Genomic DNA, 57,671 nt, shown 5'->3' with positions numbered 1-57,671 from the left:
AATAAAATCCAACTATGATAGTATTTGCTGCTCAGTGTCATACGAGACCCTAACCTTTAAAATTGCAAGGAGACCTTGATATGTGTCGTAAATTCTTTCCAGCAATAGTGATTATTATTGCTGTTCTGATGGCTATTGCTGCAAGTCTTGCGAAACCGGAATCGGTTGATACCATAGTCATGGTTTCGCGTTTCTTTGATATTATGCTGCCAATTTTAGCCGTGGGTGCATTGATCAAATATTTGTGCTGCCCGCGTTCACATAAAGCCTGCCATTGTGGCTGTGATCATTGTAAAATGTGTAATGGTAAAAAATAAATCTAAGATAAATGGTCTATTTTTTGCCACTTCCTATCGATAAGATGTGGAATTCTAATAATTTACTCGTCATCGCAAGTGCTTAGCGCGCGGCCATCCAGAGAAGGTTATAAACTGGATGGTCACACGCATTTTATTTGCTCGCCATGACGGTTTTTTTTATCTTGGTATGAACGCTCTGCAGAATGATATTACCTACATGCACTTAGCTTTAAAAGCGGCGGAGTTGGCAGAAATGTCTAACGAAGTTCCCATCGGTGCGGTCTTAGTGCTAAACAAAGAAATCATCGCTACTGCTTATAATCAAACTCGCACGCAATGTGATCCTACCGCGCATGCTGAAATTTTGTTGCTGCGACAAGCGGCCAAACGGCTAAAAAATCATCGTTTATTAGAGTCGACATTGTATGTTACTTTAGAACCTTGTTTAATGTGCGTCGGCGCGATGATCCAAGCCCGAATTAAACGGGTGGTGTTTGGTGCGTATGATTCGCGTTTTGGCGTGATAATGTCACAACGGCAGCTTTTCAAAGGTCTTAATCATAGCTTTGATTTTACCGATGGAGTGTTAGCAGAAACTTGTTCAGAAAAATTACAGAAATTTTTTAAACAAAAACGTCAAATCCTGCGCACGATGCTATGAAAGGATGTCTTCAATAAAGTTAATTGCGTAATTTCAACTCAGTGTTTGACGTATTTCTTTATAGTCTACATCCTATATAGTTTATGCTAAGATAGCCGTAGCTACTGATTAAAGTAGGAGGGATGGCTGAGCGGTTGAAAGCAACGGTCTTGAAAACCGTCAAGGGGGCAACTCCTTCCAGGGTTCGAATCCCTGTCCCTCCGCCAAAAAAATGAAATTGACAAGAGGAGTTGGCGTTCCATGATTAACGTCGTTATCGTTGACGATCATGCCTTAGTACGTTTAGGCATGAAGCGCTTGTTAGAGGATGTTCGTGATATTAATGTTATCGGTGAAGCCGAAAGTGGCGAAGCTGCCATTAATTTAGTAAAGGAAACCAAACCCGATGTGGTGTTGATGGATCTAAAAATGCCTGGAATAGGTGGTTTAGATGCAACACGCCGTTTGATACGTGTCAATCCTAAACTTAAAATTATCGTTGTGACGGTATTTAGTGAAGGTCCTTTTCCAGATCGATTGGTTCGTGCTGGAGCGGCAGGATATATTACTAAAAATACCAATGCTGAAGAATTAATCACCGCGATTCGTAAAGTGGTTGCGGGTCAAATCTATATTACTTTAGAGATCGCGCAAAAAATGGCCTTACGTCAGGTTTCTGACGCTTCCAAATCGCCGTTTGCGCAACTTTCTGAACGTGAATTACAAGTGATGTATATGGTCACGCATGGGACTAAAGTGAATGGTATTGCCAAAAAACTTTGTTTAAGTCCTAAAACCGTGAACACCTATCGCTATCGTCTCTATGAAAAATTAGGTGTGCATAACGATGTTGAGTTAACCCATCTCGCGCTGCGTTACGGTTTATTGGAAGAAGAAGAAGGTTATACCGATAAATCCCAGGAAAATCCGGAGGAATAAGTTTTTTCCTCCGGATTATTTTTCTAGTTTTTATTTGTGAAGTAGGGGAGTCTTTTCTGAAGTTGTAGCGGCTGGATTTTCTTCATTCTTAGGAATTGTTCCGAAAAAACTTTGCTGACTGCTCGCTAAAATGTTATTAGGAAGTGGAAAAACAGCTGTAGTTGTAGGGCTAGTCACACACACGGTATTATTTAAAGAGCTTTGTACTGCTGCTGGCGCCGGAACTTTTGGAAAAAATTCATCGGCTGGTCTACTTTCAATACCTAATGCCTCTGCCTTAGCTAAATCCGGTTGATATTGACTCACCAGGAGTATATTTTCTGGTTTTGTTTCTTTAAGAAATCTATCCACAAGGTCACTGATTAAACCAGGCGTACCTTCTTTAAATTCTTTAAACAGATAAGAGGGGCAAAGATAAAAATTCTTGGCAATTGCTAAAGGTTTAGCTTCTGTTTCTTCAGGTAGCTGCCAATCATTAGGACAATTATCTTGGAATAATTGGATGATTTTTTTGATATTCAACGGATTCGTATTGGATATAAAATAAATAGGCTTGTTTTTATCTAGCACGCTTTTCAACCTTGCAGTTGATTCAATATCCCAGGCTATCAATGAATTCCAAGCGGCTTCTAGAAGTTTTTCAGGGTTTTTATCGGCTGGAATAAAATAAAAAATTTCTTTTAACTTGCTGATAAAGGTATCGGTATCTACTTTTCCCAGTTTGTAATCATTAATTGATCGATTCAAACTTAGGTATTTTAAGCTGACCCACATCTTGCTATACCATTTCCCTAGCCAACTCTGTGCATACGTATAATGCAAATCAGCAAATTGATTGAGAACCTCGGAAATGGGTTTTAGTTTATGAATAGCAGATAAATTAACAATATAAGTTTGATAATCTTGAAACATGGAGTTAGTTATCGGTAGCATAGTTGTTCCCTGGTTTTTTGTATTAAAAAAGTTAAGCTCATAAAAAAAGCTTAGTGTGCGGTTGGACTTGATAGGTGGGTGCTGCGCCCAGCCGACCCAGCTGCTTGTAATGCCGACATATTATCATCCGCAGACAGGTTTGTTGGCATAGAATGTACTTCGACGAGTTTAAGCGCTTGCATGGTTGTAACAGCAGTATCTACAGGAAACGCTAATAGGTCCGTATAAAATTTTTCTTTGGAAATAGTTTCTAGTGCTAATTTTTTAGTTATCGTATTATTTTTTTCGTAGGGGTTCACTAATAAAATATCATCTTTTTTAGTCTTGCTAATGTCATTTAAATAGACTTTTAGATGCGCGAGTAAGCCAGGAGTAGGTTTAGTGGTAAATAACTTAGTCAATAAACCGCGCGGTTGCTCGAGCAAGGTTTTATAAGCATAGGATAAACAAAAATACACCGTACCGCATTGTGATGCTGAACCAGGACAATTTAATCCCGAACTCGAGGACTGACTAATCGCTAGCGGTAAGGCTAATGCGGGACCGGATAGCTTATCTGAAAATGATAATGTGCTGATAGCATTCAATGCAAACAGATCTAAGATTTTTTCGGCATGTAGTTCATTCGTATTGCCAATAAAATAAATCGATGTTCCTTGTTGTGTTAAATTAAGTAAGGCCTCAAATACACTCGTTAATTTTTTATCAAAATTAAGTAGCGCGTTCCAGGCGACTTTAGCCTCAGCTGCTTTTTCGCTAGGTAATTTTAAAAATCTCAATAATTCCAAAATGAATTCCTGCTTGGTTTTTTTTCCTAGATTAAAATCAGCTACGAGTTTAGAGCTCAGAATCTTCTCCGTTATTTTTTTACTAAATTCCTCATGCTCTTTTATTTCCTCGTCGCAACTAAACATTTCATCAAAAAATTTTCCGGATAAATTGGCGAATTTTTCTCCGGCTATTCCTTTATTAAAGACAATAAATGCAGATAAAGGCACGATTAAAATATTTTTTTGCTCCAGAAAGTTTGGCATAAAAATCCTTTTTTATTAAATTTCAATTTTTATCTTACTTTTTTTCTAACGCAGTGACAAGCACTAATAATTCTACTTAAATATAAATTATTTTTAAAAAAGTTCGACGGAAAAATAGCTTATTCATTAGAATAATAAATAAGTTTATTTAATGAGTAAATCTAGTTTTAGATGATACGGAACTGGCAGTTTCATTAGCAGAATTTGGTTCTAGCTGATTATAAAAATTAGTTTCAGACATAAATATCATGTTGGAATTTTTTACTATAATTTTTTCTTTTTTGTCATCATTAACAAATAATATATTTTTACTCTGTAAAGAATATATGACTTTAGAAATCAAACTTGATCTGGGTGTTTTAAATAAGCTGGAAATAGAATGGCTAGATGATGGCTGTATTGATTCTCCATAAGTATATGATAAACACAAATAAATATTTCTAGCAATTTTAATAGATTGATTTTTGGCAGTATCTTTAGGGAATTTCCAGTTAATGGGAGATGCCTGTTTAAATAGAGCTAAGATTTTTTCGGCATATAGTGGATCACTATCACCTACCAGATAAATCCTTTGATCGTGATTAGCTTGATCAATTAAGTAATTTAATTTATTTGCTGCGTTCTCTGACAATTCAATTGCTGAATTCCAGGCATGTTTTAAGCTATCTTTATCTATTTGAGTTTGCTTATCATCAGAAGATAACGTTAAAGCGTTAAATAATTGATCGAAAAACTGTTCAGTATTTATTGCACCCCGATTATATTGCATCCTATAAGGAGAAGATAATTGTTTTTCTATTAACTGAGCGTAAGCTGCCTTTTCTTCTTGCACGCCCGCCGCGCGCACCTCTTCCAGTGTATTCTCTACTGGGTTAAAGAGTAACCGCGCAGTAAGATAATAATGCATAAAGTAACGTGCGATAAAATAGGCATCATGGGAGGGGATGGTTTCAATTTTACGTAAAGACATCATTGTTTCTTTAAATATATGTTCATTAAATTTAATTAATGTCGATAAAGGAACGATGATGTTTTTTGAATGAGGCATAAAAATTCCTTATAAAAGCTTTGATTTTTATTGAATATTTTTCTGTTTTCTAAATGAGTATTTATTTGATAAATCCGATTTAAAGGAAGAAACGTTTCTTCCTTTAATTGGTTGGCTAAAAATATTATCTTGAAAAACTTAATTTTTTTTCGGCAGTATGTTCTGTTATATCCGTGTTAGAAGGAGAATTGTTTGGTACGCATAGTTTGCTTGCAGATGGAAAACATTCATTTATGAAATCAATTTTTGTTTCAGTAAGATTGACAGTTGGTTTTATCTGGTCATAAAAATGATCGGTGCTTGTAGTAGTCATTCCCAATTTTTTGGCTATGCAAGTTTCTTTTTTATTGTCACTGACAAATAATATATCCTTATCTGAATCTAAAGAATTTATTACTTCAGTAATTAGACTTGTCTTTGATGATTTAAATAAGCTAGAAAAAAAACTTGAAGCTTGCGGTTCAATCATTGCTCCGTAAATATATGAGGGACACAAATAAATATTTTTGGCAATTTCAATAGGTTGATTGGGAGTAATTGCTTCAGGTAAATTTTCCGAGTAATAATTAGGACATATTTCACTGAACAAGCTTAAAATTTTTTCAGCATGTAAAGGATCAATATCGCTTATCAGATAAATTTTTTGGTCATTATTGGCGCAAACAATTAAATCATTTAATTTTTCTGTGGCGTTTCCAGCTAATTCAATACCTGATTTCCAGGAAGATCCTAATTTACTTTCAATTGTACCATCAGGCTTTCCATCACCTTTTGCCATAGCCAGTGATTTTCTAAGGTTATCGATAAACTGATCGGTATTAATTATGCCTAGTTGGTAATTAATTACATTGGGAAAGGAAAGCGTGGGAATTTTAAGCAAATATTTTTTATTTTTTTGCTCGCTTAGTCTATTTTCTGCTTCATCTCCTTTATTAAACATACGAGATAAAATCACCCTAGTAACATCGAGGGCAGAATTAGAAAAAACATTAATCAGAGGTTTAAATTCCGTTTTCATAATATCCTCATTAAATATCATTAATGAGGATAAAGAGATGATAATATGTTTTGTATTAAGCATAAAAATTTCCTTATAATATTTTGATTTTTTTTAGAAAGTAAACAACTTTCACTGACACCTTACTTTATCTAGTAAATGATAACAACAAGCGTTTACCCTTTTTTTTCTGATCAGGTAATAAAAATATTACCTGGTTGTTGATCATTAAAAACTTGTCATTGCGAGTAGAGGAAAAATTAATCGTCATTGCGAGCGCGTAGCGCGCGGCAATCTAAAAATAAATTCAAATTGTAGAAGGCCACGCTCATTCCATTCGTTCGTCATGACGATCTTAGTTTAGGCAAAAAATAGGAATGCGCATTAAACAGACAGATATTCGTCTCAAAATTTGACGTTGCGAAGTGTGTACTCGGTTAAAAATTAAGCATTTAGCATAAGTTTAGCCGATAGACTATGCTTCTTTTGCTTAGTATTAAAATGGGGCGATTCTAAACCGGGTGAGTAATATTTCTGATCGATACTCAGTTTAGAGCGCATGGTATAGCGAAGGAGGTTACTTCAGATGTCTTTATTAAAACCAGTCACATTATTCTTATTAGCGTTTTTTGCAGTGAGTCCGGTTTGGGCACAAGACAGCGATTGTTGTGCAGAGTTACGCCACGAAGTGCAAATGATTAAAGATCAGCTTAAGAGCCAACAAAACCAACAAGTTAATGCTTCTAAGGAACTGAATCAACAGCAGGTTACCACCAAAACCGGTTTTAAAGGCGTAGGCGTTTTAGTCGACGCTTTGGCTACGCAGTTCCCTAATTTACCTGCTTTGAAAACGGTTAAACAAATCTTTGATAACTTAAATAAATAAAATTTACCTCGTTGCATATCAAGATGCGATATAGCATCTTGATATGTTTCCATCTCGCGATGCAGATTTTCAAGAGATGAGAAGTCAGCGCATGGCGAGCGAATGTCTAGATTGCCGCGCACCTACGGTGCTCGCAATGACGAATAAGCACTGCGTGCTCGCAATGACGATGGTTACACTTTTTTGCATTGCGCAGCTTGAAGTTCGCGAGGTATATTCATTAGTATGATGGTTTATTGGGTATTCTGTAGGTGATTCTGTGAAGCTTGGTGCGGATGCGACGAATCTAAAACAGCAACTGGCTTTTATCAGTCAAAGTGCGGGTGTTTATTTATTTTTGAACGCCGAGCAGCAAGTATTGTATGTGGGCAAAGCGCGGCATTTAAAAAAACGTGTCAGTAGCTATTTCCGTGGTCAGCAAAGTAGTCGCGTGGCGTTGCTGATGCGACAGGTGACGGCCATTGAAACCACCGCCACAGAAACCGAAAATCAAGCTTTATTGTTAGAGAGTAATCTCATTAAACAATTGAAGCCGCGTTACAATATTTTGTTACGCGATGATAAAAGCTACCCGTATATTATTCTTAGCAAACACCAAAGTTATCCGCGTTTAGCGTTTTATCGCGGTGCACGCACAAAGGATTATCGCTATTTTGGACCGTTCCCAAGTATCCTGGCCGTCAGAGAAACTATCAATTTATTGCAGAAATTATTTAGAATTCGTTCTTGTAAAGATAGTTTTTTTCGCAATCGCACCAGGCCGTGCTTGCAATACCAAATCAAACGCTGTACCGCTCCTTGTGTCGGACTTATTACACCAGAAAATTATCAGCGGGATGTGACAAATACGGTGTTATTTTTACAAGGCAAAAATCAAACTGTTATCGATGATATCGCTGAACAAATGGAAAGGGCAGCGCAGGGATTAGATTATGAGACCGCCGCGCGTTTGCGCGATCAGATTGCCGCGCTGCGTGAGATTCAACAGCAACAAGTGATTACTACCGGCCAGGGTAATCTGGATATTATTGGCTTAGCACAACAAACGTCGCATTATGTTTTATATGTGTTGAATGTGCGCCATGGTCGATTATTAGGTGGTAAAGCCTACTTCCCTGATGTACCTGCAAAACATAAAACCGCGGAAGTATTATCGGCTTTTATCGAGCAATTTTATTTGCAAACTGAAATTTCGCATACCATTCCTGAGGAGATTGTTATTTCGTTAAAGCTACCTGAACAAGAATGGTTAAGGGCCACTTTAGTTGAGCGTTCAGGACATAAAGTTAAATTATTAAATAAACCCAGTGGTGAAAAAAAGCACTGGTTAAGCTTGGCACATGAAAATGCACGACAGGCTTTAGTAGCGCATCTTTCCGATAAATTGGCCTTTTATAAGCAACTCGAATGTTTGCAAACGGCATTGCGCTTGGATAATATGCCACAGCGCATAGAATGTTTTGATATCAGTCATACGCAAGGCGAAGCGACCGTTGCCTCGTGTGTGGTATTTGATGAGCAAGGTCCACGAAAAATGGACTATCGACGCTTTAATATTGAGGATGTTACTCCTGGCGATGACTATGCAGCAATGCGTCAAGCGTTGTTGCGCCGTTATAAGCATTTGAAAAATGAAGAAGAAAATTTACCGGATGTGTTGCTTATCGATGGTGGCAAAGGTCAACTCAAGCAAGCTGAACAAGTCCTAGAGGAGCTACAGATTAATGGTATCCTTCTCATCGGCGTAGCGAAAGGTCCGGGTCGAAAATCGGGTCTGGAAAGTTTATATTTTTCCAATCGTGCGCAGCCTATTAGCTTGCCTGCGGATTCCTTGGCATTACGAGCGATTTTAAGCATACGCGATGAAGCCCATCGTTTTGCTATTACTGGGCACCGAGGTCGACGCGCAAAAAAACGACGTACTTCAGCGCTGGAAGATATTCCTGGTATCGGTGCGAAACGGCGACGTGAATTATTACGTCAGTTTGGCGGCTTACAAGCATTACAAAACGCCAGTGCGGCTGACCTAGCCAAAGTTCCTGGTATTAGTCAACGTTTGGCCGAACAAATTTATTTAGCTTTAAAAGGCTAAACTAACCAGTTACACTAAGGTATCCATAAGAGATCGCTCGCTACTGGTATACACCCCATGGGTATCCCCAATATATTGACCTTTCTGCGCATCATTTTAATTCCCGTTTTTATTTTATTATTTTATTTACCTTTTCGTGGTAGTCACATATTAGCCGCGATCATTTTTATTTTTGCGGCGATGACAGATTGGTTAGATGGTTATTTAGCGCGAAGTTTGGGACAAGTTTCTAAATTAGGCACATTCCTTGATCCCGTTGCCGATAAATTAATTGTGGTAACGGCTTTAATATTATTGGTGGGTGATCAAGCGTTACCTTATTTAGCTGTCCCTGCTATCGTTATTATTTGTCGAGAAATTATGGTATCGGCATTGCGTGAATGGATGGCAGAGATTGGTAAACGCAAACGTATGGTAGTGAGCATGTTAGGCAAAATAAAAACCGCGATACAAATGTTAGCGATTATTTTATTATTACTTTATAAGCCAGGTGCTTGGATAGGATTTGCTTTGTCAGGTTATGTATTACTTTATCTTGCAGTAATCTTGACGTTGTGGAGTATGTGTTTATATTTAAAAGCAGCTTGGCATGATTTATCTTCTTGACAGCATTTTTCATGCAGTTACAATATCACCCGTTTTGCGGGAATAGCTCAGTTGGTAGAGCGCAACCTTGCCAAGGTTGAGGTCGCGAGTTCGAGCCTCGTTTCCCGCTCCAAGATTTTTTTATTAATTGGAAATTAACGATCAATTAGTAGAGGCTGAAGTATTTTTGCTGAGTTCGAGGCGGATGATGGTTGAGGAACGGAATGTACTGCGAGGTACATGAGTACCGGAAACCAGCATCCAACGAAGAAGTCGGTAAAAAGACGAAGCGCGAGATGTACAAATTGGCTGGGTGGCAGAGTGGTCATGCAGCGGCCTGCAAAGCCGCGTACGTCGGTTCAATTCCGGCCCTAGCCTCCAAAAAAATATGCTCATAGGCACGGAGTTTTTGGCAGGGCGGCGCAAAAATGAGCAACCGGAGTGTATTAAAGGATACATTAGGATTGCGAGTTGAGCGGCAACACAGCCAGCGACTTGAGTGTGCTATGAGTAAGAAGAATTATATGCCCGGGTGGCGAAATTGGTAGACGCAAGGGACTTAAAATCCCTCGGTGGTAACACTGTGCCGGTTCAAGTCCGGCCCCGGGCACCAAATTAAATTAATTTTACAAACTGAATTCAATATTTATTTGCACTATTAAAGAACGCCAATGACATTTCTAGTCACTGAAAAGTGTATTCGTTGTAAATATACCGATTGTGTAGAAGTATGCCCAGTTGATTGTTTTTACGAAGGGCCGAATATGTTGGTTATTCATCCTGACGAATGCATTGATTGTGGCCTGTGTGAACCAGAATGTCCGGTGAATGCCATTTATGTTGAAGATGATCTGCCGGAAAAATATAAAGAATTCTTAGCCTTGAATAAAGAGCTTGCACAAAAATGGCCGAATATCACGCACCGCAAAGATCCACCCGCCGACGCCGACGAATGGAAAGATAAGGAAGATAAATTAAAGTATCTCGAAAAATAATATATACGCTTCGCATTTGTCGCAATCCTTATTATTCTTGATTAAATACCTAACTTAAAATATAAATTTTTTATGGATAAAAATAATAGTAATGAATCCTGTCGCTCAAATGCTAATTTACAGCCCGCTCACAACAATCTATTGGAATTAGTTCAGAAAAATAAAACCATTCCCGCTTTTTTAAGTAGTTTGAGGCCTAATGAACCCAGACTGAAATGCTTAAAAAAAGCGATTCGTAAAGGAAATTTTCGAGCGAAGATCTGGAATCATCCGCATTGTAATTTATATCTGATTTATCTCGTCAACGAAAAAAAGATCCCTTTTTGGCAGGGGATTACCGCTTATGTGTATTTGATTGCGAAAATGCAATATAGCAAAACCCATGCTTTGCGCGCGGAAGATCAGGATGTCAAATTCGATTATCTGGTTAGCATTGTTCCTTTAGTCAAGGCTGGAGCCATAACCCTGTTGGGTTATCAATATTTATTAGGTGTGACGCATGCTTTAGAAAAATTACAGGTTGAGGTGAATTTTGACGAATTAGCCAAGTATGTATTAGCGTTGCCACGCATCGAGCAGTGCTTAATCAAAACGGAATATAGCCATCACCTGACGCTGCGCGAGCGTAAGCAGGATTCTAATCGTTTAGTTTGGGTGCTGATCAACAATTTGCCGTTGATACAAAAAATAAGTGCTGGCAACTTTGAAGACCCGACCACACAGTATTTAATACCTTCCTCATCGATGATCAATTATTTTTTGCGCATGATGAATAAACAACCGTTGCAGATGCGTCCGGTTTTAGGCAATCCGGGCTTAGCTACTTTATATGACTGGCATGCGCAAGATTTTCACCCCAGTTCATTATACGCGCCGCAAGTCCTATCCAATCCTAAAAACGCCGATGGTTACCGCTGTGGTCCGTTTGCCATGTGGTTACATGATATCGGACATAGTTTTTGGGGAAGTATGTTGTCAAAAGCACAGCGTGAATATATTTTTACCACGTATATTCCGGCATTGCGTTCTTTAAAGCTTATAGCCGAAAAGTTTTATGATAGCTGGAGTATAGAAGTGCTCAAAGAAGCGGAAATAAAAGCCTATGATTTTGATTTGACCGCTATTATGGATTATGCCGATGTAGAGACTCGTTTTGCTACCTATCTTGCCCATACGCTGGGTAAAAATCCGATTTATCCAAGTTGTGTCTATACGGGGGTTTATGAATTTGATGCGATAGGTCGAGCAGAAGGTGATGCGTTTTATTTTTTATTGCATTACGGGTTGTATATGTCTCAAACGCCAGATGCTTATAAAGAGGTTTATAAAACCTTAATAAGCTTTATTACTATTGGCCCAACTTATAGAGACCAACGTATGGTTATCGCACTGCAAACATTAGCCAAAAATGCGGCGACCGATCCTGATGCTTTATTTGCTGATGAACCATTTTTATGTAAGGTAGATAGATTGGACTGGCAAATGTTGTTAAATTCTAGCCGAACTAGCGAAGAACTTTGGCAAGAAATGACCAGCAATGTGGATCGGGCAGAAGAACTGTTGGAGATGATCGAGCAAGGATTGAATTTTTTTCATCCTTACTTACCGATGACGGCTATGAAAAGATTGGCACTGTTGGAGAGCTTAGAAAATCAGCTGTCTATATGCGCAAAAATTAGCAAAAATCCATTTAACAGTGCTAATATCCGGACCAAGTTTCAACCACAGCTTTTTAGTGTCCAAGAAAACGATTCAGATGTGCCTGGAACAGAATCTCATCCGTATAAATATAACTAAAGAATGAAATCCATCACTTTGCTAGCCATTGATACCTGTACCGAAGCCTGTTCGGCGGCTTTGTTGCATAAGCAACACATTCAGGAGCGTTATCAATGTGCGCCGCGCGCGCATACACAACTGATATTACCCATGATGCAGTCCTTGTTGGATGAAGCAGGGCTCAAGCTACGCGATTTAGATGCATTAGCTTTTACGCGCGGGCCGGGGAGTTTTACCGGAATACGCATTGCCGCAAGTATTATTCAAGCTAGTGCTTTTGCTGCTGATTTGCCGGTGGTGTTGGTGTCCAGTTTACAGTGCTTAGCGCAAGGTGCTTATCGGGAGTTGCAAGCACAACAGGTATTTACGGCTATTGATGCGCGTTTGCAGGAAGTCTTTTTTGCCACCTATCGACTACAAGCGGGGAGCGCTATCCTGCAAGCCTGTGGCACGGAACAGTTATGCTTACCACAACAGTGTGAAGCGAGCGGTTTAACTGATTTTGTCGGCGTGGGCAGTGGTTGGGATCAGTATCATGCCCTATTCGCCGATCAATTTAAGAATCAGTTGCAGCGATGGTTGCCACAACGTTATCCTAGGGCCTATGACGCCGCGGTGATTGCCGCGGAAGCTTATCAACGCGGTGAAATTGTCACTGCTGGCGAAGCTTTGCCGACTTATTTGAGAGAAACAGTCGCTTTACGACGAGGTTGCGATGGATAAATATTTACTCAGTATTCTAGTTTGCCCATTGTGCAAAGCCAGTTTGGTGTATGAAAAATCGGCTCAAGAGCTGATTTGTCGTTTTGATCGTTTGGCTTATCCTATTCGAGATGAGATTCCGATTATGTTAGAGTCCCAAGCGCGCAGGATATCTTTAGAAGAATATGATCGCTTGAGTTAGTGTGTCGTCATTATTGGTTACTCACGCTGTTATGCACGACTAAAGTTTGAGTTATTCTTTGCAGGAAAATAAGAATGAAAAAAGCGCTGCATCAAGTGCATGATAAATTTTTTAAGAGTTCACTGAAAGAAAAAAAGATTGCCATTGATTTTTTAAAAGCTTATTTATCCCCAAAAGTCTATGAAAAAATTGATATAAATTCCTTACAACTCACTGAAAAAAGCTTTGTTATTCCTGAATTGAAGGAAATCCATAGCGATATTATTTATAAATGCTTAATAGATGAAAAAGCAGCCTATCTATTTTTCCTGATTGAACATGAATCGACGGCTAAAGACCCGCTGATGGCTTTTCGTTTTCTCCAGTATATGGTGTCTCTCAGTTCTAATCATTTGCGACAAGGACATAAGAAATTACCCATTATTTTACCCTTATGTCTTTACCACGGTGAGGAAACACCTTATCCGCATTCTAATGAGTTATATGGCTGTTTCGATGATCCTGAATTAGCCAGGGAATTGGCCTTTAAGCCTTTTAAGTTGATCGATCTGACGATATTGTCGGACGAAGAAATTTCTCAGCATGGTTTGGCTGCTTTATTGGAAATGCTCTTCAAGCATCACCGATCTAAGCAATTTTTATCGATTATGCGAAAATTAATTCAATCAAATTTGCTGCAGAATGTTATTAAACAGTTGGATATAGCCTATTTGACGGATATGCTAAACTACATCCTGAATGCCAGTCAGGATGAGACCGAGCCGCATGCGGTTGAAGATTTGATATACGAGTTAATACAGGTTTTTCCACAGGAAAGAGAGGTGATTATGACATTTGCACAGCAACTAAAACAAGAAGGTCGGCAAGAAGGTTTACAGGAGAAAGAGATAATGATTGCTAAGAAGATGCTGGATAAGGGCTTAGATATCGCCTTTATTAAGGAACTCATCGATATATCTGAGCAGGAATGGGCAGATTTAGAAAATGCATAGGTGAAGATTAAATACATTAATAGCAGATGAAGGTTAACGCAGCATGACAGATGATTTGCAACAGATTATTCAGCGAGCGGCGCAGTCGATTGCCGAAACCAAGCGTTCATTTGATTTAGAACAATTACGTAGCGCGCTATTAGGTAAAAAAAGCGCATTAAATGACTATCTAAAAAAATTAGCTCAAGCGCCCGCTACAGAAAAACCAAAATTAGGACAAGCGGTTAATCACGCAAAGCAGCAAATTGAAGCCTTGCTGAAGGCGCAAGGCGAATTATTAATCAATCAGGAAATCAATGCGCAATTGGCCCATGAAAAAGTAGATATCACCTTGGCCGGTCGCGGTCAGACTAATGGTAGTTTGCATCCGGTAACGCGTACACGGCAGCGTATTGAGCGTTTTTTTACGGCTGCGGGTTTTACTGTGGAGCAAGGTCCTGAAATCGAGGATGAATATTATAATTTTGAGGCATTGAATATTCCCAGCAATCATCCAGCACGTGCTTTACATGACACTTTTTATTTTGCCAATGGCTTACTCTTGCGTACGCATACATCACCGGCGCAAATACGCGCCATGCAAAACGCTAAGCCACCCATAAAGATGATTGCACCGGGTCGTGTGTATCGTTGCGATTCTGACGTCACACATACACCGATGTTTCATCAAGTTGAAGGGTTGTTAATCGATGAATCGGCTAATTTTTCTGAGCTCAAAGGTTTATTAACGCAATTTTTGCAGCATTTTTTCGAAAAAAATGATCTAGCGATTCGTTTTCGTGCGGCTTATTTTCCGTTTACTGAGCCTTCGGCTGAAGTCGATATTCAATGTGTAATGTGCAAGGGCGCAGGCTGTCGCGTTTGCAGTCAAACCGGATGGTTAGAAATATTGGGTTGTGGCATGGTGCATCCGAATGTATTAGAAAAAGTGGGTTTAGCACCGGATAAATATCAAGGCTATGCGTTTGGGATGGGTATCGATCGATTAGCTTTATTACGTTATCGAATTCCCGATCTGCGTTTGATGTTTGAAAATGATTGTCGTTTTTTAGAGCAATTTTAATATGAAATTGAGTGAACAATGGTTACGTACGTGGGTTAATCCCAACTTAAATGTTAAACAGTTAGCTGAGCAACTGACTTTGGCAGGCTTAGAAGTAGCTGGAGTACATCCCGTTGCGGGATCGTTTGATAAAGTCGTCGTTGGCGAAGTGTTAAGTGCAGCACCACATCCTGATGCATCACGTTTACAGGTGTGTGCAGTGAATGTTGGCGCTGAGCAAAGCTTAACGATCGTATGTGGTGCGAAAAATTGTCGAGCTGGCTTAAAAGTGGCCGTTGCACAAGTCGGCGCGCATTTACCGCAGGATATATTGATTAAAGAAGCCAAGCTACGCGGTGTTGTTTCACAAGGTATGTTATGTTCCAGCAGTGAGTTAGGTTTTGCTGAAGCTACACAAGATAGCGGGATCTTGGAATTACCTTTAGATGCCCCGATCGGTAAAGACATACGTGAGTATTTACAATTAGATGATCATTGTCTGGATATACATCTGACACCGAATCGTGGTGATTGTTTGAGCGTCCAAGGTTTAGCACGGGATATTGCCGCAATAACGCAACAGACTATGATGCACCCATCGATGGTGAGTCAGCCTGCCGTTATACAAGACCAAATTAAAATTAACGTCGAGTCCGCCGAAGATTGTCCGCATTATGCCGGACGAATTATACGTAATATTAATACGCAAGCCAAAACACCGTTATGGATGCAAGAGCGTTTACGTCGTAGTGGTGTGCGCAGTATTCATCCAGTGGTGGATGTGACGAATTATGTGATGTTAGAAGTAGGCCAACCTTTGCATGCCTTTGATCTTAAACAGTTAACAGATGAAGTGAACGTACGTCTTGCGCATCCTGAAGAGTCAGTTACTTTATTAGATGGTAAAAACATTGTTTTAGACGGAAACACTTTGGTGATTGCCGATAAAAACCAAGTGCAAGCGATTGCGGGCGTGATGGGAGCGGCACATTCAGCGGTTAGTGACGAAACCCAAGACGTATTTTTGGAAAGTGCTTATTTTAGTCCAGCGCGTCTCGCTGGACGTGCTCGCCAATATGGATTAAGTAGCGATTCGGCCTATCGCTTTGAACGTGGTGTGGATCCAGCAATTACTGTCTCGGCTTTGGAGCGGGCAACACAATTATTGTTTGAGATAGTGGGTGGTCAAGTGGGGCCGATAACGCACGTGCAAGCAGCGACCAAACCCTTAGCCAGCATAAAATTTCGTCCGGCGCATTTAAAAAAATTTTTAGGTTTTTCTTTAGATGAAGAAAAAATAGCGACTATTTTTGCGAGCTTAGGCATACATGTGCAGCATAAAGCTACAGAAGAGTGGCAGGTAACACCACCGACTTGGCGTTTTGATCTCTCATTAGCAGTGGATCTTATCGAAGAGTTAGCGCGGATACAGGGTTATCAACATATTCCAGTGAAACTGCCGAATACTCCCTTAACGTTTTTACCACAACCAGAAACACAATTGTCGTTAACACGACTGCAAGACTTACTCATAGCCCGAGGTTATCGCGAAACCATCAATTATAGTTTTACCGCACCTAAGCTACAGCAAAGCATCGTTCCTCATTTAGAAGCATTAAGCTTGTTAAATCCCATATCCAGCGAACTTTCGGTAATGCGAACCAGTTTGTGGCCGGGATTACTAAATAGTCTGCGTTATAACCAACAACGACAGCAGTTGAGTTGTCGTTTATTTGAAAGCGGTGTGTGTTTTCATAATCATAGTGGAAAACTTGAACAACAAGAATATTTGGCTGCGGTCGCCAGCGGAGAGTGTTTACCTGAGCAATGGGGTGTTGCTAGCACACCCTTAGATTTTTTTAGCATGAAATCTGATTTGGAAGCGTTACTAAGTTTAACGGCTAAAAACGATATTCAGTTTGTGCCAGGAACCCATCCTGCTTTACACCCCGGTCAGTCAAGTGACTTGCAACAGGCGGGCAAAATCATTGGTTATTTTGGCGCTTTACATCCTAAAATCATTACCGAGTTAGATTTAATTGGCCCCATTTATTGTTTTGAACTAAAAACTTCTGCGATTAGCCAAAGACATTTGCCGCAATTTAAAGCTTATTCCAAATTTCCCATGGTACGACGGGATATTTCTTTTTGGGTAGATGATAAATATCCTGCATCAACTATTTTACAGGCAGTGAAGCATGAAAGCGGTGAATGTTTACATCAATCCTTTTTATTTGATGTGTATTTTGCCGAGCAAGAACCACAAAAACGCAGTTTAGCTTTAGCCTTATGCTGGCAGCATCCGACACGTACGTTGGTTGATGTCGAAGTGGATGAGTTAATGCAAAAAGTAACCGCGCATCTTAAACAGAGTTTTGCTATTCAAATACGGGAATAGAGTATTATGAGTCCAGTGTTAACCAAAGCTGATTTGATTAACAGCTTAAGACAACAAGATCCCAGTCTCAGCCGGCCTTTAGCCACACAACTGGCAGATGCTTTTTTCGCAGAGATTGTATTAGCTTTGGAAAGAGGGGAGCCAGTAAAGATTTCTGGTTTAGGAAGTTTTCGACGGCGTAGAAAAAAGGAACGACCGGGTCGAAATCCAAAAACCGGCGTAACCACGATCGTGACGTCGCGGAATGTCGTATTGTTTCAAGCCAGTCAAAAATTAAAATTGCAATTAAAGCACCAAAAAAGTTAATTTTTAACTACTCTCGTCATTGCGAGCGCATAGCGCGCGGCAATCCAAGAAATCTAAACGGTGGAAGTCATGCTCACTTCGTGAGTCTCGCCATGACGGTGATTTTTTATACTCGGTGTTGGTCGGGGCGACTGGATTTGAACCAGCGACCACCTACACCCCATGCAGGTGCGCTACCAGGCTGCGCTACGCCCCGAAGAGCGCACATTGTAATGTCCTGATAATAAACACGCAACTACCAATTCATCCTGTAATTGAATTGTTAGACCGAGCGAGTGGCTGGATTGCCGCGCACCTGCGGTGCTCGCAATGACGAGCAATATTTTACCGGTGCTCGGTAAGCGGACGATCTATATTCTAACTCGAAATCTATATTATATGCGATCGCAATGACGAGTAAATCAAATCTTACCTGTTTTATTACCTAGGGTTGGCTGTCTATCTTTGTTTGCTTAGTGTAGGATATATTTACCTAAAATCAGGAGATAGGATATGGCAATTTATGAAAATATCTTAGTAGCAATAGATTTGCACCCTACCTGTGACGAAATTATCTTGAAGCGTGCTCACGCTTTAGTCAAAGACGGGCAGGGTAAATTATCGGTCATTCATGCCGTGGAACATATTAATGCTTACGGTGTTGCACAAGCGTATCCTGCTGTCATCGATTTAGAAGGCGAGATGCTGGCCGAAGCGCAAAAACAATTAGCCGATTTGTCGAAAAAATTTGATATCCCAGCCAAACATCAATTTGTTGAAGTCGGATCGCCTAAGGTGGTGATACTCGATAAAATGAAGCAATTAAAAACGGATCTCATTATCATTGGTAGTCATGGTCGACATGGCATCGGTGTATTGTTTGGTTCCACTGCCAGCGCTGTGATCCATCATCTATCTTGTGATGCCTTGGTAGTGAAAATTCCTGAGCTGAAAAACTAATAAATTAATTCCGGACTTAAATTTCGAGCATGAGAGTTTTGCGTATCAGCGCCAGAAAAGCTTTTGTGCTTATCTTGGATTTAAGGATTAAAGCTTAGCTTGTTTTGTTTTGAGTCTTCCGAAATAGTACAGTTGGATAGTTGATAAAAAAGAAAGGATCGGAGGCTTTTTTGTTTCAGTTCTTCATCGGCTAATTTTTTCACCTGTTGTAAATATTCTTCCGGTACTTTACCCAACAAATGCGCAACGTGTTGTTTATTAGGAGAAAATCTTGCATTTTTTATCGCCTCAACAATACATCCGATGTAAACTTTACTGGTTACTATTTCTTCGATTGAATATTTTTTTTGCAGCAAATCAAACAAAAAATCAAATGTGCTGACATTAAACTCATATAAGCAAAATTCTTGAGGATTATGCAATGGGAAAACTTCAGTAAACTCTTGTTTTGTCGTAAGATATTGTGTGAGTTTAGTTAATACTTTTGTATTTCCAGCAAAACAATTTTGTAGCATAGCATTACGCGTAAAATCTTTTAAAATATTACGTATGGATTTGAGATTTTTTTCAGCAGGAAGTTGTTTTAAAACTAATTTAACAGTATCTAAATTACCACTGCTACACGCTTCAACTAATGGGTAATGATCGCTGGTTATTGCAAATAAATTAGGTGCTTTAGTAGAATTTTTAGCTAAGGCTATGACCCAATAAATGCTATCTATATGACCACTTTTACAAGCATGACGAATAAGATCTAAATAATTTTCGGGATTTTGCTCTAAATACTGTGACAAAGCTTTTTTATCTTCAGCAGAGCTTATTAAGCATTGTTGAATAACATTAATTTCTCCTCTATTTATTGCATTAGCTACACCACTATATAATAGAGAAACCTGATCGTCGGCGAGCGGGAAATTAGCTTTAGCTAATTTCCATAACGGAATTAAATTTTTAATATCTCCGGCGTAAATTGTATTGAATAAAACCGCTTTAATATGCCGCGAATTCGTTATGTCTCTTTCTTCTATGCTAAATTCTGGTTTGTTTTTCAGTAGTAACCAATGTTTTGTGATCATGCGCTCAAGCTCTGTATGTGTGTGTGCTCGTGCTAGCCAATAGGCGTGAAGATAAGCTTGGTATTCTTCCCAGAATGCTTCTTTGAGCGGCTTATTGTTATATTCGGGAACATTGGTATGTTTGGCAATTGATTGCTGCTGGGCTTTAATTTCTTTTAACACTTCATCTGCTTTTTCTGCTTGGTTATGGGCACATAAAAAACTGTAAGTATTAGGATAGAGCGATAAAAGTTTTTTAGCCTGATTTTTTATAGGATCGCCAAGCTTAGGAGGTATGTTGTTAAATGAAAGAATGTTATCTGATATTTTAATTAAGTCCGCTATTTTTGTAGGTAAGTTATCATATTTACTTACTAATTCTAATAAATAATAAGGTGATTGTTGGAGTAACGTTTCAAGTAAGCGCAAGTCAGGCATAAAATTTCCTTTTTTTATATTTAATTTAACATACATTTATAAAGAATAAAAATTTCTTATTTTTTAAAAATAATTAGCATCAATCAATAGTCAATTCTGGCTGTTAATTCTTTAAGATACAGATTAAACTATTTATTTTGCATAATCGCGCTTTTTTGGGTTTTCTGAATTTTCTTGATCCGCATTTAGGGTTTGAGGATGCGCAAATAAAGTTAATCCAGCCAGACTAGATATAGACTTGGGTATGTTAAGGTTACCCGTTTCTTTATTGTTTGAGCTCGTGCTTCCCGATGCTTCTCCAAAAGAATTATCAGCAAAGAAAGCAGTTTGCAATCGCGATCGATACTCGCAAGGTTCCGCTTGCGATTCAACGGTTTCTGTTTGTGTTGTGTGTTGTGGGTCCTCATTGCGCATTTTCGCAAGCAATTGCTTAGCTATTTTAGGTATTTGCATATCTTGAAATGCGTATTCTTCTATACAATAATTTAGCTGTTCGGAATTAGCAGTTTTTAACCCATCAAACTGTTTTTTGTTACGCATAGCATTTAAAAAAGGCTCAATGTCTTCAATATTGTAGTAGGGTAGTTCCGCTAAGTTTGATAACGCAACGGTGTGAGTTTTAACCATCTCACTGGCAATAAATGCTGCTAATCGAGGATAAGCAGTTACCGCTCTCGAATAAGCAACAAGATTAGGTGTGTTAACCAATTCATTTTCTGTTTTTGCTTCAATCGTAAAGTGGGTTATTTTTTCTTCTCGTGAGCTTAGCGCATTTTTACGTATAACGAGTTTATCAATATGTTGTTCAAACGTTTCATCGTTCAGCGTCTTGATGTCCGCATAAAGTTGGTAGATGCGTTTGCTAATGCTTTTCATTAAGCTGGGATCGATTTCGATTCTATCTTCGCCTAGACCAAAATATTTATCTTTGGTCCCACGGGCTTCGAGCGACCATCCAGCTTTATTGTTACGTGTTTCTCCGGATATTCCGAAATAACAAGTCATTTTTTCGCGTTGGTGTGAATCTATATCCTGTGAAATTGATTTACTCGCAATAAAATGGCCGATATCTTCGTCTTGGTTAGCAATGCCCACCAGACGATAACTTAAATGGCCGGGCTTAGGTTCGCCGGTTTTTCGACTCACGCGCATAAATTCTTTTTGCTCTTCAGCTAGAAAGTATTTGGTATTGGGATCGGATGGGTACTGGTTTATGGACTGTATGTTTTTGATGCCTATTTTTAGCGCTTCTTTATCCTGGATATCATTAATAAAAATATTCCCTTTCCCTTCATGGCCAACCGCTGATTTTAAAACTATTTTATTTATCCCTTTAGCACTAAAATAATTAAAAATATCTTCTGCTAATGCTTCAGTCGCCGTTTTTGACGGCAGAATTCGATATTCGGGTGAGACTTCATCAGGTAAATACAGTCGTTGATAAACTTTATTATTTAAGTTATCAATCTCGATTTCAAAAGAACCTGTATGGATATGCTTATAATGTTTACCTTGACTAATTTTAACAAATTCAGCGGTTGAAATTCGCTCAGAATTTTTTATTAATATGCGGTGCAGTGGTTGATCGGCAATTACGTTAGTTTTATTTCCCTGTATGTCGATAGCAATATTCGCATCAGGAAACGCCTTTTTGAAGGCGTTTTTATAACTCCATTCCGAGCTTCCGCCGAGATTGGAGCTTAGAAGAGGCTGACACTCAAACACAAGTAGTTCACTGTAATTTCCATCTTTTCCTTTATCAATACTTGCATCGATTACATAGGCATAACAGTTATCTTGCATAACTTACTCCTTAATCGCGGTTAGAAAAATACTACTATGTTAAATAATTATTCTTAACAAACTATTAAGAAAGCGAAGAATTGAACTATATTTAGAGAAAGCTTTTATAGACTATATTCAGCAAATCACGATAATGAATTAATTTTTTTACCAAGCTAGAGTCGAGTTAAAAAAAGACATGTCGGTTGGAAATTTGTTTATCTTAAATTTTTGAGCTACAGTAAGGGGGTATTACTGTCAAATGAGCCAAAAATAAGACGTTTAGTGTGTTACGTGAGTTTCACTTGCTTAAATAAAGGAGTATTTATGTTCAAAAGTCCGAGCGTTTTAGATTGGATTGCACTCGTCATCTTATTTATCGGTGGTTTGAACTGGGGTTTAGTCGGTTTATTCCATTTTGATTTAGTTACTGGAATCTTTGGAGATTACAGTCCAATTGCTAGAATTATTTATATTATCATTGGTTTATGTGCTATTTATGTACTGGTACGTGCAATAAGTTGTTGCAAAAAGAATATTTCAGTACCTTAAATTCTGCTCAGCTTATCAAAATACCTCCCGTCTCGTACGGGGGGATACTATTTTTTTAATAAAAATCCTCTAAAATTTAACCGAAAATGCCAGGAATTGTATGAACACGTGCTTATGTCGTGGTTTTTTGGGGTTTCATAAAGTTTATCCCATAACCAATAAATATATTATTCGCCGATACTAAAATGTAAATCGTCATTGCGAACACCGTAGGTGCGTGGCAATCTAAACATGTGTTCGGTATGGCCGGTTAAAGTTTGTCTGCTCAAAGTCCTATTCCACCAGAGTAGCACTTAATTCGACCTTTTCTATTTTTTCAAAGCGTGAGGTGATTTTATCCGCCGACGTTTTAGCGTCTTGAATATCGGTATAGGCTTGCTGAATATGGCGGAATAACTGATCCATGCGTACTTTGAACCGTGAAAAATCCTTGGCTAAGACACTTAAATGTTCCTGTATCAAATGAATCTGTTCGCGCGTCGCGGCATCCTTTAAAATAGCGTTAGTAGTTGTGAGCACGGCCATCATCGTCGTCGGCGAGACCAACCACACACGCTGGCGCTGCGCTTCTTCAACGAGGTCATAATAATGGGCATGAATTTCGGCAAAAATGGCTTCAGCGGGAATAAATAATAAAGCACCTTCAGACGTTTCACCGGGAATAATATATTTGCTGGCCACCGCTTGAATATGATGGCGGATATCTTGGCGAAATTGTGCCGCGGCTGCGCGTTGTTCACTTTTTGGCAAATCGATTTCGGTTAATTTTCGAAAGCCTTCTAAGGGAAATTTAGCATCGATGGCGATGCTGCCAGTGGGTGCGGGGAGCAATAACAGACAATCCACACGTTTGCCGTTACTCAAGGTGTGTTGCAAACTGTAATTTTTGGCGGGCAAGACATTTTCGATCAAGGCATTGAGTTGTACTTCACCAAAAACACCGCGCGAGCGTTTGTCAGCAAGAATATGTTGTAGATTGACTACATTTGTGGAAAGTTCGGTGATGCGTTTTTGTGCTTCATCTATCAATGCGAGTCGTTTTACTACATCAGTAAACGTGGCGGTAGTTTGTGCAAAGCCGTCAAATAAACGTTTTTCGACTTGACCGCTAATGGCAAGTAATTTTTCTTGTGTATTTTCGGTTAATTTATCCATACGTGAACTGATATGTTGCAAACCCTGCTGCAAACTATCTTGTAACAGTTTTAAACTATTAAGTTGATGTTGATCAAATTGTTGTCGATAGGTATTGAGTTCGAGTAATAGTTGTTCTTTATTCGCGGCAGTATGTCGTTGATCGAGAACGCGTGCATCATGCAGTTGATTCAATAAACGATTGATATCTGTCCAACGGCTTTCCATTTGGATCAATTTGTCATGTTGACGTTCTAATTTATAAAAATGCAACAGCGTAAAAGCGATTAAGCTGGTAAGCAGTGCTAAAGTGATATATATAAAATAGAGGGGCATAAAATTTTTCCTACTCTTAGAATACTATGGGGACTATAAAAACTACCGTATTGATCATAAGTTTACTATTAACCTGGCCATGTTTAGTCCACGCTGAGGATAGAAATCAACAACGCAAACTATTTTGGCAGGCCAGACAACTGATAATGAATAAACATTATCCACAGTTTTCTGCTTTAAAAGTTAAACTAAAAGATTATCCTCTATATCCTTATTTAATTTTTATCAAATTGAAACAACAATGGGCTTATGCCAATAGTGCTGAAATTGATGAGTTTTTACAAACCTATAATGATACACCGTTAGCCGTTAAGTTACGCGCTGATTGGTTAGCTTATTTGGCTAAAAAACAAGATTGGCAACACTTCGCCCATTATTATCAACCTATTTATGGTACACCATTACAGTGTAGTTACCTGCAATCTTTATTAGCGACGCAACAAAAATCCTTAGCGTATAAAAAAATCGCTGCACTTTGGTTAGAAGTTAATTCGCCACCGAGTGTATGTCGTAAGGTGTTTGCCCGTTGGGAGCAATCCGGAGGATTAAGTACCGATTTAATTTGGAAGAAATTAGATCAGGCGATGCGTAAAAATAACACGCATGTGATCCAACATGTCGCCCAATTCTTACCGCCCGTACAACGTCAACAGGTTAAACGTTGGTATCAAGTACAACGTCATCCATTATTAATCGAGCATAGTCATCAGTTTGATCCCGATAATACTATTGATCGAAAAATTTTATTGTTCGGTATGAAACGTTTGGCGAATAAAGATCCAATAGCATTAGTAGAAGATTGGCCGCAATTAAGTAGCGCATATGGCTTAAATGAAGCAGAAAGACAACCGATATTGGCGGATTTAGCCGTCAGTTTAGCTAGGCGTGGGCATAGTGCGGCGGGAGATTGGTTAAAAAAAATTAAACCGGCTTATGCCGATGCAATCTTACGCGAATGGCGTGTACGTAATAGTTTACTTAATGGACAATGGGATAAGGTGCTTTTTTGGTTAGATCATTTATCGCGCAAAGAACAGCAATCCGCTTGTTGGCGCTATTGGCGGGCGCGGGCACTCGCTGAGACTAAGCAAACCGCGGCGGCGAAGAGTATTTACGCAAGCCTAGCGAAAGAAGTTGATTATTATGGTGTGCTAGCTAGCCAACGTTTAAAGTTAAATTATCATCCCACTACGCATAAGGTTTTGGGTGATCGGCAAGCGCTGGGAAATAATCTTGCAATACAACGTGCTAAAGAATTGCTGGCGTTAGGTTTTGTCGGTGAAGCGCGCCAGGAATGGTTGTGGGCCTTAGATAGTTTGAGTCTGCCAGAACGCCAAGCGGCTGCGCAATTAGCTAAGCAATGGGGTTGGTACGATTTAGCGATTGTCGGCGCCAGCAAAGCAAATATTCACAATGACATTCAATTACGCTTCCCCTTCGCTTACCGACGCTCAGTGTTGGCGGCAGCGCGTAAAACCCATTTAAACTCGGCGTGGGTTTGGGCAATAATGCGCCAAGAAAGTGCTTTTATGTGGAATGCTAAATCGAGTGCCGGGGCCTTGGGATTAATGCAAATTATGCCGAGTACTGGTAGACAGCTCGCGCGTGGCCTGGCTTTGCGTCGCCTCGATCTGCTTGATCCCGAACAGAATATTCGTTTAGGGAGTACTTACTTAAGACAGTTACTAAAATTATTTGATGGTAACGCAACCTTAGCCACGGCTTCTTATAATGTCGGTCCTAATCGGATTAAACATTTTCAAGGATTGTATCAACGTCTACCGAAAGATGTTTGGGTAGAAATTTTACCTTGGAAGGAAACGCGCGATTATGTCAAAAGTGTGGGTCTGGCGCGCAGCATTTACAGTCAAATATAGTTACTCTTCGCACTTGAATTTTTGACGGTGTTGGCGCTCAATTCGCAATCCTCATGTAGCTTGTATACATTCCGGTTGCTTCATTCTCACGGCGCCTAGTCAAAAATCCCATTGCTGTGAGTAACCATTTTTTTTAGCATTATTTTATGATGCTAAAGTTATGGGGTGAGACTGCAAAAAACAGATTTTCATTACAACTGACGCGCAAACGAGCATAGTCAGTCGGCTTAGCGAGTCTGGGTACGATGATGGCAAAACTTCCTTGGTTAGGAACCTGGCTGGCTAAGCTTTTGGGAAGAAACGTATATCCACCATCGGTAGATAAATCGATACGTACCGTTTTACAAGCAATGGGTTCATGATTCGTTCCCGCGACATTCCAGTTGACCCATCTTTTTTCGCCACTTTTCCAGGGTGCGTTTACGGGTCCGATTGAGAAAATAAATCCGGTATTTAATACATTGATCAACATATCCGCATGGGCAGTGGTTGCTTGATCTTGGAGATTATCACGTACCGTCAAACGAAAATGTAGTTTTCGCGTCGTGCTTGGATAAACTTCACCTAAACCTAATGCTTGTTTGCCGAGCACCGCGTCTAAACGTGGAAAGATGCGTTCACCACTGCTATTGGGTAGATACGAACGGAAGATCGGGCCGAGTCCATCATCTCGTAATGGTGTTTTTATTGGTTGTGCCGGACCGAGATCCATTTGCTCCCACGTATAGTTGAGTTTGGCGTTTCGATTACTTGATCGAGCGTAGGCATGCAATACGAAGGGTGTATTAGCAGGAATGGTTAATATTCGCTTCCCGAATGGCGCAGTCGAGCGGGGATCGATCACCGGTGGTCGATTAGGGTTCGATAGTTTTTTGGCGCATACATTCGCAGGACCTGTCACAAAAGCCTTTATTTCAGCGATCGTGCTAGCATGGAAATAAGGATCTTTGTGATCTTGAAGGTTTTCCAAACTGTCTTGATGCATGGGAGGCGTATACTCATCAAAACATTCACCGGCATAACTCATAATGGTAGAACCACTACCGGGTTCGTAGGCGGATGATGCAGAGTCTGGATCGCGATCGCAGCCATTAAAGGTATGATTGGCATTGAATTCGTGACCTATTTCATGTGCTGCCAGTAAATCAAACGTGGATTCACTGATATCTTTGTCAGGGGGATTGGTTGTTCTTCCATCAGGAGCGCTAGTGGCTGAGCCGCTTGATCCGTCAGCTTTGTTAGCGGCTAGGCACACGACGCCATTGCTGGTTCCACCACCAATCGCTCTAGAAAATAAATGACCGAGATCAAAATTTTTAGGGCCGATGACTGCGTTTAGGACAGCAATATTTTTTGCGCGCTGCTGATCAGGATCCAAATTTAGATAAGGATCGGTGGCGGGATTAGCAAAAATAATTTTATCGTTGTCTTTGGCTAGGATTAAATGGATGCCAAAGTCAGTTTCGTAAATTTCATTAATGCGATTAAGCGTGCGCACCGCGTTTGCCAGCCCTCCTTCAATAGTAGCGCCGTATTTTTTGGCGTAATCACTGTTCATGGCAATCGCAATCCGATATTCGCGATGGAGATTATCATTAATCAAGTGTGGTTTAGTCACCAATGGAGCGGCGTTGGGTTTAGCCGTTAATTTTTCGCGCAAGCGTGCATTACCGCTATGTAGGGCTTCGAGTCGAAAACTTTGGTAAGCTTGATTATGGTTAAACTTATTTCCAACCGACTGTATTAGCCAATTACCGGTCGTATCAAACACCATCGCCTGTAAGCCTTGTTGAGAAATATCTAAGCGTAAACGTCGTCCTTCTTTATCAAAACCTTTTAGACTGAGGATGCTAGGATAACGTTTTGCCAGTTCTAGTGGCATCGTATGGGCATCAGAGACAGTAAATAATGAGAAGTCACCTTCGGGTAAAGGTAATAATAGTTCTGTTGTTTTTTTTCTGGTCAGATCCTGACGCAAAGCATTTAAAGACGCATCATTTAAACTAATGATGCGATAATAAGCGGGTTGCGGTTTTTCTGTGGCTAAGTTTAATGGTGTTTCACTCTGCATATCTTGCCAAAAATTTTGCACAGAGGCATGACTCGTACTCGCTAGCAGCATAGCCAATAAGCCGACGGAGCATTTTTTTAGAATAGACGGGGAAAGCATTCGGTAAGGCATAGCGTTATTATAATATAAGAAAAACAAGGATATTAACCTTGTTTTTCTTACAATAACAGCTCTAACAGCTCTTTATGCTTTTTTATTTAGCAGGATAAGTATTAGAACGTACTATTTTTTTAACGACGATATTGTTGGTTACGCCGGTGACGCCTTCAACTTGTCTAGCGAGCATGCCGGCTTTTTGCTTTTGTGCCCAACTATTTGCAAAGCCGCCGAGTTTGACTTGACCTTTATAGCTCATGACGGAAATGGCAAGACCTTTTACATCGGGGTCGGCCAATAATTTAGATTTTACTTTTAAGGTTATGACGCTGCTATCAACATATTGACCCGTGGTTTCTTGTTGCATAGCGCGATGACTGCTCATGGCTATGGTAGCTACCATAGGTAATGCGATTAAGCCTAAGATAACAAATAACTTTGCTTTCATAGTATGAATACTCCTACTTGAAAATATACTCATTGCGGTGAGTATAGAACTTGGATCATTTTGAGTGTAAAAATTTTGTTCTATGGAGTAGATTTTAAAATAGATGACTGAATAACCAGATAAGTAACAATACAGCAATAGGTATGCCTAATAACCAAGCAATTAAATATTTCACAATCCCCCCTTAGATTTGCACTCTTCTATTTTGAGAATAGTTGTTCCCTATAAAAAGATTAGTCAAGTCGGCAGATAAATCAAGTAATCTCACTTTTAATCGGCATAGGATCTGTACATAAAATATACAAATAATAAAAATATTAGCACCTAAGTATTTTACTTAGATTGCCACGCGCTGCGCGCTCGCAATGACGAAGGTTTTCTACGTCGCTGGCAATGAGACGACGGATACTCGCTGAATAATAGGTTGCGAAATGATGCGTTAAAAAGGAATATCGTCATCAAACGCTTCGCTGGCCATTTCCGGTTGTGGGTTGGCTTCACGTTTGGATCGCCCAGCGGAGGCAATATTCTGTGGTGTAAAGGAGGGTGTATCACTGCTTGCGCTGCCACCGCGGCTGTCTAGCATTTGCATTTCATTAGCAATGATCTCGGTAGTGTATCGATCTTGACCAGAGGTTTTATCTTGCCATTTGCGTGTTTGTAAACGGCCTTCAACATACACTTTAGAACCTTTTTTTAAATATTCAGCAACAATCTCGGCTAGGCGTTGATAAAAAACCACGCGGTGCCATTCGGTGCGCTCTTGTAGCTCCCCGGTATTTTTATCTTTCCAGCTTTCGCTGGTGGCAAGGTTAACATTAGCAACCGCGGTGCCATTCGGCATATGACGCATTTCTGGATCAGCACCCAAGTTGCCGATTAAAATAACCTTGTTAATGCCTTTGGCCATGTTAAGTACTCCCGTAACAAAATCAGAACAGCTAACCTTGAATTCTAAATCTTGTCGCGCAAAAAAGAAAGCAATAAAAAGGAGTTTTTTAGAGGTTTCTTTTCGTTATTTTCAAGGTTATAGTGTGTGGTTTCCACAAGAGCTGATAAAATTTTTAGCTTTTGCACCAGAACTTTCATGTTTATCTATGGATACAATTCGCATTCGTGGTGCTCGCACCCATAATTTACAGAATATTGATCTGGATATTCCACGTGATCAATTAATTGTGGTGACTGGATTGTCCGGTTCGGGTAAATCTTCGTTAGCCTTTGATACTTTATATGCCGAAGGTCAGCGTCGTTATGTGGAATCTTTGTCGTCTTATGCGCGGCAATTTCTTTCCATGATGGAGAAACCCGACGTCGATCACATCGAAGGACTTTCTCCGGCGATTGCGATTGATCAAAAATCAACCTCACATAATCCACGCTCGACGGTGGGTACGGTCACTGAAATTTATGATTATTTACGCGTATTATTTGCCCGAATAGGTGAGCCGCGTTGTCCTACGCATAACATTAGCTTAGCCGCGCAAAGTATTAGTCAGATGGTTGATACATTGATGGCCTTGCCGCATGAGACGCGCATACTTATTTTGGCGCCGAAGGTACAAGGACGCAAAGGTGAATTTAAACCTTTGTTAGATGAATTACGTAGCCAAGGTTACTTACGCGCGCGCATTGATGGCGAATTCCTCGAATTGGATCAAGCGCCGCCTTTAAAGCCTAAACAAAAACATAACATTGATGTGGTCGTCGATAGACTGAAAATAAAACCCGACAATCGTTTACGCCTGAGTGAATCCTTAGCCACTGCGACGTCCTTGAGTGAAGGCTTGGTAACGGTGATCATACAAGATGCGACAGGAAAAACTAAGCAAGAATTGGTTTTTTCTGAACGTTTTGCTTGTCCGGAGTGTGGTTATAGTATTAGCGAGTTAGAGCCACGTTTATTTTCTTTTAATAACCCGGCGGGTGCTTGTCCGCAATGCGATGGTTTAGGTCATGAAATGATTTTCGATGCGGATAAGGTGATACCGCAACCAGAGTTAAGTATCGCGCGCGGTGCTATCCGCGGTTGGGATGCGCAAAATCCTTATTATTCTTTGTTGTTATCAACTTTAGCGAAGCATTACCGTTTTTCTTTAGACACGCCTTTTAATGCGCTGCCAGAGAATATTCAGAAAATTATTTTATATGGCAGTGGTAAGGAAGAAATAAAGTTTCATTACGAGAGTGAGAAAGGCTATGTCTACAATAAGAAAAAACCTTTTGAAGGCGTGATTCCCGTCATGCAACGCCGTTATCAAGAAACCGAATCGGATTCGGTACGTGAAGATTTAGCGCGTTATTTAGCATCCAAGCCGTGTACCCGTTGCCAGGGTACACGGCTTAATGTAGCGGCACGGCATGTTTTTATTGACGATAAAGCCATTACCGATTGGGTGGCTTTACCACTCGATAAATTAAAAGAATTATTTGAAAAATTAAATTTGTCCGGCCAACGCGCCAAGATTGCGTTGCGTTTACAAAAAGAAATCATCGATCGTTTAAATTTTTTAATTGATGTGGGATTAAATTATCTGTCGCTGGATAGGAGTGCCGATACCTTATCCGGCGGTGAGTCGCAGCGGATACGTTTAGCCAGTCAAATCGGTTCAGGTTTAGTAGGTGTGATGTATATCCTCGATGAGCCATCGATAGGCTTACATCAGCGTGATAACGGTCGCTTGCTAAGTACCTTGCTGAGGTTGCGTGACTTAGGCAATACCGTGATTGTCGTCGAACACGATGAAGAAGCAATTCGACACGCGGATTATGTTATCGATATGGGGCCGGGTGCGGGCGTGCATGGCGGCCGTGTGATTGCGCAAGGTTCGCCCGCCGCAATTATGCGTAACCCAAATTCGCTCACCGGTCAATATCTATCCGGTGAGCGACGCATCGAATGTCCTAAAAAACGACTCAAATTCGATAAAAATCATGTGATTAAATTATCGGGTGCGAGCGGTAATAACTTAAGAGATATCGATGTCGAAATTCCGCTGGGTTTAATGACTTGTATCACCGGTGTGTCAGGTTCAGGAAAGTCCACGCTGATTAATGACACCTTATATCCACTCGCAGCTAAAAAATTAAATGCAGCTGTTTTGCCACAAGCGGCACCGTATCAGTCCATTATCGGCTTAGAGCAATTAGATAAAGTGATCGATATTGATCAAAGTCCTATCGGACGTACACCGCGTTCCAATCCTGCTACGTATATCGGTTTGTTTACACCGATACGCGAATTATTTGCCGCCACGCCTGAAGCCCGTTCCCGCGGTTACAGCACCGGACGCTTTAGTTTTAACGTGAAGGGCGGGCGTTGTGAAGCCTGTGAAGGGGATGGCGTACTTAAAGTAGAAATGCATTTCTTAGCCGATGTGTATGTGCAATGCGATGTGTGTAAAGGTCAGCGTTATAATCGTGAGACCTTAGAGATACGTTATAAAGGCAAAAATATTTATCAAATCCTAGAAATGACCGTAGAGGCAGCGCATGAGTTTTTTAATCCAGTGCCGGTGCTGGCGCGAAAATTACATACCTTGATTGAAGTAGGACTCGGTTATTTACACCTGGGTCAGAGTGCCCCTACTTTATCTGGGGGCGAAGCCCAACGCGTCAAGCTAGCCAAAGAACTCAGTAAACGCGATACCGGTCGTACTTTGTATATTCTGGATGAACCTACCACCGGTTTGCATTTTTACGACATTGAACAGTTATTGAAGGTGTTATATCGGCTACGTGAGCGGGGTAATACCGTGGTGGTGATCGAACATAATCTCGATGTAATCAAAACTGCGGATTGGATTATTGATCTGGGCCCAGAAGGGGGGAGTAAAGGTGGCGAGATTGTGTGTGTCGGCACACCCGAACAAGTCGCGAAGCAACCGACTTCTTATACCGGTCAATATTTAAAACCCTTATTAGGGAAACGTAGTTTATCCAGCGAGAATGGTAGCCGTCACGGTTAATGATGGATGGCCACGCGAATGAACATTCGCTCGCCATGACGGAGCGTCTATTCCTCTTGCGAGTGCTAAAAGTATTGACTCTCTCGAATGCTATAAAAAGTATTGACTGTCATTGCGAGCGCCGCAGGCGCGCGGCAATCTAGAGAACTAGAGCAAAAGACGCCGATTAGCTAAAAAAAACCCCTAGAACAGGGGTTTTTTAACATACCAGATGTGGTTTAAACTAAGGAATTAACCGAAGCTGTAACCGAGGCCGACAGCAACAAAATCAATATTGCCTGGCTTGTTTTTTCCTAAAGGTTGGATATGAGTCCATGAAGTATCAACAAACATGTTAGGCGTGATGTCGTAACTAACACCAACTGCTGCTTCTGGAGCCCATTTGTGCTTAGCAATAGCGGTTTGGTTATTGTTGATGAGATTAGTATGATAGTTGGTATCATATTTACCATCAACAGTCGTGGTGACATAAGCCACACCTAATTTGCCATACACATTGAACTTGTCATTAATCGGATAAATACCTTTACCGACCAAGTCGATAGCACTTTGTGAAATGTTGTATTGACCGTTAATTACTGTTGAACCTGTGTATCCTTTAACAGGGGAGTAAAGGATGCCGTCAAACTTCTTTTTGCCGAGTTGTAGGTAACCCATTTCCACGGCCCAGTTTGGCGTAAATTGGTAACCAATCGCTAAACGACCGGCTAAATTTCTGCCAGTTGCAGAAAGATCCTTATTAACATCATAGATTTGCTTTCCCTTTGATGTAATAGGGTTAGAATTTAAACCAGTCTTATTTTTAGCATAACCTAATTGACCAGTGACGTAAACGCCATTAGTGGTTGCGTTAGCAGCCATCATACCCAGTGCCGAAACACCTAATACGGTAGCCGTCATGATTTGTTTAAACATATTATTATTTTCCTCAAATGGATTGTTTTACTAGTTAAACAGTGCCTTATTTATCATTAGTATAAATAATTGTCAACTTTCTTATCCATGCAATGAATAAGTTGGGTAATGTTTAATTCGTTACTATGGATGGCCACGCTCACTTTGTGAGCTCGCCATGACGTTTTTTTCCCGTCATTGTGCGCACCAAAAATATTGACGTCATTGCGCGCACCTAGCTTCCTTTTCGTCATTGCGAGCGCGGAGCGCGCGGCAATCTAAAAAAAAACCCCTAGAACAGGGGTTTTTTAACATACCAGATGTGGTTTAAACTAAGGAATTAACCGAAGCTGTAACCAAGACCAACCGTCGCAAAGTCAATGTTTGCCGGCTTATTTTTGCCGATAGGTTGAATATGCGTAAAGGAGGTATCGATAAACACGTTAGAAGTCACGTTATAGGTGAAACCTAGCCCTGCTTCAGGTGCCCAGTTGTGTTTAGCAATCGGAGCAATCACTGAGACAGCTTTTCCATTTATTTTGGCACTATCTCCACTTACGCTGCTGACTACATAAGCCATACCCGCTTTCGCATAGACATTGAATTTATCATTAATAGGAATAATACCTTTACCTACCACATCGAAAGCATGTTGCTTAAGCGTAACCGCTTGAGTTGATGTTTTCGTAATAACTGGGTAAGGATAAACTTCGGCTGTAATAGCGTTGGTGATGTTAATAGTAGAATTTTCTTTACTTAATTGTAAATAACCTAATTCCACTGCCCAATTAGGTGTGAATTGATAACCAATTGCTAACCGGCCCATTAGGTTTTTTCCAGAAGTTTTAGGCTTTCCAAAGCCTACATCCGACTGAGCATTAACATAGCCGTTAAACATGGGTTGAATGGATTGAAAGCCTTGTGCACTGGTAACCATTCTGTGTGCTGCGTAGCCCACTTGTCCGGTTACATAGACACCATTCGATGTTGCATTGGCAGCCATCATACCGAGCGCCGAAACGCCTAATACGCTCACTGCGATTATTCTTTTAATCATATTATTATTTTCCTCGTAAGTATTTAACTAGTTAAACAGGCTAGATATTTATCACTTGAATAAATAGTTGTCAACTTTATTATCAGTAAAATTGATATATCAGGCTAAATTGGCCGAAAAACAGCTTTTAGGCCAAAAAAAACCCCTAGAATAGGGGTTTTTCAACAAACAGTTTGGTTTAAAGCGAGGGATTAACCGAAGCTGTAACCAATACCGACCGCAGCAAAGTTTATGCTGTTAGGCTTGTTTTTACCCATCGGTTGAATATGCGTAATGGAGGTATCAATGAACACGTTCGAAGTCACGTTATAGGTGAAACCTAGTCCTGCTTCAGGCGCCCAGTTGTGTTTAGCAATCGGAGCCATAATGGATTGTCCATCGACCTTATCACCTTTTACAGTGGTGACTAAGTAAGCCATACCTGCTTTTGCATAGACATTGAATTTATCATTAATCGGATAAATACCTTTACCTACGATGTCAAAAGCATGTTGGTTAATGGTAACCTTCTGAGTGACCGTCGTACTGGTCGTAATACTCATAGGTTGCGGTTCACCATGGATTATAATCGGAGACATTCCGGTAGTGGTCATGGTGTCGATAGTGCTGAAATTAGACTTTTGTTGGCCTAATTGCAGGTAACCTAATTCAGCCGCCCAATGCGGAGTGAATTGATAACCTATTGCGATACGACCGGCTAAGCCTTTAGCAGAGCTTTTAGCCTTACCAATAGTGACATCAGAAAGGTCTTTGGCAGCTTTGAACTGATTACCCGTTTGGGCATAACCTAATTGACCTGTCACATATACTCCATTCGTTGTCGCATTAGCAGTCATCATACCGAGCGCCGAAACACCGAGTACGCTTGCTGCAATTATTCGTTTAAACATATTATTATTTTCCTCTTTATAAGCTTAACTAGTTAAACTGAGGATCCTGTATAGCATTTGGTCAAAAAATTATCAATATGTTTATATGAATAGTAGGCGAAAATAGACCTAATATTGTCATCTATTTGACTACATTTTCTGAAAAACCTTAAAAATAAGCATTTTTAATCTAGAAGATGAATGCGACCGTCTATCGCTGCATATTTCTTGTGGATTGCCGCGCGCCTGCGGCGCTCGCAATGAGGGCACTGTTTTTTTTAGCTTGCAATGACGGAGGTGTTGTTTTTTTAAGCTCGAAAGGCGGGGTTGTTACTTAACGCTTGCAAAGACAAGCTTATCTAAGAAAGAAAAACCCCTTAAAAAAGGGGTTTTTGATTTTCTGGTTTAAACGAATGTTTAACCGAAGTTGTAGCCAAGACCGACAGCAACAAAATCAATGTTACCGGGTTTATTGCTTCCTAAAGGTTGGATGTGTGTCCATGAAGTATCTACAGATACGTTTGGTGTGATGTCGTAGCTAACACCGACGGCCGCTTCGGGCGCCCATTTGTGTTTAGCAACGTGAGCTAAATCATTTAAATCAACATTAATGGTAGGAATTCCACCAGCTTTAATTGTTCCTTCAATATTGCTAGTTACATAAGCAACACCGAGCTTACCGTAAACATTGATGTTATTACTAAGAGGAATGATACCTTTACCCACAAAATCAATCGCATTTTGTTGTAATTTTACTGATGTTTGTAAAGGATTTAATCCGTCAATATTGACCTTCTTTTGACCTGATTGCAGATAACCAGCTTCAACAGCAAAGTTTTGGTTAAATTGGTAACCTATCGCAATACGACCGGCTAAACCGTTATTTGATAGGTTTTTGTCCTTTGTATTTGGAGCGACATACTTAGAGAAATCAGTTTTGCTATCCATATGCGTGTCAGCATAACCGACTTGGCCGGTAACATACACGCCGGGTGCTGCGGCATTAGCAGCCATTGCACCTAATACGGAAACAGTTAACACAGTGGTACTTAGAACTTTTTTAAACATTGTTATTATTCTCCTGAAGAGTTTAACTAGTCAAACGAACAACTATTAAACAATCAGATTGTTTTATTGTCAACTTTTAGGTCGTAAAAAAAATTTTCTTTCACATTGCTTAGTTTATTTTTTTATTTTTGAGAAAAAATAATTAATTTTTATATGAAACTTTCTTTTTTTATGGTTTGAGTTAAGCTAACCACGCAGTAAAGAAAATTAGGTTAAAAAGGAGGGGTATCGACTCAGTATGACTAACCATTAAAAAACTTTTTATCTTAATCAATACTCATAAATTAAGGAAGATTTATGCTTAACATCCAACATGTCACTGAAGTAATTAATCACTATCATCGCAATAAAGGTATCTTAAAAAAAATAAGACGAACCGAACATCCTGCAATACGCGCTACCGATGAGTATTTAAAATCTCTAAAAATGCATAAAGATTTATTATCTAATCAAGATTTATTTAATATCAATCGTATCTTTCTATCCGATTATCCGGTGACACCTGAAAAGGCATCCTATGTAGCGTGGGCGCATATTAATTATCAAAATTTTTGTGCCTTAAATGTTGGTCAAGTCCGTCGCTTGGCTAAGCTGCGAAGTCATCCGATACCGACAAAATATTCTGGATTTGCGACTTGTAGTAAAGCCGGTTATCAACAATTTCCAGAACATTTTTCAAAATTAAGCATAGAGCAACTAGATAAACGAAGCAATGCTGAAAAAATGTTGGAATATTTTCAGCTGTTAAATAAGGTTTATCAAAAAATTAAGCTTAATGATAATGGCACGCAGGACATAAATCTTGAGAATACCGATGCTGATGAAATCATTTTTAATGAGGATCGTTTTATAGCGTTAAGTAAATTATGTGTAGAAGGTATGTTGACGCAAACGCATATCGACGCGATTTTGCAGAGTAATCATGCTAATTTTTTGGCTAAAAGTTTAATCTATCTTAAACATACGGATACCTTAACGTTAGAGAATCAACAGTTTATTCTGACCTATTCCGGAGCATTGATCATCCCCGTCACGCATATCTTAGTCAATTTAGATAAAGCCGGGTTAAATACCTTAGCTAACCGTGAGATTTTTGCTAAATTTTCTATTCCTTATCCATTGCATCGCATCATCAAATGTTTAGAAAAAATTGGAATCTTAACACAAGAAAATTTTATGTTGATTTCCGCAGAAAAAAATCTTACATGGTTATTAGCACTCGAGGAAATGCCTGAAGAATTAATTACTCCAGAGATTTGGCAGGAATTGATACATTTATCTAAAATTTGTAGTGAAAATGAATTGCGAAAAAACATTAAAGATTACGCCGCGCAGTTAAAAAAGAAATTAAACATGGAGCAGATAGAAAAGGATATTTTAGCGAGCGAGGAGCAGATAGAAACGCAAGCTATGACTTCGAGTACGCGTTTTTTTTCGGTAACACCGGCAAATTGCACGTCAGCGGTTGAGGATGTAGCGCCGAAAGTTAATTCTGCACCTTAATTAGAATACCCGTACCCCTACGCAAAACCCCAACTTGGGGTTTTGCTAACGGTAAAATAGGTTCATGCGCACACTATTTTAACAAGGATTTAGAACCATGGTGAAAATAATTGAACTAGAAACTGCACCTAATAATTTTACATTACAACCTGCAGATAGAAGTCAGCAATTTACGTTATCAAGATCCAAACGCAATGAACCTGAGCAAAAAAAAATAAGAATTGAGTCGAAGGAAGAAGAAGTAACAGCACGCCTCGAGACATTTGTAATTAGCTTTATTAATGAGTTTAGCAAACGACTGATTATCTATCATATAACGGCAAAAGGAGAAAGATTAACCGTTGAAGCGTTGAAGGCAGAATTAAAAACCGGAGCAACCGCGGCATTAGTTGGTATGGGTGTATCGCAAAGTCTATTAGGCTCGCTACCTTCAATAGTCGCTTCAGTGCGTTCACTGAGCAGTCATTATTATCTTTCCAAAGAAAAAGCGCAAAAAATCACTAAAAACCTGCAAAACATAGCGCAAGGTGATTTAAGTTCAGTATTAGCAGAAGCGGCGGTTGAAATTTTCTACAGTTTTGAAAGTCAATTTATGCAGCTTACTGATGAAGCCGGCGACAAGATGGCCATGGAGAAATTAGCCGAAGACGCGGCAGCCAGGGCACTGAATTATATTGCAGAAAACGCAAACGATAATCCCGATATCACTCATGAGTTAATAACCAAAGCGGTGATATTAGGTAAATCAGAAAAATTTTTTGATCCGAGTATTAAAAATGTTCGAATCAGGATTTCTGGTAGTATTTTACAAGATACTTTCGGAAAAAATGTCAATACCGTCAATGTATATGAAAAAGTCGGGCTCGTCGTTAATACCGGCAGTGAGGCAAAAAAGTTTTATAAAAAAAATATCTCAGCAGATAGTGCAGAATATGCTTACCGACGTCTTTTTAGTTGGGAAAAGCAAGTTAATGGAGAGTTAAAAGTATCCTTGCAAGGCGAATATCAACAAGAAATATTTCCTCGTTCAGAAACAATTTTTCAATATAACTTAAGAAGACATGAATATTTTTTACAGGTTGCTGCTATTCCGCAAGCATCTAAGCGCATACTGGATAAAATTAAAAATCGCTATCCTATTATCGCATCACAGAGAGTCGAACCCGTCATCACCAAGGACCCGGTACTCTTTGATTTAAGAAAACCAGTGACTAATTTTGTTGGTAGAAAAAAAGTATTAGCAGAATTACATAAGGCTTTATTATCTACTCGAAATACTGCCGTTATTGCACAAGCGATGTCAGGGTTGTCGGTAAATTCCGCTAGCTCAGGCGATAAATCTTCTAACGCTATTCAGGCTTCTGTCAGTGGTTTAGGCGGAATAGGAAAAACTCAACTGGCTTTACGTTATGCTGAAACCTATGCCGCCGATTATGATAACAATGTGCTATGGATCAATGCTGAAACTAAAGGTGATCTTGCCAATTCAATCAGAAAATTGGCTGTTAAATTAACTATTGAAAGGAAAGATAGGTATGGTAATTCAAAAGACATAGAAGAGATTTTAGAAGAAGTTTATGCGTATTTTTCTACCGGGAAAAGCTTATTTATTTTTGATAACGTAGAGAATTATAGAGAATTTGAAAATTTTTTACCTAAGTCATTGCTGGGTAATAAGCCGGCAATCTTGATCACTTCCCGCTATAGGAATTGGGGAAATATAGCAAGTGTAACCACACTTAATGTCCTCACTGAAGAGGAGGGTAAAGAGTTAATCAAATCAGCATTAAATATAGCGGCAGAAGATCAATCTCAAGATGAAAAAATCAAAGAATTAACCGGCGTATTGCAAGGATTGCCGTTAGCCTTACAGCAAGCCATTGCCTATATTAATATCCAAAGTAATGTCAATATTCAATTTGGAATCCTAGATTATCTAGAATTGTATAAAGCAAAAGGTTTAGAAATACTGAATTTCGATTTTGCAAGCTACAGTAATGACCCCTATGCCAGAACGGTGTTTACGACTTGGCAAATAACACTCGATAAAATTAGGCAGGATCGATCCGCTGGCGAAAAAGCTTTAGAAATTTTGAATATTATGGCGTACATATGTCCTGATGATATTGCGAATAATTTTTTTATTCCTTTAGAACAGAGTGAAAAATTGGCATTCGCCATTCATCTACTAAAAAGCTATTCAATGATTAGTGAAGGCAGTCAACAAGATAAATCCACGATTCATCGATTAGTGCAGAAAGTCACACGTATTAACTTAGAGAAGAATGAAGCTGCATTTTTAGAAACAGTAAAAAAAATTCTGAAGTTAACCGAAGGTTTTTCGGCAGGTAAGGAAATAGAATTTCATTATCTGCATTTTTTATTACACATGAATCAACATGTCGAGTTAGCAGAAGCATTAAAGCTGCGCGCCGCTCGAAAAAGGATTTTAGATATCATTACCTATTCTGAGTTTGATGCTTCACGTTTGCTTTATTTATTGGATACGGCGTATATGATCTATAGCCGAGATGAGTATCTTAAGTTTATCGGCGAAGCTTTGTTTGTTTACACTCGATATCCCTTTCTACTGCTTCTAACGAGTACGATGAATTATATAGAAGAGCGACTCGAGCAAGAAATCATTACTAAGCAAGACATCAGAAAAATTTTAGAATATAAATACGAAATTTCCGATAAACATTATCGACTGGGTCGCATGTCACCTATTAAAGAGGAAAGAGCGAGACAATTGGACGCAGTTCGGTTAGTTTATGAATTTGAGGAGAAAATGTTTCCTTCTCAAGAAATGGATTGTGCATCTTTTGAAAAAAGAAAAAAAAGAACCATCGATGCCCGTTGTTTGCGTTCCGGGAAGGAGCAAGAAACCAGCGGAAAGCAGGTGCAATATCAGCGCATTAAACAGCACCTACAAAAAGTTAGCCAAGTCGCCAAGTTGGTCTCTTCAAGCTTATTTACCAAAGATACTTTATCCGCACTACTCCAAGGTGATTTACGCACGGTAGCGTTTAATTTTGCTTTACTTTCAAGTAGTACGATATTGGGTGAAGTTTCGAATGAATTATTAACCCAGGGTGAAATATTAACGTCGGCTGACTTGTTAGTGCGTCAAGCATCGCTAAACGGCAAGCTGGCACTTAGTATATTAACCAATGAAGAGGTGATCACAGCTGGAAAAAGACGGTTTTTAGGGAGCAGCATGAAAGTGGCCTCACCTTTTCTTGCTCGAGGGGTATCGGTTTTTTTTGCGTATAATTTAAAAAATCAAATAGAAGAATATAAGGCCGGAAATAAGCAGGTATTACCTGGACTCATTTCTAATGGAGTCATAGTCAGCATTGATGGACTTGTATCGGGGGTCGAAGCCGCCGAGTATTTTGATGTTATAGAAGGTGTATCAGCGTTTACCGGACCCTTAGGAGAAGGGATAGGTGCATTAGTCTGGCTAGGCTCGGATGTTGTCCATGTAAAAAATCAAATGACAACCATTGAAAAATATGTGCATCTCAGCGAAAAAGAAAAAATTATTCAAGAGGTGCGTGCTTTTTTTCATTTTGCTCCTTCGGCTTACATTGAAGCTAAGGCAACTAATAATCAACGTGTACAAAGCGCGGTAGATTTTTTAAAAAAACATAAAGAAATTAAACGCATTATTTTTTCCATGGAAGGGGGATCGAGTGAGGTTTTTTTAGATAAAAAAATTCAGCTAAGCTTAAATGAAACCATGCCCGATGATCAGCGCGAAGTAAACTTATTTTGTTTATTCGGTAAAAAAGCGGAGCCTTTTTCAAGGTCAAATCTATGGGTTCCCATTGTTCCGTATCCTCCTTTCATGGGCAAAGATAATGAAATGTCGATGTATCTTTGTAAAAATGCGCTAGGTATAGAATATAAGCTAAATAGAACAGAAAATTACACACTCATTTCACTGGATGCGGGTAATCACACAGTCATAGGCTTAGCCGATACCCCTAATATTTTTCTAGTGAATAATGGCGCTATAAACTACCAGGGTGGCAATGTCGCTGATCTATTCTTGTTGCAAGGGAATGCTATTTTAGGAAGGCTGAAGGGTGGAGCAGGGAACCATAATAAAATCAGCTTAGAGAACTTTTATCAAAATAGTAGTGGTTATGTATTGCTCGATAATCAAAGAGTTGTCTGTGGAAAAAACAAAAGCGAGAGCCTCATCGGACAACAGTGTGGGAACGGACTGCAAATAGATAATATCCAGCAAATCGATGGGAGAAAGAATAAGCAAGATATTATTTACATCACTGAAAAACTAGAGTACCTGGACAGTTTTGGCGGTGAAAATAATGATCATCGGGATCACATCTACATTACCGACAAATCCAGCAAAAATCCCAAAATCGTATTAAGAAATAACGCGGTGGTCCATGCGTTTGGATCGAGTGATCGTCTAGAGTCGGCTAATTATAGGATTCCACATGACGAAACCGGTGAAACTCATGTTCAGCTGCTATTTACAGACCCTACTTCGCATCGATTTTATTTTGATTTTTCACTTGATGATCTGAATGCTATTATCCTTCAAGCTAGCAACATTACTTTTAATCTTTTATTTCAGAATAAATCCTTCAATCTCATTATTTTGGATCCTTTTAAAAATCTCAGCTTATTTCATGATAAAAAAATGCATTATCCAGAATGTCCGATTAATGCGTATTACGTTTTTCAGGATGCAGAAATCAAGCTACTAGATAGAAATACCAGCTACGCGCAGCTGCGTAGTAATAAAACCATCGAGGAAATCGTGAGGGATTACCCAGCGATAGCTCGGCGTCTTAACATGGCACTATCGATCCGACTCCAGCAGAATGAAACGGTATTGATTGGACATGAAAAACATCAAATTCTCTATAATAATGCTGGGGCTAAAAGCCATTTAATGGGCAATGGCGCCGAAAATGTTTATGTCATTAGCGCGGCGCCGACTCCTGACAGATTTCCTATCCCAGAAATCACATTATACAAAGTGCATGAAGATCGCACCGATACTTTGGATTTACGCCGGGTGTTAAAACAAGCCAAACAAGAGTGTCCTCAACAGGAGATTTCACTGAGTGTATCCCAGCATGAGCAGGACTTAGTTATTACCTTGAATGCACACTATTATCTGATATCGAAGCGTTGCACGCGTTTGATGACGACTTGGCCTATTGCTACGGTCAGATTAAAAAATAGCTTAGTCGATAACTGGTATCAGAATCTGAATATTATCTTACATAATAAGCATAATCCTATGAATATTATTTTTAATAATGATCATTGGGGTTTGGAGCGTTCACCTTTAGTTTTCGGTAATGACAAAGAAATTATAGTCATAACCCCTACCGATATAGAAAAAGAGTCTGAGCTTATTTTTCTTAAAAAAATCGGACTGTTTAGTTTTATACGCAATAATGATACTGATTTGATGTTAAGTAATGCATTTAATAGTAATACGACACCGCGTGATCTGTGTACGATTATTTTTAGTCAATTTTATCAACGAGCAGAAATGCAAGAAAAGGTATTATCTGCAACGTTGACATTACTTGATCAGGAAATACTATTGAAAAATTACGTCGAAAAAATTAATCAGGCTAGCAGTTTTGCCGATATAAGCGAAAAATATTTGGATCAGACTTACAGCAATGTTTCACATAACAATTCCAGTCGATCGTCACGGCAGAAGCGGTATACGAATAATCAACAAACCCTAGCAAATGCATCTATTGACAACATCGCCGATCACTATATCGATAAATATGAGGATCGATTGGGTAAAGCCAGTAATTCGCATAAAAAAATTCAGAAAAACCAGAAAGCTACACATCAATTAGCTGATTCTGGAGCAAGCAAGTTTGCTGTTACTGAAAAAAAGCCTACGTATTCACATTCGCATAATGCGCAACTTCACCGTCCGCAAGACAGAGTAAAATCGATAGCGTCGCATCGTTCTAAGCAGCACCTACAGAACAACCAAGCCCGAGCGGCGGAAGTTTCTTATCCTCAGACAAATTTATTTACGCCGAAAGCTAATGATAAAAAGTTAAGCAATACTTATCGTCCGATTAAACACTTAATCGATAAACAACCTACCAATAAGCCGCTTATCGCAAAAGTTCATCCTATAAGCACAAGACTCATCAAGCAGCAAGATGGCACTCATCAGCAGCCACGAGAGCCCTTATCACGTGTTAGCGCTGCTCCAGATGTTACCGCTACGTTGTTTGCTTTCAATATATTCATGCGCACGTCAACTCGGGAAAAATATCGACCACCCATGTCTAAACAAACCGCTAAGCAGCATGCAAAAACCGAAAGAAAGATAGAAGTAGCAAAAGCCAAGACCTTTAGATTACCACGTACTAAGTTTATAGAAGTTAATGCTCGTGGTTTTGGATTGAATTGAAATAAAGCATGTTTCGTCATTGCGACAAGTAAAATTTTAATCGTCATTGCGCGCACGTAATATTTACGTCATTGCGAGCATCGAAGGTGCGTGGCAATCCATAAATTGCCACGGCCTCACTGGCGTTTTGGCCTCGCCATGACGAGCTATTTTTTACTGTGCTGAGTTTTAATATCAAAAGAAGCTTAACTAGCTAAGCTAAGTTAACTAGTTAAGCGTAGGTTTAACCAAAGTTATAGCCGATACCGACAGCCAAGAAATCGATGTTACCTGGACGGTTACTTCCCATCGGCTGGATATGCGTGAGTGAGGTGTCGACAGTCACGTTAGGTGTGATGTCATAACCCATACCGATAGCCACTTCAGGTGCCCACTTGTGTTTAGCAATACCTTCAGTTTGATTGCGATCGATAGAAATAGGACCAGTATCTTCTTTTAATTCAGTCGTTAAATAAGCTACGCCTATTTTTCCGTAGATATTTACATTCGATGTAATCGGTAACATGCCTTTGGCAGCGACGTCAATGGCATGTTGTTTATTATATAAAGTAGTGTCTGCAGAAGATTTAGATTTTCCTTCAGATAATTGTAAGTAACCCAGTTCTAAACCAAAATTCGGTGTGACTTTATAACCCAGCGCAATGCGACCAGCCAGCCCGTCATTGGCTAAGGCGATTCCAGTCTGTGATGATAGACGTGATTTCATGTGTGTGTCCGCATAACCAGCTTGACCACTCACATACAAACCCACAGGAAGTGCAGCATTCGCATTCATTACCGCGCAGGCACTGGCGGTTAAAACACTGGTAATGAGTAATTTTTTTAGCATTGTTATTATTTTCTCCACGGAAATATTATTATTAACAGTAACTATTTAATCGTTAATAGGAATTAATGTCAATTTATCCTGAGTTTTGCGATGAATTTTAAGGAGTGGATTGCCACGCACCTACGGTGCTCGCAATGACGAGTAAGTGGTACTATCCGAAATAATACGACACGCCGAGTGAATAAAAATCACTGCTCGGTGCGTGATTAGACCCACCCATTTTTTGGATACGGTTCCAAGAAAATTCGACGGGAACATTTGGTTTAAGTGCATAACTGATACCTAAACCAAACGTCGGTTCTAAAGTTTTGGCGTAGCTATTCATGGTTCCGTTATAAGGAGGAGTGGTAAGTATCGATCCTTGTGAGTTTGGTCGTAGATAAGCCATACCTAATTTTGCGTAAAGTGCTAATTTAGACGTGACTGGAAGTATGCCTTTTGCCGTTAAATCAAATGCACTGGATTTAGTCGATGCCTGGGCAATGTAGTTAGTAGTACCGATGGACATGTCGGAGTTATTAAAATGACGATAACCAAATTCCATCGCCCAATATTGATCAAATTGATAACCAAAACTAAGACGATAGGTTAACAAAATATTATTCAGTCCAGGTAAGTCTACCGGCGACGTCGCGTTATTTACCGTTACTAAATCAGTGGTATTGATATGATTATATGCGTAACCAAGCTGAGCACCCGCATAAAAACCTGGCATTTCAGCGTGCACGGTTTGTGTCATACTGACAATAGCGCTAGCCAGCACTAAGGCACTTGTACTTCTTTTTAGCATAATGCTTCCTAATAAAAGTTTAACGAGTTAAAAATAGTTTAGCAAAAAACGTATGTTTTGCAGATAGCAGGCAACTACATTTTTAAATACAAACGCATTAACCAAAATAATACGCTAAACCGATGGAATAAAAGTCGGTACTGGGTATGCTGTTACCACCGCCGACACTTTGGATGCGTGTCCAAGCTAAATCGATGGGTACAAACGGTGTAATATCATAACTAAGGCCGATACCAAAGCTGGGATTCCAACTATCGGAGTACCCCAAGTAATTACGACCATTCACCACAGCAGAACCATTGGCTTTAAGATACGCTAAACCTAATTTGGCATAAAGATTGACGTTACTCGAAATAGGTAACATCGGTTTTGCCATGAAGTCGAGGGCTTTTTCACTTAAAGAAACATTTGCACCCGGCACACCACCGACGCCGGAAAAATCGACATCCGAAAAACGTGTATAACCGATTTCAAAAGCAACATTTTGATTGAATTGATAACCACCGGCGATGCGACCGGTGAAAGCCATTTTGCTATTAATTGATAGTGCGGCGGCATTAGTGGCTTCTTGGTGTGTGTCGGCGGTGCCGAGTTGACCTAAGATATAAAACCCAGGGATAGAAGCACTGGCTAGCAGTGGAAAACAACAACTTGAGAGAAGAAAAAGTATCTTAGTCCTGATTTTTTTCAACATGAACAATGCTCCTTGTGTATGAAGATCACTAACTCTACATAGTATACTCATTATCGATGCTTTGCAGTGTGTATCATCCTATTATACGATAAGTACCATGAACTACCACCCACGTTGGCGAGCTTACTTCGCATTGCTACGATTACATCAACCGATAGGAATATTTTTATTGCTGTGGCCAGCATTATGGGCGTTGTGGATCGCAACGGCCGGCGGTGTGGATGTTAAAATCCTGGTTTTATTTATCACAGGCGCAGTGTTAACCCGTTCGCTGGGTTGTGTGATGAATGATATTGCCGATAGAAATCTGGACGGTTTTGTGACAAGAACTCAACATCGACCTTTAGTGACCGGTGCAGTGAGTTTGAAAGCAGCCGTGTTGACATTAATCGTTTTGAGCTTATTAGCGTTGCTGGTGGTTTGCCAACTGAATCGCTTAAGCATAGAACTGGCGGTAATGGCTGCAGGCTTGATAGCACTTTATCCTTTTACAAAACGTTACATCGAATGGCCGCAGTTATTTTTAGGCTTGGTATTTGGTGCTTGGTCGATCTTAATGGCTTTTGCGGCAGAAACCGGGAAAATACCAGGCATTGCTTGGTTGTTGTTTTTGGCCGCTTATGCCTGGTGTGTTGCTTATGATACCATTTATGCCATGGTGGATAGAGCGGATGACCAACGGGCGGGCATTAAATCCAGTGCTTTGGCGTTAGGTCGTCATGATGTACTATTTGTCGCCGTCCTAGAGTTGGGTTTTGTTTTGTTATTAAGCATCCTAGGCGTGTATTTACATTTACATTTCATCTATTTTGTGATGCTGGCTTTGGCGGTAGCGTTACTCATTTATCAGCACTACTTAATAAAAGATCGAAAACCTGAATTGTGTTTTAAAGCTTTTTTGAATAATGCATGGATAGGTGGCGTAGTATTCTTAGGATTTTTTTTTGGCGTACATGCTTAAAGCCATAACTTGAGACTGATTCTTCTATGAAAACCAAAGTTATTTATCCCGGTACTTTTGATCCAATGACCAATGGTCATTTGGATCTCGTACAACGTGCTGCGCGTTTGTTTGAAACCGTGATAGTGGCAGTGGCGAAGAATCCGAGTAAAGCGCCGGCTTTTTCTGTCGATGAACGTATCCGCTTAGCGAAGGCCGTGTTAAACGATCTGAATAATGTACAAGTGCAGGGTTTTGATGGTTTGTTAATCGATTGTGCGAAAGAATATAAGGCGCGGGTTATTTTGCGTGGTTTGCGTGCGGTTTCTGATTTTGAATATGAATTTCAATTGGCCAGTATGAATCGAAAAATGATGCCTGATTTGGAAACGCTATTTTTAACGCCCGCTGAGCAACATTCTTTTATCTCGGCTAACTTAGTCAGAGAAATTGCCAGTCTAGGAGGAAACGTAGCACAGTTTGTACCGGCGGTGGTGGCAGAGGCTTTACAAACAAAATTTAAACGAACATGAGTATTGTTTTAAGTAGTATTGTCATTGCGACCACCGTAACACCGCTCGTCATTGCGAGCGCCAAAGGCGCGTGGCCATCCATGGATGGCCACGCCAATGAACATTTACTCCCATGACGGTAATTTTATCGAGAACAATAGGTATGTGATGGCTTTATTAATAACCGACGACTGCATCAACTGTGATGTTTGCGAACCCGAATGTCCTAATGAGGCCATTATTCAGGGCGAGTTTATCTATGAAATTAAGCCCAATAAATGTACTGAGTGTGTAGGCCATTTTGATGCTCCGCAATGTGTTGAGGTGTGTCCTGTGGCTTGTATCGTCATCAATCCGGAGCATACAGAAACCCCAGAGCAGTTGTTGTTGAAATATCAAGGCTTAGTAGCAGCCACTTAATTCAACGAATGCGCTGGTTGTTTTTTCTCCCATCAGACCGCATAATATGCGTCTTTTAGAATTGCTTACATAAGAGGGCCTCATGGCAGTCCAAAAATCACGTAAATCCCGCTCCAAGAGAAACATGCGTCGTGCGCATGATGCATTAACTTCGCCCGCTATCTCGATTGATGCAACCAGTGGCGAAACGCATATTCGCCACCATATCACCAAGGATGGCTATTATCGTGGAAAAAAGGTCCTAAAAGCTAAGGAATAACCCCTTAAAATGTCTCCTCGTTATACTCTGGCTATCGATGCTATGGGAGGCGACTACGGTCCCTCCGTGATAGTACCCGCAGTGCTCTTAGCCCTTCAGGAAGAGCCTCGCCTACATATTATTCTTGTCGGCGACTTAGCTGCCTTGCAAGAGCAGTTGAGACTGGCAAAAAACAAGCCTAGAGCGAGTCAATTGACACTACACGCAGCAAGCCAGGTTATTTCCATGGATGAACCTCCGGCTTTGGCACTGCGTAATAAAAAAGATTCTTCGATGCGTGTCGCCATTAATTTAGTCAAAGAAGGCGAGGCTCAAGCTTGCGTTAGCGCCGGCAATACCGGCGCATTGATGGCGACCGCGCGTTTTGTATTAAAGACCATACCCGGCATTGACAGGCCGGCTATCAGTGCGATGCTGCCTACCATGAAAGAACAAACCAAAGTACGCGTCCTCGATCTGGGCGCGAATGTGGATACGGAGGTTGAACATCTACTGCAGTTTGCCATTATGGGCTCAGTATTAAGCGCTGAGATCGATAATATTCCCAGTCCGCGTGTTGCCTTATTGAATATTGGTGCTGAAGAAATCAAAGGTAATGAGCAAGTCAAAAAGGCAGCTGAATTATTAAAGAATGCGAATATCAATTATATCGGATACATCGAAGGCGATGCGATCTATCAAGGCTTGGCAGATGTCATCGTTTGTGATGGCTTTGTCGGCAACGTCGCATTGAAAGTCACCGAGGGTGTAGCAAAATTAATGGGCCATTATATTAAATTAGCGTTTAATCGTAATTGGTTTTCCCGTCTCTCCGGTTTAATGGCGTTACATGTATTGAAGGGATTACGTAAACAATTTGATCCGGCGCATTATAACGGCGCCAGCTTTGTGGGTTTGCGCGGCATCGTCATTAAAAGCCATGGTAGCGCGAATGTATTTGCTTTTAAAAATGCGATTAATGAAGCAATCTTAGAAGTGCAAAAAAATATTCCCGAACGCATACGCGAACAAGTGACCGGTTTATTGAAGGAATCTGAACAGTCTTTATGAAATATTCACGGATTGCTGGCACCGGTAGTTATTTACCGGAAAGAATACTAACGAATGCCGAACTTGAGAAAATGGTGGCTACCACGAGTGAGTGGATAGTCGAACGTACCGGCATACGTGAACGTCATATTATTGGTCCCAACGACAGCACGGCGAGTATGGCGACGGCAGCTGCAAAAAAAGCGTTGCAGGCAGCCAATGTTACCGCAAAAGAGGTCGATCTCATTATCGTTGCCACGAGCACACCGGATAAATTTTTTCCTAGTACTGCTTGCTTAGTACAAGCCGCCTTGGGTGAAGATGGTTGTCCGGCTTTCGATATAGTAGCGGCTTGCGCCGGTTTTAATTATGCCTTGAGTGTTGCCGATCAATTTATTCGTAACGGTGCGGCTCAGACTGCGTTAGTCATAGGTAGTGAAAGCATGTCGAATATTATCAATTGGGAAGATCGTTCGACCTGCATTTTATTTGGTGACGGTGCGGGGGCGGTGCTACTGCAAGCCGCCGCAGAGCCAGGCATTATTTCTGCACATCTGCACGCCGCGGGTTCTTATAAAGATTTATTGTCATTGGGCACGGGCTTAAAAAAAGATGATGCTCCGCATCTCAAAATGCAAGGCAGTGACGTATTTAAGATTGCGGTGAAAAAATTAAGTGCGGTATTAGAAGAAACCTTGGCTGCGAATAATATAGATAAAAAAGATATCGATTGGTTAATTCCGCATCAAGCCAATTTACGTATTATTCAAGCGATGGCGAATAAACTTAAAATGACGATGCAACATGTAGTAGTTACATTAGATCAACATGGCAATACATCGGCTGCTTCTATTCCGTTAGCTTTAGATGTTGCAGTGCGCGATGGTCGTGTGCAACGTGGACAATTATTATTAATGGAAAGCTTTGGTGCAGGTTTAGCGTGGGGTTCCGCCCTAGTGCGTTTTTAAAAAAAATGGTTAATGCGAACGCAAAAGTACACCTCGTCATTGCGAGCGCGTAGCGCGCGGCAATCCAACTGGATGGCCACGGCCTCACTGGCGTTCGGCCTCGCCATGACGATGCATTCATAAATTTTTAAAGTGTGCAAAGGTAATTATGACTAAAAAAATTGCATTTATTTTTCCGGGGCAAGGTTCGCAAACATTAGGTATGTTAGCGGAGTTTGCTAGAGACTATTCTTTAATACGAGAAACCTTTATGGAGGCTTCGCACGTCTTAAAGTTTGATTTATGGGAATTGTGTCAAGAAGGTCCAGAAGCGGTACTCAATCAAACTGAAAACACGCAACCGGCTTTGTTGACAGCGAGTGTCGCTTTATGGCGGGTTTGGCAGCAACAACGCGGTAGTAAACCAACGTTTATGGCAGGTCATAGTTTGGGTGAATATTCTGCGTTAGTCTGTGGCGGAGCGCTGGATTTTATGACGGCGGTACGTTTAGTTGCTGAACGAGGACGCTTTATGCAAGCAGCGGTACCACCCGGCGTCGGTGCGATGGCGGCTATTGTGGGTTTAGACAATGATAAATTACAAGCTTTGTGTGAGTTTCTGGCTGAAGGTCAAGTGTTAGCGCCAGCTAATTATAATTCCATCGGGCAAACGGTAGTGGCAGGTGATGCGGCTGCGGTACAGCGATTGATCGAACACGCAAAACAAGCCGGCGCTAAATTAGCCAAGCTTATTCCGGTAAGTGTGCCATCACACTGCGCTTTAATGAAACCTGCTGCAGAACATTTAGCAGAAACCTTGCAAACCATTCATATTTCAGTACCGCATATCCCTTATATCAATAATGTTGATGTTGGTATTGAACACGATCCACGTCTGATAAAAAAAGCCTTAGTTGAACAATTGTATAGTCCCGTGCGTTGGGTAGAAATAATACAAGATCTTGAGAAACGTGGCATCGAAGAATTCATTGAATGCGGTCCAGGTAAAGTTTTAGCGGGTTTAAATAAACGCATCACCTCGATGCCGACACTTTCGATACAAGATCCGGAAATACTTCAAGAAGCTTTAATCGGTTAAGAGTTTTTTTGAAAGAAGTCTAATAGGATAATTTATGTTATTACTCGCAAATAAAGTGGCCTTAGTAACCGGTGCCAGTCGTGGTATCGGTGCGGCGATTGCTGTCGCGCTGGCACAACAAGGTGCATTAGTGGCTGGAACAGCGACCAGCGCTACTGGCGCAGAAAAAATTTCATTATCTTTACAAGAGCAAGGTTTGCAGGGTAAAGGTTTCGTTTTAAATTTAAACGATGATGCATCGATAAAAAATTTATTGAGCGAATTACAAACGTTTGGACTACCTAATATATTGGTGAATAATGCCGGTATTACGCGTGATAATCTTTTATTACGCATGAAAGCAGATGAATGGAATGCGGTGTTAGAAACTAACTTAAGCGCGGTTTTTAAATTAACGCAACTGTGTCTAAAACCCATGCTGAAAGCACAATATGGCCGTATTATTAATATTGCTTCTATAGTAGGGTGTACCGGAAATCCAGGTCAAGCCAATTATGCTGCTGCAAAAGCCGGATTAATTGGCTTTACTAAAGCTTTAGCTCAAGAAGTGGCAACGCGTCATATTACTGCGAATGTGGTGGCGCCAGGATTTATAGAAACTGATATGACCAGCCAATTAAATGACAATCAACGCACTGCATTATTAGAAAAGATACCCGTAAAACGCTTAGGTTCAGCGCTGGATATCGCGCATGCCTGCGTATATTTAGCATCGGATTGGTCTAACTATGTGACCGGGAACACTTTACATGTCAATGGCGGAATGTATATGAATTGAACAGGAATTGCTTGATAACACGGATTAGGTTTATAAGTAGCTAAACTTTATTACTTAATTTAAGTAAAGTGACTTGCGTTCATTCAGGAATTGAATAAACTAAGCGACAGGTTTTATTTATACTAAATAGGGGAGATTCTCAGTGAGTACAATTGAAGAACGTGTGAAGAAGGTAGTGGTTAATCAACTTGAAATAAAAGAAGAAGAAGCCACTATGGAAGCTTCTTTTGTCGATGATTTGGGTGCCGATTCTTTAGACACCGTAGAATTAGTCATGGCTTTAGAAGAAGAATTCGATACCGAAATTCCAGATGAAGAAGCAGAAAAAATTCGCACTATTCAACAAGCCGTCGATTATATCAAAAAACATCAAGTCGAAACTGAAGACTCTGAAGAAACCGAAGAATAATTCCATCTTAATATTAGTACTCACAGCAATCGGGTTTTTGTCACAAGGCGCCGTAAAAATGAGCAACCGGAGTGTATGAATACATGAGGATTGCGAGTTGAACGGCAACTCAGACAAAAATTCAAATGCGAAGAGTGGTTCATTTGTAGGGGGCGAACGTGAAAAAAAAGCGACGTATAGTGGTAACCGGTGTGGGTATGATGACACCGTTGGGTCTTAATACCAAAACAACCTGGGAAGCAATATTAGCTGGAAAAAGTGGCGTCTCTGCTATCACCCAATTTGACGTTTCCGCTTTTCCCTGTCAAATTTCTGCCAGCGTGCGTGATTTTCAGGCAGAAAAATATGGTATTACACCGAAAGATGCTCGCAAAATGGATTTATTTATTCAATATGGTTTAGCAGCAGCCATAGAAGCGATGGTGGATTCAAAGCTCGAAGTGACAGAAAAAAATGCCGATAGAATCGGTGTTGCGGTAGGTTCAGGCATTGGCGGTTTACCTTTTATTGAAGAAAATCATGCTAAATTAGAACAAGGTGGCCCCAGAAAAATATCTCCTTTTTTTATACCCGGCGCTATTACTAATATGTTAGCCGGCCAAATTTCTATACGTTATGGATTACGTGGCCCTAATATGGCTGTGGTAACTGCTTGTACCACGGGTACACACAATATCGGTTTAGGAGCAAGAACCATACTTTATGGTGATGCGGATGTCATGGTCGTGGGTGGTTCAGAAATGGCGACAACACCGTTAGGTTTAGGTGGGTTTTCTGCTTGTCGTGCCTTATCTAATCGGAATAAAGACCCGCAAGCAGCTAGTCGTCCATGGGATAAAGCGCGCGATGGCTTTGTGTTAGGCGATGGTGCCGGTATTTTAGTCCTAGAAGAATATGAGCGTGCCAAACAACGTAATGCACCTATCTACGCCGAACTCGTCGGTTTTGGTATGAGTGCCGATGCTTATCATATGACCAGCCCCGCACCAGACGGGCAAGGTGCAATGACGGCCATGTTAAATACCTTGCATGATGCTAATATCGATAAAGAAAAAGTGGCGTATATCAATGCGCATGCCACGTCGACGTTGCAAGGCGATTATTTAGAATTGCGTGCCATTCGCCGTGTGTTTGGCGAATATGCTAAAAAAATGGCGATTAGTTCGACTAAATCAATGACCGGCCATTTGTTAGGTGCTGCCGGTGCGGTGGAAGCTATTTTCACTATATTGGCACTTAAAGAACAAAAAGCGCCGCCTACTATTAATTTAGATAACCCGGGTAATCCACCTGAGTTGAATATTCCCGATGATGACTTTGTCGATTTGAATTTTGTCCCGAATGTACCGCAAGAAATAAAAATGGATTATGCATTATCTAATTCTTTTGGATTTGGTGGAACCAATGCGTCATTGCTTTTTGCTCGGTTATGAGATCTAATGACTAAGAGATGGATACTGATCGCCTTAGTCATTCTATTCGTCGCTTTTTCATTCACGTATTTTGTTGCGCATTATCACCGGTTTTTAGTGTCGCCTTTAACTAAGACGCAAACCATACATATCGTCTTTGCGCCCGGTTCTTCGGTACATCATTTAGTCGCGGATTTGCAAAGTAAAGGCTACATGCCGCATCCACGTTTTTTCTTATTATTAGCGTATGTTAAAGGGGCGACCAGTAAATTACAAACCGGTGAATATGATTTTGATCCGGGAACGACACCGGGTCAGTTGCTGGATCAAATGTTAGCCGGGAAAGGCATTTTCCATCGTTTTACTATTGTTGAAGGTTGGACGTTTCAACAATTAATTACGGCATTAAATCATTTAATCGTGGTTAAACATCAATTAAAGCATGTATCTTCAGAACAAGTCTTAGCGAATTTAGGTTTGCCAGCACAAAATCCGGAAGGTTTATTTTATCCCGCCACCTATTATTTTAGTGCAGGAGCAAAAGATAGTGATTTATTAAAATGGTCATACCAGTTAATGGAAAAAAAATTACATGACGTCTGGAAAGCGCGCGCTGACGATTTACCTTATAAAACTGCTTATCAAGCATTGATAGCCGCGTCCCTAGTTGAAAAAGAAACTGCGATTGCTAAAGAACGGCCGATGATTGCCGGTGTGATCGTGCGACGTCTACAAGCAGGCATTCCTCTACAAATTGATGCCAGTATTATTTATGGTTTAGGTGTGCACTATACTGGTAAAATAACTATTGAAGATTTGCGTAAAGATACGCCGTATAATACCTACACGCGTAGAGGTTTGCCGCCTACACCGATAGGAAGCCCGAGTTTGGCTTCCATTACTGCCGCTTTGCATCCGGATCATAGTCAAAATTTATATTTTGTGGCAAAAGGTGATGGTACGCATCAGTTTTCTGCACATTTAGCGGAGCATAATTTAGCGGTACAACGCTACCAGTTGGATCAACGTTATCCGTATGTGAAGAAAAAAAAGTCCTGCCAAAGTCTCTGGTATGTCAGTAAGTCAATGCGGGCGTTTGTTTGTAAACTGAATGAACTTTAGTTTTTTATCTATGCGCTTACCTGTATAACGCAGGAAACAAACGCTCGTCTTGGTGAGCGCATATAATATTAATCGTCATTGCGAGCGCGTAGCGCGCGGCAATCTATGTTACGGACACTAATAGCGAATCAATTGATCTTTTGCCGCAAAGTTGGCTATCGTTTCCTGTAGCAGTATGCGTTTATCCTCATAAAAAAACGGCATGGCATATTTTGCCCAAATAACGATAGAAAAATAATTTAAGGATTCATAAAGCTGGATGCGCTTAATTAACTCCTTAATGTGACATTCTGATAGCGGAATATTATAAGAATTTTTATAAACTTGTAAAAACATCTCTTTTTGCTCACGATTAAAGCCAGTTATACAGAACAATCTAGAAATATCATAAGCAGGATCTTCCATACTAGACAATTCCCAATCGATTAATTGCAAATGACCCTTCATTTCGATCACATTGAAATGATGTAAATCTCCATGACAAGGAAATTTTAGTAATGTGGATTTTTCAAGAAAATGCTTAATTCCAGTTAGTTTTTTTAATATTTGATAATCTTTTTTATTTAAGATAGGTTTTATAATTTGAAAATTTTTGGATGACTCGTCGATAAAAGAAATCGCTGTTTCGGGATTTTTTTTAAAGTTAAAAGGCGAATAATGTAATTTTTTAACTAAATGTGCCAGAGCGGTTAATCTAGGGGTATTTTTTAAATCAGTAGCTGAAAAAGACTGATAGTAGGGGATAAATTCCGTGACCAGCACGCTGTATTTTGCATAATAAGCCACAGCTTTCAAAGGCGTTAGATGCAATAATCTAGCCGGAATCAGATTTTGTATTTCAATTGCTAACTTAGGATAGAAGGGATTATAAACCTTTGGAAAACGTAACACCAGATTCTCTTTAAGGTAATGATAGGTTGCATTAGAAAATCCGCCGCTGATCTCTTTTAACTGATTGGATTGATTAATTTTTAACGTGAGTAGCTTGATTAACAGATTTTTATTGACTAAATCCAGACTTTCTGCTTCTTTTTGTAGAGTAGTTAACATTTCAATTAACAGTTGACTCTCAATTTCTGCAACTTGTTGTAAATAGTTCGGCATAAGCTCCCTTTGATTTTCAAATAACCCTAGGCGCAGAGAAGTATTGATTATACCACTCTAACTGCGAGTAAATATTAACCAATTTGCCGAGCGTGTGCATTTGGATTTAAGCTACATAATAAAATCGTTTAGGATTAATTTTTTTAAAACTTTGCAAAATTAAAAATTATGGTTATATTGCGGGCCCCATTTCAATGAACCCATTTTTAATTAATAGAAATACAAAGATGCCTTATCATTATCTAGAAGAAATTGAATTTAATCTAAAATATCAAGCATTGGTTAATTATCGGGAACGGTATAAAGATATTTCAAATGCATTGGCTAACTTGCATAACGAACCTACTTTAAAGGATCTTTTTGTTTTAAACGGTGAAGCTAAATCTTTTTTACATATCGCGGCCGCAGAAGGAAATTTAGCTGTAATTACCTTTCTTAAAGAAACCGGTCATGAGATCAATCGACAAGATTTTAATAAAAAAACACCTTTAACTGACGCTTGCAAGCAGCTAAAGATAGGATCTGTTAATGCGTTATTAGCTAATGGTGCTGATCCTAATTTAGGTGATAGCCATATTACCTTTACAGCGATGCATGACGGAGAACAGGTAAGCTATCTTGGAGAGAATGTTCCTTTGGTAGCGGCTATCGAAAGTGCAGCAACAGTGACTGCTGAAGAATTTAGAGAATTTGCGGTAACATCAATATCGCATGAAGATCTTTCACGCTTGACAGATAATGAATTAGCGACAGAACGTGTTAGGGCTATTATTGTAAAAAATCTGATTGCACACGGTGCGAGTATTCTTTTGCAGACGGGTGTTGATAATTCTTCAGCTTTTCATCGCGCTATTCTTCTTAAAAAACTATTAGTGATTAATGAAATTGCCGATGTAGGTGGGCCCGAGATTTTTAATCAACGTAATCGT

At 40.0% G+C, this 57,671-nt stretch carries 51 protein-coding genes and 5 tRNA genes (2 of these 56 running past the window's edge); 37 read left to right on the top strand and 19 right to left on the bottom strand.

All coding sequences use genetic code 11. The features are described from left to right. The 5 genes from rlmB to uvrY all read left to right on the top strand — a co-directional run. A protein-coding gene (rlmB, locus tag AAHF87_RS01715; RefSeq protein WP_342146578.1) for a 23S rRNA (guanosine(2251)-2'-O)-methyltransferase RlmB crosses the window boundary here: on the top strand, positions 1-5 show its end. 748 nt of this gene lie to the left of the window's left edge; only the last 5 of its 753 coding nucleotides appear in the window; its start codon lies beyond the left edge, outside the window; its stop codon occupies positions 3-5. A 75-nt stretch (positions 6-80) separates the two neighbouring features. Next, positions 81-317: a hypothetical protein gene (locus AAHF87_RS01710; RefSeq protein WP_342146577.1), complete on the top strand. Its 237-nt coding sequence runs from the start codon at positions 81-83 to the stop codon at positions 315-317. A 118-nt stretch (positions 318-435) separates the two neighbouring features. Beyond that, positions 436-960, top strand: coding sequence for a tRNA adenosine(34) deaminase TadA (gene tadA, locus AAHF87_RS01705; RefSeq protein ID WP_342146575.1), 525 nt, complete (start codon positions 436-438; stop codon positions 958-960). A 116-nt stretch (positions 961-1,076) separates the two neighbouring features. After that, positions 1,077-1,166, top strand: a tRNA-Ser gene (locus AAHF87_RS01700). Positions 1,167-1,200: 34 nt separating this feature from the next. Next, positions 1,201-1,878 carry a UvrY/SirA/GacA family response regulator transcription factor gene (uvrY, locus tag AAHF87_RS01695; protein WP_342146574.1) on the top strand — a complete coding sequence of 226 codons (678 nt, stop codon included), beginning with the start codon at positions 1,201-1,203 and terminating at the stop codon, positions 1,876-1,878. Positions 1,879-1,908: 30 nt separating this feature from the next. On the opposite strand, the gene AAHF87_RS01690 is transcribed toward uvrY, so the two are convergent. The 4 genes from AAHF87_RS01690 to AAHF87_RS01675 all read right to left on the bottom strand — a co-directional run bounded on the left by AAHF87_RS01690 (position 1,909) and on the right by AAHF87_RS01675 (position 5,974). Further along, positions 1,909-2,811 carry a hypothetical protein gene (locus AAHF87_RS01690; RefSeq protein WP_342146573.1) on the bottom strand — a complete coding sequence of 301 codons (903 nt, stop codon included), beginning with the start codon at positions 2,809-2,811 and terminating at the stop codon, positions 1,909-1,911. Positions 2,812-2,861: 50 nt separating this feature from the next. Beyond that, entirely contained in the window at positions 2,862-3,845 is a 984-nt protein-coding gene (locus AAHF87_RS01685) for a hypothetical protein (RefSeq protein ID WP_342146571.1), read from the bottom strand. A 148-nt stretch (positions 3,846-3,993) separates the two neighbouring features. Further along, positions 3,994-4,893, bottom strand: a complete 900-nt coding sequence (locus AAHF87_RS01680; RefSeq protein ID WP_342146569.1) for a hypothetical protein — start codon at positions 4,891-4,893, stop codon at positions 3,994-3,996. Positions 4,894-5,017: 124 nt separating this feature from the next. After that, entirely contained in the window at positions 5,018-5,974 is a 957-nt protein-coding gene (locus AAHF87_RS01675; RefSeq protein WP_342146566.1) for a hypothetical protein, read from the bottom strand. A 502-nt stretch (positions 5,975-6,476) separates the two neighbouring features. On the opposite strand from AAHF87_RS01675, the gene AAHF87_RS01670 reads away from it, so the two are divergent. The 14 genes from AAHF87_RS01670 (at position 6,477) to AAHF87_RS01605 (ending at position 17,869) form a co-directional block, all read left to right on the top strand. Then, a complete protein-coding gene (locus tag AAHF87_RS01670) occupies positions 6,477-6,776 on the top strand; it encodes a hypothetical protein (RefSeq protein WP_342146565.1) in 300 nt (99 codons plus the stop codon). A 259-nt stretch (positions 6,777-7,035) separates the two neighbouring features. Next, the gene (uvrC, locus tag AAHF87_RS01665; RefSeq protein ID WP_342146564.1) at positions 7,036-8,868 is read left to right on the top strand and encodes an excinuclease ABC subunit UvrC; all 1,833 of its coding nucleotides are present in this window, start codon (positions 7,036-7,038) and stop codon (positions 8,866-8,868) included. A 57-nt stretch (positions 8,869-8,925) separates the two neighbouring features. Next, positions 8,926-9,474, top strand: coding sequence for a CDP-diacylglycerol--glycerol-3-phosphate 3-phosphatidyltransferase (pgsA, locus tag AAHF87_RS01660; RefSeq protein ID WP_342146562.1), 549 nt, complete (start codon positions 8,926-8,928; stop codon positions 9,472-9,474). A gap of 36 nt (positions 9,475-9,510) precedes the next feature. Next, positions 9,511-9,586 (top strand) — tRNA-Gly (locus tag AAHF87_RS01655). 174 nt (positions 9,587-9,760) lie between these two features. Then, positions 9,761-9,834: transfer RNA gene (locus AAHF87_RS01650), tRNA-Cys, on the top strand. Positions 9,835-9,979: 145 nt separating this feature from the next. After that, positions 9,980-10,066: transfer RNA gene (locus AAHF87_RS01645), tRNA-Leu, on the top strand. Between the two features lie 58 nt (positions 10,067-10,124). Next, entirely contained in the window at positions 10,125-10,448 is a 324-nt protein-coding gene (gene fdxA / locus AAHF87_RS01640; protein ID WP_342146560.1) for a ferredoxin FdxA, read from the top strand. Positions 10,449-10,520: 72 nt separating this feature from the next. Beyond that, a complete protein-coding gene (locus tag AAHF87_RS01635; protein ID WP_342146558.1) occupies positions 10,521-12,245 on the top strand; it encodes a hypothetical protein in 1,725 nt (574 codons plus the stop codon). Positions 12,246-12,248: 3 nt separating this feature from the next. Continuing rightward, complete coding sequence (gene tsaB / locus AAHF87_RS01630; protein ID WP_342146557.1) at positions 12,249-12,950, top strand: tRNA (adenosine(37)-N6)-threonylcarbamoyltransferase complex dimerization subunit type 1 TsaB; 702 nt, start codon at positions 12,249-12,251, stop codon at positions 12,948-12,950. Continuing rightward, positions 12,943-13,131, top strand: coding sequence for a Trm112 family protein (locus AAHF87_RS01625; RefSeq protein ID WP_342146556.1), 189 nt, complete (start codon positions 12,943-12,945; stop codon positions 13,129-13,131). Before tsaB ends, AAHF87_RS01625 begins: the two co-directional genes overlap by 8 nt. A 74-nt stretch (positions 13,132-13,205) precedes the next feature. Beyond that, a complete protein-coding gene (locus tag AAHF87_RS01620; protein ID WP_342146555.1) occupies positions 13,206-14,123 on the top strand; it encodes an Rpn family recombination-promoting nuclease/putative transposase in 918 nt (305 codons plus the stop codon). Between the two features lie 43 nt (positions 14,124-14,166). Then, positions 14,167-15,186, top strand: coding sequence for a phenylalanine--tRNA ligase subunit alpha (gene pheS, locus AAHF87_RS01615; protein WP_342146554.1), 1,020 nt, complete (start codon positions 14,167-14,169; stop codon positions 15,184-15,186). A 1-nt stretch (position 15,187) separates the two neighbouring features. Further along, positions 15,188-17,563 carry a phenylalanine--tRNA ligase subunit beta gene (gene pheT, locus AAHF87_RS01610; protein WP_342146552.1) on the top strand — a complete coding sequence of 792 codons (2,376 nt, stop codon included), beginning with the start codon at positions 15,188-15,190 and terminating at the stop codon, positions 17,561-17,563. A 6-nt stretch (positions 17,564-17,569) separates the two neighbouring features. Continuing rightward, on the top strand, positions 17,570-17,869 hold the full coding sequence (locus tag AAHF87_RS01605; RefSeq protein ID WP_342146550.1) for an integration host factor subunit alpha: 300 nt from the start codon (positions 17,570-17,572) through the stop codon (positions 17,867-17,869). 119 nt (positions 17,870-17,988) lie between these two features. Here AAHF87_RS01605 and AAHF87_RS01600 read toward each other — a convergent pair. Continuing rightward, positions 17,989-18,065: transfer RNA gene (locus AAHF87_RS01600), tRNA-Pro, on the bottom strand. A 296-nt stretch (positions 18,066-18,361) separates the two neighbouring features. On the opposite strand from AAHF87_RS01600, the gene AAHF87_RS01595 reads away from it, so the two are divergent. Then, on the top strand, positions 18,362-18,808 hold the full coding sequence (locus tag AAHF87_RS01595) for a universal stress protein (RefSeq protein WP_342146548.1): 447 nt from the start codon (positions 18,362-18,364) through the stop codon (positions 18,806-18,808). A gap of 80 nt (positions 18,809-18,888) precedes the next feature. Here AAHF87_RS01595 and AAHF87_RS01590 read toward each other — a convergent pair whose 3' ends face one another. Both AAHF87_RS01590 and AAHF87_RS01585 read right to left on the bottom strand, forming a co-directional pair. Further along, on the bottom strand, positions 18,889-20,301 hold the full coding sequence (locus AAHF87_RS01590; RefSeq protein WP_342146546.1) for a hypothetical protein: 1,413 nt from the start codon (positions 20,299-20,301) through the stop codon (positions 18,889-18,891). Between the two features lie 132 nt (positions 20,302-20,433). Further along, complete coding sequence (locus AAHF87_RS01585) at positions 20,434-22,104, bottom strand: hypothetical protein (RefSeq protein ID WP_342146545.1); 1,671 nt, start codon at positions 22,102-22,104, stop codon at positions 20,434-20,436. Positions 22,105-22,410: 306 nt separating this feature from the next. On the opposite strand from AAHF87_RS01585, the gene AAHF87_RS01580 reads away from it, so the two are divergent. Next, complete coding sequence (locus AAHF87_RS01580) at positions 22,411-22,635, top strand: DUF378 domain-containing protein (protein WP_342146543.1); 225 nt, start codon at positions 22,411-22,413, stop codon at positions 22,633-22,635. 273 nt (positions 22,636-22,908) lie between these two features. Here AAHF87_RS01580 and AAHF87_RS01575 read toward each other — a convergent pair whose 3' ends face one another. Next, on the bottom strand, positions 22,909-24,105 hold the full coding sequence (locus AAHF87_RS01575; protein WP_342146541.1) for a DNA recombination protein RmuC: 1,197 nt from the start codon (positions 24,103-24,105) through the stop codon (positions 22,909-22,911). Between the two features lie 26 nt (positions 24,106-24,131). Here AAHF87_RS01575 and AAHF87_RS01570 point away from each other — a divergent pair, with 26 nt between their 5' ends. Then, positions 24,132-25,982, top strand: a complete 1,851-nt coding sequence (locus AAHF87_RS01570) for a transglycosylase SLT domain-containing protein (protein WP_342146539.1) — start codon at positions 24,132-24,134, stop codon at positions 25,980-25,982. Between the two features lie 139 nt (positions 25,983-26,121). Here AAHF87_RS01570 and AAHF87_RS01565 read toward each other — a convergent pair whose 3' ends face one another. The 3 genes from AAHF87_RS01565 to ssb all read right to left on the bottom strand — a co-directional run bounded on the left by AAHF87_RS01565 (position 26,122) and on the right by ssb (position 29,507). Then, complete coding sequence (locus AAHF87_RS01565; RefSeq protein WP_342146537.1) at positions 26,122-28,164, bottom strand: reprolysin-like metallopeptidase; 2,043 nt, start codon at positions 28,162-28,164, stop codon at positions 26,122-26,124. A gap of 82 nt (positions 28,165-28,246) precedes the next feature. Next, entirely contained in the window at positions 28,247-28,597 is a 351-nt protein-coding gene (locus tag AAHF87_RS01560) for a BON domain-containing protein (protein ID WP_342146535.1), read from the bottom strand. 439 nt (positions 28,598-29,036) lie between these two features. After that, entirely contained in the window at positions 29,037-29,507 is a 471-nt protein-coding gene (gene ssb / locus AAHF87_RS01555) for a single-stranded DNA-binding protein (RefSeq protein ID WP_342146534.1), read from the bottom strand. A gap of 187 nt (positions 29,508-29,694) precedes the next feature. On the opposite strand from ssb, the gene uvrA reads away from it, so the two are divergent. Beyond that, positions 29,695-32,565, top strand: a complete 2,871-nt coding sequence (gene uvrA, locus AAHF87_RS01550; protein WP_342147856.1) for an excinuclease ABC subunit UvrA — start codon at positions 29,695-29,697, stop codon at positions 32,563-32,565. A 231-nt stretch (positions 32,566-32,796) separates the two neighbouring features. Here uvrA and AAHF87_RS01545 read toward each other — a convergent pair whose 3' ends face one another. From AAHF87_RS01545 to AAHF87_RS01530, 4 genes are all read right to left on the bottom strand, one after another. Continuing rightward, the gene (locus AAHF87_RS01545) at positions 32,797-33,480 is read right to left on the bottom strand and encodes an outer membrane beta-barrel protein (RefSeq protein WP_342146532.1); all 684 of its coding nucleotides are present in this window, start codon (positions 33,478-33,480) and stop codon (positions 32,797-32,799) included. Positions 33,481-33,799: 319 nt separating this feature from the next. Further along, positions 33,800-34,516: an outer membrane beta-barrel protein gene (locus AAHF87_RS01540; protein WP_342146531.1), complete on the bottom strand. Its 717-nt coding sequence runs from the start codon at positions 34,514-34,516 to the stop codon at positions 33,800-33,802. Between the two features lie 191 nt (positions 34,517-34,707). Beyond that, positions 34,708-35,406, bottom strand: coding sequence for an outer membrane beta-barrel protein (locus tag AAHF87_RS01535; protein WP_342146530.1), 699 nt, complete (start codon positions 35,404-35,406; stop codon positions 34,708-34,710). A 396-nt stretch (positions 35,407-35,802) separates the two neighbouring features. After that, positions 35,803-36,426 carry an outer membrane beta-barrel protein gene (locus AAHF87_RS01530; protein ID WP_342146529.1) on the bottom strand — a complete coding sequence of 208 codons (624 nt, stop codon included), beginning with the start codon at positions 36,424-36,426 and terminating at the stop codon, positions 35,803-35,805. Positions 36,427-36,750: 324 nt separating this feature from the next. Between AAHF87_RS01530 and AAHF87_RS01525 the strand changes: the two genes are divergently transcribed. Further along, positions 36,751-37,956: a hypothetical protein gene (locus tag AAHF87_RS01525; RefSeq protein WP_342146528.1), complete on the top strand. Its 1,206-nt coding sequence runs from the start codon at positions 36,751-36,753 to the stop codon at positions 37,954-37,956. Between the two features lie 97 nt (positions 37,957-38,053). Continuing rightward, positions 38,054-44,398: an NB-ARC domain-containing protein gene (locus AAHF87_RS01520; protein WP_342146527.1), complete on the top strand. Its 6,345-nt coding sequence runs from the start codon at positions 38,054-38,056 to the stop codon at positions 44,396-44,398. Positions 44,399-44,621: 223 nt separating this feature from the next. Here the strand turns inward: AAHF87_RS01520 and AAHF87_RS01515 are convergent, their stop codons facing one another. The 3 genes from AAHF87_RS01515 to AAHF87_RS01505 all read right to left on the bottom strand — a co-directional run bounded on the left by AAHF87_RS01515 (position 44,622) and on the right by AAHF87_RS01505 (position 46,711). After that, on the bottom strand, positions 44,622-45,227 hold the full coding sequence (locus AAHF87_RS01515; RefSeq protein WP_342146526.1) for a porin family protein: 606 nt from the start codon (positions 45,225-45,227) through the stop codon (positions 44,622-44,624). A gap of 151 nt (positions 45,228-45,378) precedes the next feature. Beyond that, positions 45,379-46,017, bottom strand: a complete 639-nt coding sequence (locus AAHF87_RS01510) for an outer membrane beta-barrel protein (RefSeq protein ID WP_342146525.1) — start codon at positions 46,015-46,017, stop codon at positions 45,379-45,381. Between the two features lie 97 nt (positions 46,018-46,114). Next, complete coding sequence (locus tag AAHF87_RS01505) at positions 46,115-46,711, bottom strand: outer membrane beta-barrel protein (protein ID WP_342146524.1); 597 nt, start codon at positions 46,709-46,711, stop codon at positions 46,115-46,117. Positions 46,712-46,808: 97 nt separating this feature from the next. On the opposite strand from AAHF87_RS01505, the gene ubiA reads away from it, so the two are divergent. The 11 genes from ubiA to mltG all read left to right on the top strand — a co-directional run bounded on the left by ubiA (position 46,809) and on the right by mltG (position 55,638). Beyond that, positions 46,809-47,672, top strand: coding sequence for a 4-hydroxybenzoate octaprenyltransferase (ubiA, locus tag AAHF87_RS01500; protein ID WP_342146522.1), 864 nt, complete (start codon positions 46,809-46,811; stop codon positions 47,670-47,672). A gap of 26 nt (positions 47,673-47,698) precedes the next feature. Continuing rightward, on the top strand, positions 47,699-48,184 hold the full coding sequence (gene coaD, locus AAHF87_RS01495) for a pantetheine-phosphate adenylyltransferase (RefSeq protein WP_342146521.1): 486 nt from the start codon (positions 47,699-47,701) through the stop codon (positions 48,182-48,184). Between the two features lie 96 nt (positions 48,185-48,280). Next, positions 48,281-48,583 (top strand): YfhL family 4Fe-4S dicluster ferredoxin, encoded by a 303-nt coding sequence (locus AAHF87_RS01490; RefSeq protein ID WP_425287990.1) that lies wholly within the window; start codon positions 48,281-48,283, stop codon positions 48,581-48,583. A gap of 82 nt (positions 48,584-48,665) precedes the next feature. Beyond that, positions 48,666-48,842, top strand: a complete 177-nt coding sequence (gene rpmF / locus AAHF87_RS01485) for a 50S ribosomal protein L32 (protein WP_342146520.1) — start codon at positions 48,666-48,668, stop codon at positions 48,840-48,842. 9 nt (positions 48,843-48,851) lie between these two features. Next, complete coding sequence (gene plsX / locus AAHF87_RS01480; protein WP_342146519.1) at positions 48,852-49,892, top strand: phosphate acyltransferase PlsX; 1,041 nt, start codon at positions 48,852-48,854, stop codon at positions 49,890-49,892. Continuing rightward, positions 49,889-50,839: a beta-ketoacyl-ACP synthase III gene (locus AAHF87_RS01475; protein ID WP_342146518.1), complete on the top strand. Its 951-nt coding sequence runs from the start codon at positions 49,889-49,891 to the stop codon at positions 50,837-50,839. Before plsX ends, AAHF87_RS01475 begins: the two co-directional genes overlap by 4 nt. Positions 50,840-50,987: 148 nt before the next feature. Further along, positions 50,988-51,917, top strand: coding sequence for an ACP S-malonyltransferase (gene fabD, locus AAHF87_RS01470; protein ID WP_342146517.1), 930 nt, complete (start codon positions 50,988-50,990; stop codon positions 51,915-51,917). 34 nt (positions 51,918-51,951) lie between these two features. After that, the gene (gene fabG / locus AAHF87_RS01465; RefSeq protein WP_342146515.1) at positions 51,952-52,695 is read left to right on the top strand and encodes a 3-oxoacyl-ACP reductase FabG; all 744 of its coding nucleotides are present in this window, start codon (positions 51,952-51,954) and stop codon (positions 52,693-52,695) included. A gap of 142 nt (positions 52,696-52,837) precedes the next feature. Further along, positions 52,838-53,104 (top strand): acyl carrier protein, encoded by a 267-nt coding sequence (gene acpP, locus AAHF87_RS01460; RefSeq protein WP_342146513.1) that lies wholly within the window; start codon positions 52,838-52,840, stop codon positions 53,102-53,104. 158 nt (positions 53,105-53,262) lie between these two features. Continuing rightward, entirely contained in the window at positions 53,263-54,537 is a 1,275-nt protein-coding gene (gene fabF, locus AAHF87_RS01455; protein ID WP_342146512.1) for a beta-ketoacyl-ACP synthase II, read from the top strand. A gap of 6 nt (positions 54,538-54,543) precedes the next feature. Next, entirely contained in the window at positions 54,544-55,638 is a 1,095-nt protein-coding gene (mltG, locus tag AAHF87_RS01450; RefSeq protein ID WP_342146510.1) for an endolytic transglycosylase MltG, read from the top strand. A gap of 117 nt (positions 55,639-55,755) precedes the next feature. Here the strand turns inward: mltG and AAHF87_RS01445 are convergent, their stop codons facing one another. Beyond that, complete coding sequence (locus AAHF87_RS01445; protein ID WP_342146508.1) at positions 55,756-56,742, bottom strand: phosphotransferase; 987 nt, start codon at positions 56,740-56,742, stop codon at positions 55,756-55,758. A 227-nt stretch (positions 56,743-56,969) separates the two neighbouring features. Between AAHF87_RS01445 and AAHF87_RS01440 the strand changes: the two genes are divergently transcribed. Next, positions 56,970-57,671 carry the 5' portion of an ankyrin repeat domain-containing protein gene (locus AAHF87_RS01440; RefSeq protein ID WP_342146507.1) on the top strand. Its footprint extends 6,534 nt past the window's final position, so the window shows 702 of its 7,236 coding nt (coding positions 1-702); its start codon is at positions 56,970-56,972; the stop codon falls past the right edge of the window.

Source organism: Rickettsiella endosymbiont of Aleochara curtula (genome assembly GCF_964030935.1).
GTDB lineage: Bacteria > Pseudomonadota > Gammaproteobacteria > Diplorickettsiales > Diplorickettsiaceae > Aquirickettsiella.
The sequence above is the reverse complement of the archived record's forward strand: the minus strand, read 5'-3'. Positions and strand labels throughout refer to the sequence as shown.

What these genes read in the sequence shown, in the direction of transcription:
- uvrY (WP_342146574.1), top strand. Translation starts at nt 1,201, where the DNA reads ATGATTAACGTCGTTATCGTTGACGATCATGCCTTAGTACGTTTAGGC.
- AAHF87_RS01540 (WP_342146531.1), bottom strand. Translation starts at nt 34,516, where the DNA reads ATGATTAAAAGAATAATCGCAGTGAGCGTATTAGGCGTTTCGGCGCTC.
- AAHF87_RS01670 (WP_342146565.1), top strand. Translation starts at nt 6,477, where the DNA reads ATGTCTTTATTAAAACCAGTCACATTATTCTTATTAGCGTTTTTTGCA.
- AAHF87_RS01675 (WP_342146566.1), bottom strand. Translation starts at nt 5,974, where the DNA reads ATGCTTAATACAAAACATATTATCATCTCTTTATCCTCATTAATGATA.
- pgsA (WP_342146562.1), top strand. Translation starts at nt 8,926, where the DNA reads ATGGGTATCCCCAATATATTGACCTTTCTGCGCATCATTTTAATTCCC.
- tsaB (WP_342146557.1), top strand. Translation starts at nt 12,249, where the DNA reads ATGAAATCCATCACTTTGCTAGCCATTGATACCTGTACCGAAGCCTGT.
- uvrA (WP_342147856.1), top strand. Translation starts at nt 29,695, where the DNA reads ATGGATACAATTCGCATTCGTGGTGCTCGCACCCATAATTTACAGAAT.
- AAHF87_RS01560 (WP_342146535.1), bottom strand. Translation starts at nt 28,597, where the DNA reads ATGAAAGCAAAGTTATTTGTTATCTTAGGCTTAATCGCATTACCTATG.
- fdxA (WP_342146560.1), top strand. Translation starts at nt 10,125, where the DNA reads ATGACATTTCTAGTCACTGAAAAGTGTATTCGTTGTAAATATACCGAT.
- AAHF87_RS01510 (WP_342146525.1), bottom strand. Translation starts at nt 46,017, where the DNA reads ATGCTAAAAAGAAGTACAAGTGCCTTAGTGCTGGCTAGCGCTATTGTC.
- AAHF87_RS01620 (WP_342146555.1), top strand. Translation starts at nt 13,206, where the DNA reads ATGAAAAAAGCGCTGCATCAAGTGCATGATAAATTTTTTAAGAGTTCA.
- mltG (WP_342146510.1), top strand. Translation starts at nt 54,544, where the DNA reads ATGACTAAGAGATGGATACTGATCGCCTTAGTCATTCTATTCGTCGCT.
- fabD (WP_342146517.1), top strand. Translation starts at nt 50,988, where the DNA reads ATGACTAAAAAAATTGCATTTATTTTTCCGGGGCAAGGTTCGCAAACA.
- AAHF87_RS01710 (WP_342146577.1), top strand. Translation starts at nt 81, where the DNA reads ATGTGTCGTAAATTCTTTCCAGCAATAGTGATTATTATTGCTGTTCTG.
- AAHF87_RS01690 (WP_342146573.1), bottom strand. Translation starts at nt 2,811, where the DNA reads ATGCTACCGATAACTAACTCCATGTTTCAAGATTATCAAACTTATATT.
- AAHF87_RS01445 (WP_342146508.1), bottom strand. Translation starts at nt 56,742, where the DNA reads ATGCCGAACTATTTACAACAAGTTGCAGAAATTGAGAGTCAACTGTTA.
- AAHF87_RS01505 (WP_342146524.1), bottom strand. Translation starts at nt 46,711, where the DNA reads ATGTTGAAAAAAATCAGGACTAAGATACTTTTTCTTCTCTCAAGTTGT.
- AAHF87_RS01535 (WP_342146530.1), bottom strand. Translation starts at nt 35,406, where the DNA reads ATGTTTAAACGAATAATTGCAGCAAGCGTACTCGGTGTTTCGGCGCTC.
- AAHF87_RS01515 (WP_342146526.1), bottom strand. Translation starts at nt 45,227, where the DNA reads ATGCTAAAAAAATTACTCATTACCAGTGTTTTAACCGCCAGTGCCTGC.
- AAHF87_RS01605 (WP_342146550.1), top strand. Translation starts at nt 17,570, where the DNA reads ATGAGTCCAGTGTTAACCAAAGCTGATTTGATTAACAGCTTAAGACAA.
- AAHF87_RS01625 (WP_342146556.1), top strand. Translation starts at nt 12,943, where the DNA reads ATGGATAAATATTTACTCAGTATTCTAGTTTGCCCATTGTGCAAAGCC.
- coaD (WP_342146521.1), top strand. Translation starts at nt 47,699, where the DNA reads ATGAAAACCAAAGTTATTTATCCCGGTACTTTTGATCCAATGACCAAT.
- tadA (WP_342146575.1), top strand. Translation starts at nt 436, where the DNA reads ATGGTCACACGCATTTTATTTGCTCGCCATGACGGTTTTTTTTATCTT.
- AAHF87_RS01565 (WP_342146537.1), bottom strand. Translation starts at nt 28,164, where the DNA reads ATGCCTTACCGAATGCTTTCCCCGTCTATTCTAAAAAAATGCTCCGTC.
- AAHF87_RS01570 (WP_342146539.1), top strand. Translation starts at nt 24,132, where the DNA reads ATGGGGACTATAAAAACTACCGTATTGATCATAAGTTTACTATTAACC.
- rpmF (WP_342146520.1), top strand. Translation starts at nt 48,666, where the DNA reads ATGGCAGTCCAAAAATCACGTAAATCCCGCTCCAAGAGAAACATGCGT.
- AAHF87_RS01635 (WP_342146558.1), top strand. Translation starts at nt 10,521, where the DNA reads ATGGATAAAAATAATAGTAATGAATCCTGTCGCTCAAATGCTAATTTA.
- pheT (WP_342146552.1), top strand. Translation starts at nt 15,188, where the DNA reads ATGAAATTGAGTGAACAATGGTTACGTACGTGGGTTAATCCCAACTTA.
- AAHF87_RS01580 (WP_342146543.1), top strand. Translation starts at nt 22,411, where the DNA reads ATGTTCAAAAGTCCGAGCGTTTTAGATTGGATTGCACTCGTCATCTTA.
- AAHF87_RS01685 (WP_342146571.1), bottom strand. Translation starts at nt 3,845, where the DNA reads ATGCCAAACTTTCTGGAGCAAAAAAATATTTTAATCGTGCCTTTATCT.
- ssb (WP_342146534.1), bottom strand. Translation starts at nt 29,507, where the DNA reads ATGGCCAAAGGCATTAACAAGGTTATTTTAATCGGCAACTTGGGTGCT.
- AAHF87_RS01590 (WP_342146546.1), bottom strand. Translation starts at nt 20,301, where the DNA reads ATGCCTGACTTGCGCTTACTTGAAACGTTACTCCAACAATCACCTTAT.
- AAHF87_RS01595 (WP_342146548.1), top strand. Translation starts at nt 18,362, where the DNA reads ATGGCAATTTATGAAAATATCTTAGTAGCAATAGATTTGCACCCTACC.
- AAHF87_RS01680 (WP_342146569.1), bottom strand. Translation starts at nt 4,893, where the DNA reads ATGCCTCATTCAAAAAACATCATCGTTCCTTTATCGACATTAATTAAA.
- AAHF87_RS01585 (WP_342146545.1), bottom strand. Translation starts at nt 22,104, where the DNA reads ATGCAAGATAACTGTTATGCCTATGTAATCGATGCAAGTATTGATAAA.
- AAHF87_RS01545 (WP_342146532.1), bottom strand. Translation starts at nt 33,480, where the DNA reads ATGTTTAAACAAATCATGACGGCTACCGTATTAGGTGTTTCGGCACTG.
- AAHF87_RS01575 (WP_342146541.1), bottom strand. Translation starts at nt 24,105, where the DNA reads ATGCCCCTCTATTTTATATATATCACTTTAGCACTGCTTACCAGCTTA.
- AAHF87_RS01490 (WP_425287990.1), top strand. Translation starts at nt 48,281, where the DNA reads ATGAACATTTACTCCCATGACGGTAATTTTATCGAGAACAATAGGTAT.
- AAHF87_RS01475 (WP_342146518.1), top strand. Translation starts at nt 49,889, where the DNA reads ATGAAATATTCACGGATTGCTGGCACCGGTAGTTATTTACCGGAAAGA.
- AAHF87_RS01525 (WP_342146528.1), top strand. Translation starts at nt 36,751, where the DNA reads ATGCTTAACATCCAACATGTCACTGAAGTAATTAATCACTATCATCGC.
- ubiA (WP_342146522.1), top strand. Translation starts at nt 46,809, where the DNA reads ATGAACTACCACCCACGTTGGCGAGCTTACTTCGCATTGCTACGATTA.
- pheS (WP_342146554.1), top strand. Translation starts at nt 14,167, where the DNA reads ATGACAGATGATTTGCAACAGATTATTCAGCGAGCGGCGCAGTCGATT.
- fabG (WP_342146515.1), top strand. Translation starts at nt 51,952, where the DNA reads ATGTTATTACTCGCAAATAAAGTGGCCTTAGTAACCGGTGCCAGTCGT.
- AAHF87_RS01520 (WP_342146527.1), top strand. Translation starts at nt 38,054, where the DNA reads ATGGTGAAAATAATTGAACTAGAAACTGCACCTAATAATTTTACATTA.
- plsX (WP_342146519.1), top strand. Translation starts at nt 48,852, where the DNA reads ATGTCTCCTCGTTATACTCTGGCTATCGATGCTATGGGAGGCGACTAC.